This window comes from Streptomyces sp. NRRL S-87 (assembly GCF_000719335.1).
Classification (GTDB): domain Bacteria; phylum Actinomycetota; class Actinomycetes; order Streptomycetales; family Streptomycetaceae; genus Streptomyces.
Genome location: NZ_JOGB01000040.1, coordinates 1 through 56,226, shown reverse-complemented (window position 1 = coordinate 56,226; position 56,226 = coordinate 1). Strand labels below are relative to the sequence as shown.

Here is a 56,226-nt window from a genome sequence, read left to right as displayed (position 1 = left end):
GGTGGCCGAGTGCGAGGCCGAGGTTGTCGCGACTGTTCAGGGTGTCCGGGTGATCGGGGCCGAGGACCCGCGCGTACGCGGTGTGGACCTGCTGGTGAAGATCGGCCGCTTCCCGGTGCCGGCCGAGGTCGTCGAGCGCGAGCGCGAGGTTGTTGCGGCTGTTCAGGCTGTCGGGATGGTCGGCGCCGAGGACGCGTTCGTACCCCGACAGCGCCTCCCGGTGCAGCTCGGCCGCGGCCTGGTGCTCGCCGAGGTAGCCGAGTGCGAGGCCGAGGTTGTTGCGGCTGTGCAGGGTGTGCACGTGATCGGTGCCGAGGACGCGCTCGCGGGTGGCCAGGATGTGCCGGTGGTGGTCGGCCGCCTCCTGGTGTCGACCGAGGTGGTCCAGCGCGTTGGCGAGGTTGCTGCGGCTGAGCAGCGTGTCGGGGTGTTCGGGGCCGAGGATGCGTTCACGGGCGGTGAAGACCTGCTGGTGGAGGTCGGCCGCCTCCTGGTGCCGGCCGAAGAGGTCGAGCGCGTTGGCGAGGTCGTTGCGGCTGTTCAGGGTGTCGGAATGGTCAGGGCCCAGGGAGCGGGCAGTGATCTCGTGCGCGGCTTGGCGTAGTTGGAGTGCACTGCCGTAGTCGCCCGCAGCGCTGAGGGACCGGCCGACGTGGTCGACGGCGTCGGCGAGGTCGCGGTCGTCCTCGTTGGCGGTGTCCGCCGCGGCGACGAGGAGGTGGGGGGCGAGGAGGCGGGCCCCGTCCCAGTCGGCGGCCCGAGCACCTGTGGCCCGGGCCGCATCGACCAGGCACCCCACGAGGGCCTGCCGGTAGCGGTCGCGGGCCTCGGATTCGGTGGCGTGGATGTGGGCGGTGATCTCGCGTACGAGGGGGTGCAGGAGGACCTGTCCGAGGACGGGCTGCCCGTCGTGGCCCGTGGGCGTGTCCACGAGTCCGTAGGTGTGGAGGCCGTTGAGCGCGGCCTCGACCTCGGTCACGCCCGTCTGCTGCTCCGTGGCTTCGGTGACGAGTTCCGGGGTGAGGAGGCGGACGGGGACGGGGGCGGGCGCCAGGAGGGCCAGCAGTCGCAGCACCGACCGTGCAAGGGGGGTACCGTCGGCGGCGAGCTGGTCGAGGGACAGCTCCCACGTGTGGCGTACGAGGGTCCGCCCGACGGCCGGGTCGGTCGCCCGGAGCTGCGTGGCGCCGAGCAGAGTGCCCAGCTGTGTGTCGAGGGCGGCGGTGTAGGCGGTGAAGCTGCGGTGGCGGCTGCCGGGGGCGCCCAGGTAGCGGCCCACGGCGTGGAGCGCCAGGGGCAGGCCCCCCAGCCGCTCCGCCAGTGCCCGTGCCTCGTCGGCGGTCCCCGCGCCGGGTGCCGCGTCCCTGAGGACCTGGCTGCCGGCCGCGGGCTCCAGCGGGGCGACGCGGTGGAGGACGGCTCGCGCGCCCCACACCGCGGCATCGGCGTTCCGGCTGGTGACCAGCAGCAGGCCCCGGCCGCCGGGCCGGATCCACCCCCGGTAGGAGGCGACGTCCTCGCCGTCAGGACCGACGGCCTGCGGGGTGTCGACGTTGTCGAGGACCAGGAGCCAGGCGGGGGTGCGCTCCAACTGCTCCCACACCACGTCCGGCAGCGCGACGCGTCCCGCCCGGGCCTCCTCGAGCCGGGCATCGGGAAGGCCGCAGGCCAGCGCAACGCGGATCATCTGCTCGGCCAGCTCGTCCGGGGCACGCCAGCGGATCCAGAACACCCTCCGCGCTTCCCCGCGTGCGACGTCCGCCAGGGCGGCGGCCAACGTGGTCTTGCCGATGCCGCCGACCCCGCACACCACGGCGTACCGGCCCTGGGGTCGGGCCAGCAGCCGCCGCAGGGCGGCCAGTTCGCCGTCACGGCCTCGGACCGCGCCCGAGCCCTGGGGCGCGCGCAGGGAGGCCATGCCGGCGACCGGCGGTCGCCTCACCGGCCACGGACCCACCTGCGCGGCGCTCCGCGCGGACTCGACGGCGCCCAGACGGCGGCCGACCAGCTCCAGGACGACCGCACCCACGGCCAGCGCACCGAAGACCGACCACACGACCGGCGGACGGGAGGCCCAGTCCGGCACGGCGCTCGCGGCGTAGTTCGTCACCACACCCAGCGCGCAGGCCGCCGCCGCTGCGAACCCACTGACGACGGAACCCGCCCGCGCACGCCTGCCACCGTTCACACCGACCCCCAGCCCCACGACGCCGCCGCTCCCAGCATGCGTCACGCCGCCGCGCACCGTCTCCGAAACGGCAGCGCGCGGCTTCGGCCGCTCCCGCTCGCCTCGCCACGGGGGCCGCGTCCAGCGTTGCGCAGGCGCGCGCCGTGCCGGGCGGTAACCCTGCGGACGGGACAACCTTTTGACGCTCCGTCCCCTCTTGCCTTCCGTCCGTGGTGGATCCACCGAAAGCAGGAGCACGTGCCCGTCCTGACCCCTCCCCTCGTACGACGCGGTGCGGCCGTCGCGACCGCGCTCGGCCTGGTCGCGCTGGCCGGACCGCAGGCGGCCGGCGCGACCCCGGCCGCCGGCCCGCCGGCCACCGCCGCGTCGGCCCCTTCCCCGCCGGCCCCTGCGGCGCGGACCGCGACGGCGCCCCCTGCGACCCCCGGGCCCGGGGCCCTCCTGTGGACCGCGTGTCCGGCGGGGTCCGAAGCGCCGCGGGGCACGTACTGCTCCACGCTCAAGGTGCCCCTGGACTACGCCCGGCCGAACGGCCGCCAGATCACGCTGACCCTGTCGATCGCCGGCACCGGGAACGCCCCGCGCACCCTCGTGGTGAACCCCGGCGGGCCGGGCGAGCCCGGCATCGGCACCGAGAAGCTGGTGTGGGGCTCCATGCCGGCGAACCTGGGCTCCATGTACAACGTCGTCAGCTTCGACCCGCGCGGGGTGGGCGCCAGCACCCCCGTCTCGTGCGGGGACACCCGCACGCTGACCAAGCACCCGGCGCTGCCGTACGCGCCCGCGGACGCGGCCCAGGAACGGGCGCGGCGCACCGTGGCGCGGAAGGTCGCCGAGCAGTGCCGGGCCGCCTCCGGGGACCTGCTGCCGTACATGACCACCGAGAACGCGGCCCGCGACCTGGACCGGATCCGGGCCGCACTCCACCGCGACCGGCTGGACTACCTCGGGTACTCGTACGGGACGCGGCTCGGCGCCACGTACGCCACGCTCTTCCCCGCGCGCACCGGCCGCATGGTCCTGGACAGCGTGGTCGACCCGACCGTCACCACGTACGCCTCGCAGTTCGACCAGAACCCGGCGCTGCAGCACCGGGCCGGGCAGTTCTTCGCCTGGGTCGCGGCGAAGGACGGCACGTACCACCTGGGTGCCACTCCGGCGAAGGTGTCGGCCGCCTGGGACGCCGTCCGGGGCAGGCTGGCCGCCCGGCCGGCCGGGGGCCGGGCGGGCTCCGCCGAGCTCGACGACCTGCTCGCGTCCGCCATGTACACGGACCTCACGTGGGGCGACGTGGCGCAGGCCGTCTCCGACTACCGGCGCGGCGCGGCGGACCGTCTGCTCGGCGCCACTGACCAGTTGGCCCTCGGCGGGGTGGCCGCGGCGCAGCTCGCGTACAACTGCGTGGACGACGCGTGGCCGCGCGACTGGGCGACCTGGCACCGGGACACGGCGGCCTCGGCGCGCAAGGCGCCGCTGTTCGCCTGGCTGAACACCTGGTACAGCGCGCCCTGCGCCTACTGGAAGGCCCCGACGGCCCGGCCCGTGAAGATCGGCTCGGTGAAGGTGCCGCCGGTCCTGCTGCTCCAGGCGCAGGACGACCCGGCGACCCCGGTCGCGGGGGCGCGCCGCATGCACGGGGCGCTGGGCGGGTCCCGGCTGGTCGTCGCGGGCGGGGGCAACCACGGCCAGTTCCTGTTCGCCGGGAACGACTGCATGGACCGCCACGGCAGCCGCTACCTGCTGACCGGTCGGCTGCCGGCCGCGGACGCGACCTGCCCGGCGACGCCGGCACCGTAGCCGGCCCCCGTACGCGCCGACCCCGGTCCGCGCCCCGTCGACCGGTCCCCCGGGCCCGTCGACGGGGCGCCGCCCCTACCTGAGGTCGCCGCGCCAGTCGAACCGGCCCGGCACCCCTGCCCGGGGGCCGTACGCGGAGCGGCCGCCGGGGCCGAAGCGGCCTATCTCGGTGGGCAGGAGGGCACCCTCGGCCCGGTCGGCCTCCGTCCATCCCGTGACGTCGAGGAGGAGGCCGTCGAGCGGGCCGCCGACCAGCTCCACGTAGGCGTGTCCTGGGCGCAGGCCGGCTTCCGGGTCGTCGTGGTCCGCCCCGTACACCCGTCCGCGCATGATCCGCTCGTCCATGGGTCCAGCCTGCCATCCGGTACCGACAACGCCCCGTGGAGGAAGGGTCGGCCGCGGCCCGGGGCGGGGCTCCCGCGCAGGAGGCCGCGCCGGCGGTCCCCCCGTCCACAGGCAGGCGGTGGCCGGCGCCGTCACGACGGGCGGCCCCGTGCGGGTGTTGTCGGTGGCGTCTGGCACAGTGCGGCGCATGAACGAGAACATGCACGGCGCGGCACTGGTCGACCGGGTGATCGAGCGGGTCAGGGAACACGGCTGGCCCACGACGGACGCGCCCGACGTGACCGAACCGGTACCGCTCGCGCCCGAGGTGATAGACCGGCTCAGACTGCCCGGCGGGCGGCCGCTGCCGCCGAGCCTGCGGCGGTGGTTGGCGTTCGACAGCTCCTGGTTCTCGTCCGTCGGCTGGTACGAGGACCCGCACGCGCCGGTGTTCGGGGACCGGGGGCTGGGCGCGACGGCGGAGTGGATGTACGGCGGGGGCGGCCCCATGGTCGACTCGTTCACCGAGTTCGAGAGGCTGTTGCCCGCGGTGTGCCTGCCGCTCGTCGGCGGCAGCGACTCGCGCCGGCTCCTCTACCTGGGCTCGCCGGACTCCACGGGCGAGTACCCGGTGCTGGTCACCGACATCGACGACCTGCCGTACGTCGCCGTGATGTACCCCGGTCTGGACGTGTACCTCGCCGACCTGGCGGAAGTCGTCGATCTGGACTTCGACACGTACACCTCGCTCGCCGAGGACCCGGAGTACGGCCCGCGGATGCGCGAGCACGCGGAGAACACCGCACTGGGCGCCGACGGGCTGGAGCTCCAGGACCTGTACGAACTCGAACTCGAGGACGGGGACGGGGACGGAGACGGAGACGAATGAGGTGCGGGCCCCGGGTCAGGGCCGCCTTCCCCGCGCCGCCGCCACGCCGGTCGGCCCGTCGCCGACGGCCACCGTGTCCGTCGCGCGGGCCGTCGCAGTGTCGATGACGGACAGGGTGTCCGCGTCGAAGTTGCTGACGTGGACGCGGGAGCCGTCGGACCCACGGCCACGCTGTCCGGTCGTGGACGTCGTCAGTGGTCGTCGAAGTCGTCGTCGAAGTCGTCGTCCCAGAGGTCGTCGTCCGTCCGCTCGTACGGCACCGAGTCGGTGACCCAGCCGGCGGCGAGGACGAGGCGCGAGGTGCGGTGCACGGCGAGGAAGCCGAACGGGCGGTCGAAGGAGACCTCGATCCGGCGGGTCCGGTACGGGGGCGGGGACGCGGCCGCGCCGACGGCCATCCCCACCGCCGTGACGGCGGCCGCCTCGAAGCCCTCCGCGTGGAACCGGGCGACCGCGGTCTGGCCCGCCGAGCCGACGGCCAGCGGGCTGTCGCTGATGCCGGGGAAGTGCCCGAAGCCGGTGTCGGACGCCGTCTCCAGGCCGAACAGGCCGCGACGTTCCATCAGATCGTGGTCGGCGTCGACCGAGAAGGCCACCGTCTCGATGTCGAGCCGGGGTCCGGGCCGGTACGAGAACCGGGTGCCGACCGTGAGGCCGGGGCCGGGTGCCCCCACGGGCAGGGCGAAACCGTCGACCGACCCGACGGCCCGGGTGACGGCGGCGACCGCGCCCTCGAGCACCTCCCCCGGCCGGGTCCCGGGTGCGCCGAGGGCCAGGTGGACGTCGACGCCCCCGTCCCCGACGACCTCCAGCAGGGTCACCGGGCCGCACGCGGCCTCGGCGACCCGCACCCGGTGCAGGAGCGAGGTACTGCGCAGGAGCTTCACGACCTCGCGCCCCGCCCAGGGACCCTCGTAGAGCTCGTCCCCGACGGCCACGAACGGTCGGATCCAGCGCAGTCGCAGCGCCAGGGCCGAGGCCAGCACCATGGGCGGTGCCGCGTCGAGCGGCACGGGCACGCGGTCGACGAGCCCGCCGGTCCGGTCCGCGGCCCAGCCGTCCAGCGCCGTGCGGTCGGCCTCGGCGTCACCGGTGAGCGTGCCCCGGGTCCCGCCGGGAAGCCGGGCCGTCCAGCCCGGCTGCAACGGCAGGTCCGCGCTCGTCCAGACCCCGGTGGCCGCCGCCAGGCCGGGCACGCGGCCCAGCCCGGCCAGCAGTTCTCCGGCCGCGCCGGCCGCCCGGTCCGCCGGCAGGCCGAGCGCCTCCGCCAACTCCTTGCGGGCCGGGCCCGCCGCGCCGTCGGCGAGCAGGGCGAGCAGCGGCCAGAGGCCGGCGGCCGTCAGGACCGTGCCCTGCTCCCCGTCGACCGCGGCCTGCGCCCATCGGGTGGTGAGCCGGTTGACCGCGCGTACCGTCGTGATCCTCATGCCGGGAGGTTAAGTGCTCGGCGCCGAACGGCCATCCGATTTTGCCGGGGCGGCGCCCCGGTGACGTCACTGGTCCGGGCGGGACGAGCCGCTGTCAGTGGTGTGGGTCACAGTGGAGGGGACTGCTTCCGCCGTCCGCGAGGAACGGGGTGATCCCATGACGTACGCGATCCGGGCCGAGGGCCTGGCCAAGCGGTTCAAGGAGACCCGCGCGCTGGCCGGGGTGGACCTCGAGGTCCCGGCCGGGACCGTGCTGGGGCTGCTCGGGCCGAACGGCGCGGGGAAGACGACCGCGGTCCGCGTCTTCGCGACGCTGCTGACCCCGGACGCAGGGCGTGCCGAGGTGGGCGGGCACGACGTCGTGCGGGAGGCGCGGCTGGTCCGGTCGCTGATCGGCCTGACCGGGCAGTACGCGGCGGTGGACGAGAACATGACGGGTACCGAGAACCTGGTCATGATCGGCCGGCTGCTGGGCATGTCGCGGGCCGCGGCGCGGGCCCGCTCGGGCGAGCTGCTCGAGCGGTTCCACCTGTCCGACGCAGCGGGCCGGGCCGCCAAGACGTACTCCGGCGGCATGCGGCGCCGGCTGGACCTGGCGGCCAGCCTGGTCGGGCGGCCGCGGATCCTGTTCCTCGACGAGCCGACCACCGGACTCGACCCGCACAGTCGCGGCGAGGTGTGGGACATGCTGCGCGGCCTGGTCGCGGAGGGCATGACCACGCTGCTCACCACCCAGTACCTGGACGAGGCCGACCGGCTGGCGGACGGCATCGTCGTGATCGACAAGGGGCGGGTGATCGCCCACGGCACCCCCGACGCGTTGAAGTCCCAGGTGGGCGGCCAGGTGCTGCAGTTGCGGCCGGTCCGCCCTGCCGATCTCCCGGAGGCCCACGCGCTGGTCGCGCGGGAGGCCGGACCGCAGGCCGCGATCGAGGGCGACGGGGTCATCGCCCCGGTCAACGATCCGGCGATCATGCCCGGCGTGGTGCGGCGGCTGGACCAGGCCGGCATCGCGGTCGGCGAACTGACGCTGCGCCGCTCGTCGCTGGACGAGGTCTTCATGGCGCTGACCGGCCACCGCGCGCGGCCGACGGGCGGGGAGCCGGACGGCGGCGCACCGGATGCCGGTGACGACGACCGGTACGCGGCGGCGGGGAGGGCGTCATGACGGCCACGACGCTCCCGTACTCCGCGGGTCGCGGCGGCCGGGTGGGGGTGCTGGCGGCCCTGCGCCAGACCGCCACGCTGGCCTGGCGCAGCCTCGTCTCGGTGAAGCACAACCCGCTGGAGCTGGTGGACTACAGCATCACGCCCATCATGTTCGTGTTCCTGTTCACGTACGTCTTCGGCGGGCAGATGGCGGGCTCCCCGCAGGACTACCTGCAGTACGCGCTCGCGGGGATCATCGTCCAGAACACCCTGTTCATGAGCATGTACACCGCCATGGCGCTGAACACGGACCTGACGAAGGGCGTGTTCGACCGGCTGCGCAGCCTGCCGATCGCCCGCTCCGCCCCGCTGTTCGGGCGGATAGCCGCCGACCTCGCCAAGCAGCTGTGGGCGATGCTGCTGATGATCGGCCTGGGCACCCTGCTGGGCTTCCGGGTCACCGGCGGCGTGACCGGCCTCCTCGGCGCGGCCCTGCTGCTGATGGTGTTCGCCGCCGCCATGGCGTGGACGGCCGTCCTGACCGGGATGCTCGCCGGGGACGCCGAGAAGGTGCAGGTCTTCGCGTTCACCTTCATCTTCCCGATCACGTTCACGAGCAGCGCGTTCGTCCGGGTGGACACGATGCCCGGGTGGCTGCAGGCGTGGGTGAACATCAACCCGGTCACGCACCTGTCGGACGGCGTCCGGGCCCTGCTGCTCGGCACCCCGCCGGGTGGGGCGATCATGTGGTCCCTGGTCTGGGCGGCGGGCATCGCCGCGGTCTTCATGCCGCTCGCGATGCGGGCGTACCGGTCGCACACCGGGTGAGGCACGCCGCACGCGCGGCCCCTGCCGTCAGGTGGCCGTGTGCAGGGCCTTGGTTGCCAGGACGCCCGCGACGACGAGGCCGACGCCCAGCCACCACAGGCCGTCCTCGAAGATCAGGACGAGGGCCCCGACCGGTACGAGCAGGCCGGCCAGGGGTGCCAGCAGGGCGTTCAGGCCCGGCGGCTCCGGGCCCGGCCGGCCGGCGTCCCTCTGGGCGCGGGCGCGGAGGGCCTCGGGGTACCAGAGGGTGAACCGCACGGCCGCGATCAGCGCGAGGACCGGGATGATCCAGGCGGTCCAGAGGTTGTCGGGATCGTGCAGGACGAGGTCTCCGTAGCCGCCCGTGAGGGCTCCGACCAGGAAGGCCAGGCCCCAGACGCCGGTGATGACCTGGTTGGCCCGGAGGAACTGCGGGGTGTCCCACACGGAGGGGTCGGTCTGTTCCCGGGCGTAGGCGAGGGTGAAGGGGCGGCGTACGGCCATGGATCCGAAGGCGATGGCGACCAGCGCGAGGTTGGAGACCTCCCCGGAGTAGGTCTCCAACCACCGGAGGGTGCGGTCGTCCGCCACCGCGCCGATGATCGCCAGCCCGGTGAAGAAGACGAGGTCGGCGAGCTCCAGCAGCTTCCAGGAGCTGCCGGGGTGCGCCCACCGGCCCGCCGCGACCAGGACGACCGCCACGGCGAGGGCGATGCCCACCGAGACCTCGAAGCGGCCGGGGCCGGAGAGGATGCCGAAGATGATCCAGGGGGCCATGCCCACGACTGGGCTCTCCAGGAGACCCGCGATGCCCTCGCGCGCTGCCCGACGGCTCTGGGTACTCATGCCTCCAGCGTGGGCCCGGACGGCGCGTCGCGCTCGGCGGCGCGGAGGTCGGCGGCGGCCTCCTCGGCGGCCCGGTCGGCCCGGCGCAGCTCCTGTCGGGCCCGGCGGTGCCCGGCCTCCGCCGAGTCGGCGGCCGCCTCGGCCGCCGCGAGGCGCGTCCTGAGGGCGTCGAGTTCGCTGCGCAGGGCGGCCGCCTCCGCCCGGGTGGCCCGACGTGCGTCGGCGGCGTCCGCCAGGGCGGCACGGGCGCGCCGCAGCTCCTCCTCGGCCCCGTCCCGGACCCGGCGGGCGGCGGCGAGCCGCGCGGCGCGCTCACGGCCCGCGCGCTCACGGGCCGCGCGCTCCCGGACGGACCGGACAGGGGCGTCGGCCGTCTCGGCCGACCGGACAGGGGCGTCGGCCGTCTCGGCCGACCGGACAGGGGCGTCGGCCGTCTCGGCGGACCGCTTCGGGGCGGGGGCGGGCCGGGTACGCACCGGGGCGGGCGGTGGCAGGGCGCCCGGGGCGGGTTCCAGGCCCTCGAAGCCCGTCCGCGGGGCGGGCGCCGCGGTCAGCCGGCGGTCGGCCCAGTCCCGGCCGGCCGCCTCGTCGGCGAGCAGTCCGAGGAGGATCCGGCCGGTGTCCTCCCGCAGGCCCGGCGCGGCGCGCTCGCCGCGCGCCGCCACCAGTCGGGCGGCTTCCGCGGCCAGCTCGGCGACCAGCGCGTGCTGCTCGTGGGAAAGGGTCCGCAGCCGGGCACCGTCCAGCTCCCGGTGCGCGGCCCGCAGCTCGGCCCCGAGCCGCACCAGGTCCCGGGCCCGGTCGGGACGGGCCCGGACGAGCAGGTTCGCTGCCCACAGGGCGAGGGTCGGCCGACGCAGCCGGCCGAGGGCACGGGCGGCGTCGGTGTCCCGCTCCCGGCGGGCCCGGGCCACGTACGCGTCCCGCGCGGCCGTGAACTCGGCGGGGCGCAGCCCGAACAGCTCCTCGGTCACCGCGGCGACGTCCACAACCACCACCATCGCTCCGCCGGCCGCACCCCGCATCGCCCGTGCCCGCGGGCGGCCCCGCGCGCTCCTGCGCCGGGCCGTCGGCGGGCGGAGCGGGCCCGCAGGCGGCACAGTGGTGGTCCGGGGCCGCCGTACCGGGCGAAGGAGGCGCGGATGAAGGCCACGGACATCCTGCTGGACGGCTGGAGCCGGATCCGGGAGGTGGTGCACGGCGCCGCCGAGGGACTCGGGGCCGAGGAGCTCAACGCCCGGGTCGACCCCGGCGCCAACTCCATCACCTGGCTGCTCTGGCACCTCACCCGCATCCAGGACGACCACGTCGCCGACGTCGCCGGGCAGGAGCAGGTGTGGACGGCCGAGGGCTGGTACGACCGGTTCGGGCTGTCAGTGTCGCGCGGGGCCACCGGGTACGGACAGACCGCGCACCAGGTCGGCCAGGTGCGGGTGGAGTCGGCGGAGCTGCTGCTCGGGTACTACGACGCCGTGCACGACCGGTCGGTCGGGTACCTGCGATCGTTGACCGCGGCCGACCTGGAGCGGGTGGTGGACACCGCGTGGGACCCGCCCGTGACGCTGGGTGTGCGGCTGGTCAGCGTGCTCTCCGACGACCTGCAGCACGCCGGCCAGGCCGCGTACGTCCGGGGCGTGCTCGGGCGGCGCTGACCGGCGGGGCCACGGGCCCGAAAAGGCCGGCGGGGCGGACGGGGCCGGCGGGTCGCATGTGATCGGACGGGGTGGGTGGGGAAAGGGCGTAGGCATGTCCGAACAACCCGCTGTCCTCAGCAAGCTGCGGCGCGCCCGCCGCAATCCGGTGGTGGTCCAGAGCGTCCGTTCGACCGGGGCCGCCGTGGTGTCGTACGTCGTGGCGCTGCAGCTCAGCAACGAGCCGGCCCCGCTGACCGCGCCGCTGACGGCCCTGCTCGTCGTCCAGGTGACCCTGTACGCCACGGTCACCACCAGCGTGCGGCGGGTCAACTCGGTGGTGGCGGGCGTACTGATCGCCATCGGCTTCAGTGCGCTGGTCGGGCTGACCTGGTGGAGCCTCGGGCTGATCATCCTGGCGTCGTTGCTGGTCGGACACCTGGTGCGGGTCGACGAGTTCGTCCCGGAGGTCGCGATCAGCGCGATGCTGGTGCTGGGGGTGACCCAGGTGGGCGCCACGGCCTGGGACCGGGTACTGGAGACGGTCATCGGGGCGGTGGTCGGCCTGCTGTTCAACCTGCTGGTCGCGCCGCCCGTGTGGGTCGAGCCGGCCAGCCGGGCGATCGACGACCTGGCGACCCGGATGGCCGCGTTGATGACGGGCATGGTGGAGGAGCTGAGCGGGCGGACCACCGTCGCGGAGGCCGCCTCCCGCCTGCACGAGGCACGGCGCCTGGACAACGACATCGCCGGCGTGGACGCGGCACTGCGGCAGGCCGAGGACAGTCTGCGGATGAACCCGCGGGTCCGCGAGGGGCTGATGTTCCGGCTGGTGCTGCGCACCGGGCTGGACACCCTGGAGATCTGCGCCGTGGTGCTGCGCGTGTCGGCCCGGGCGCTGACGGACCTGGCGAAGGCCCGTACGGAGGAGGAGCCGCTGTTCTCTCCCCCGGTGACCCGGGCGGTGCAGGACCTGTTCGGCCACATGGCGCTGGCCGTGCACAGCTTCTCGCGGCTGGTCACCGCCCAGGTGAGCCCCAACGCGGAGGAGCAGGAGCGGCGGCTGACGGCCGAGCTGCGGATGGCCCGCCGGAGCCGGGACCTGCTGGCGGACCTGCTGCTGGACCAGGTGCGGGGCGCGCCCGCGCAGTGGCAGCTGCACGGGGCGCTGCTCGCGGACGCGGACCGGGTGCTGGACGAGCTCGACGTGGACAAGCGCTCGCAGCGGCTGCTGGAGGAGCTCGACCGGCACTCGCGGCTGCGGTACGAGCGGGGCCGCCGGGTCCGGGCGGCGGTGCGGCGGGTCCGGTCCGGCCGCCCGTCGTGACGCGCAAGTCGTGTGCAAGTGCCCTGCAACAGGGTTCCGAAGACTGGTGCCATGACTTCGAGCAACACAGACTCCCCCACCCACCCCTACACCCGCGAGATGGCGATGATCCACCAGGTGTTCCGCCGCGAGTCGCGCCTGCTGGCCGAACTCGTCCAGGACGTGCGGCCCGCCGACACGGCGCGCTCCGGGGTCCTCGCCGAGCACTGGCGGCAGTACTCCGTCGGGCTGCACGCCCACCACACCGGCGAGGACGAGGTGCTCTGGCCGGTGCTGCTGCGCCACCTGGACCTCGACGCCGAGCAGGTCCTCGCGATGGAGGCGCAGCACCGCGAGCTCTCCGACGGGATCGCCGCGGTCCAGGGGCTCATGGACCGCTGGGAGGCGCGGGCCCTGCCCGAGGACCGTGACGAACTCGCCGAGGCGCTGCGCAGGCACCACCGTCAGCTGTGCGCCCACCTCGACGAGGAGGAACGGGAGGTCATGCCGCTCGTCGCCCTGCACGTGAACGAGGAGCAGTGGCGTGCGGTGGGGGAACGCGGCCTCGCCGAGACGCCCCGCAACCGGCTGATGATCGCCCTGGGCGCGATCCTGGAGGACACGCCGCCGGAGGAACGCGAGGAGTTCCTCGCCCGTCTGCCCCTGCCCGCCCGCGTGCTGTGGAAGCTCCTCGGGCAGCGGCAGTACCGCCGCGAGACCGACCGGATCCGCGGTCGGCACGCCGCCTCTTGACGTGCCGTCGGCGACCGGCCGCCCTCCCCGGGCCCCGCTCCCGGATCCCCACCTCCTCCTCCGGACCGCCCCGCCCCGCCCGGTCCCGTGCCGTCCTGCCCCGTGCCGTCCCCGCCCCGTCCCGTCCCCGCCCCGATCGAGGTACCCGCACCGATGCGCATCGGATTCTCCGTCCCCCAGTTCGGCCCGTTCGCCGATCCCGACCGCACCGCCGCGATGTGCACGGCGCTGGAGGCACTGGGCTGCCACAGCCTCTGGGTGGCCGACCGGCTCCTGGCCCCGCTCGTCTCCCCCGACGGCTACCCCGGCGGCAAGCCGATGCCCGTCCGGTACGCCACCCACCTCGACCCGCTGCTCGCCCTGGGCCTGGCGGCCACGGCCACCGAGCGGGTACGCCTCGGCAGCAGCACGCTCAACGCGCTGTGGCAGCCGCCGCTGGTGCTCGCGCGGGCACTGACGACCCTCGACCTGATCAGCCGCGGACGCCTGGACGTGGGCCTCGGGCTGGGCTGGATGCGCGAGGAGTACCAGGCCGCCGGGATCCCCTGGCAGGGCCGCGGCGCGCGGCTGGAGGAGACCCTCGACGTCCTCGATGCCGTGTGGCGGTCCGACACGGTCGCCCACACCGGGCCGCTGTGGACGATCCCCGAGTCGACCGTCCTCCCCAAACCCCTCCAGGGTCCCAGGCCGCCGGTCCTGCTGGGCGGCTTCACCCCGCCCGCGCTGGAGCGGGTGGGCCGGCGCGCGGACGGCTGGCTCGGCGCCTCGATGCCGCTGCCCTGGTTCGACGGCCTCTGGGCGGTCGCCGCGGAGGCCGCCGAGCGGGCCGGGCGGGACCCGGCCGGACTGCGCCGGGTGTTCCGGGTGAACCCCGAGGTCACGACCGCCGAGGCCGACCCTGCGGAGACCCACCGCACGGGGACCGTGCGCCAGATCTGCGACCACCTCCGGGCGATGTGCCGGGCGGGGAGCGACGAGGTGCTCGTGGACCTCCAGCTGACCACGGAGTCGCCCGAGCAGTTCCTCGACCTCGCGGCGGAGTTCATGGCCGAACTGGCCGGGCCCTCCCCGGACCGGCCGCCCCTGCGGTGACGGCCCGCGCTACGCGGGCGCCGGCGGCAGTGCGGCCAGGGCGGACCGCGCCGCGCCCGCCCAGTGGGGGGAGTCCCAGGCGGCCGCCACCCGCTCGGCTTCGCGGAAATGGCGCCGGGCCGCTTCGGGGCGGCCCAGGAACCCGGCCAGCTCCCCGAGGGTCTGCGCGACGGGCCGGAACGCGAGGCTCAGGCTGCTCGTGCCGCCGGCCAGCCCCTCCAGGGGCACCAGGTCCTCGTACACCTCGGTGGCGGCCGCCGTGTCGCCGAGGGCGACGGCGGCCATGCCGCGCAGCCCGGCCAGGATGGAGAAGGCGAAGTCGCGCCGCAGCGGCACGCGTTGGCCGAAGATCTCCCGGGCCTCCTCGGGACGGCCGTCGGCCAGCAGCGCCAGCGCGGCGAGGCCTTCGTTGTGCGGCTTGTACCGCTCCCACACCACGAGCAGCACAGGCACCATCTCGGCCAGCCGGCCCTGCTGCAGCCGCATGCACCCCAGGCCCAGGGCGGCCAGCCCGCTCAGGTCCACCGCTCCCCGGGCGCGCAGCTCCGCCACCGCCGACGCCATGGCCTCCTCGGCCTCCTCGAACCGCCCCCGGGCCATGGCGAGCATGGGCCGGCGCAGCCTGGCCACCGCGAACGCGCCCTGGAGCCCGTACCGCCGGGCGATCCCGTCCGCCCGTACGAGGCACCGTTCCATTTCCGCCGGGTCGTTGTCGGCGGCGGCGATCCGGGCGGCGGTGTAGGCGCTCATCCAGGAGTACTCGGGGCTGTCCTGGGCGTCGGCCACCTCGCCGAGTTCCCGGTGGAGCTCCAGGTAGGGGGCGGGGTCGAGTTCGCAGTCGACCTTGCGCAGCAGGGAGGTGAGGGTCAGGCCCCGTAGTCGCGGTTCGCCCACGGTCCGGGCGAGGTCCACGGCCTGCCGTGCCACGGCCACCGCGCGGGGATCGGTGTCGTCCAGTGCGTCGGACAGTTGGTCCAGGAGCAGGCAGCGCTGCCGGTCGGTCAGCCCCGGGTCCTCCAGGAGCTCGCCGAGCTCCTCGACGGCCTCCGGGTCGGAGGCCGCGTACGGGCGCACCCGCCAGGGCGTCGGCTCGGTCCAGGTGGTCCAGGCCGCGACCAGCAGGTCTGCCCGGCCCTCGGCCCGGGCCACCCGGACGGCCTGCTCCTGCGCCTCCCGGGCGGGGACCACGGCTCCCATCCGGATCCGGCAGTCCACCAGCTGCCCGAGCAGCATCACCCGCAACAGCGCCACATCCTGGTCGGCGAAGGCGGCCGGATGGTCCGTGAGGAGCCCGAGGGCCGCGTCCAGGAGGGCCTCGGCGTTCTGCGGGGCGTAGCGGCGCACCGCCTGCTCGCACGCGAGCCGGGCGTGGCGGACCGCGGGCCCGGCGTCGGCGGTCACGACCGCGGCCGCCCGCAGGAGGTGGTGGGCGGTGGCGGCGACGTCGTCCGAGCCGAGGGCGATCAGGCCCCGGCCCAGTCGGGAATGCATCCGGGCCAGCCGCAGGCGCGTGAGGTCGCCCTCCAGGGCGTCCCGGACGAGGGCGTGGGTGAAGCGGACCGTGCCCGGACGCGGCTCGGTGAGCAGACCGGCGGTCACTCCCGTGTCCAGCGCGTCGAGGAGCTGCTCGGCATCGCTGTCGGCGGCGTGCACGAGCAGGGCCACGGGGGCCTCGCGGCCGGCGACGGCCGCCAGCCGCAACCCGGCCGTGACGGTCGGCGCGAGCAGGGCCAGCCGTCGCCGCAGCACGTCCTGGACCCCTTGCGGAACCCGGGCCAGCGCCTGCTGCTCGCCCTCGCCGGCCAGCAGGAGCGCGCTCTCGCGCAAGTAGAACGGGTTGCCCCCGGCCCGCTCCGCCAGGGCCACCGCGGCGTGGTCGCTCATGTCCGCCGCGCCGCGCTGCAGCAGCTCCACCGCATGGTCGTCCGACAGGCCGCCCAACGCCAGCCGCACCGGCGAGCAGGCGGCCAGCCGGGCGAGCGCCCCGGTCAGATCGCCCTCGCCGGTCCGGTACGAGCCCACCAGCAGCAGCGGTACGTCGCGCAGCTCCTCGGCGCAGAGCAGGAACAGCTCGATGCTCTCCGAGTCGCCCCGGTGCAGGTCGTCGAGCACGATCGCCAGCGGCTGCCGCACGGCCGTGTCCCGGAGCCAGCCGAGCAGCGCCCTGTGCAGGCGGAAGCGCCGGGCCGGGCTGCCCTCCGGCTGCGCGGAGTCGCCCGCGGTGCCGGGGGCCAGGAGGGGGCTGAGCTCATCGGCGTACGGGCCCGGCGACGCGGTCCGCGCCAGGTCCGGCAGCATGTCGAACCAGGCCCGGCCGGGCGGGGCCCCGTCGGTCTCCGGGCACTGCCCGTGGCCGACCAGCCAGCCCTGCTCGGGCAGTTGGCGGACGGCGGTGTGCAGGAGGCTGGACTTGCCGATGCCGGCCTCGCCGGAGACCAGGACCACCTGGGCCCGTCCGGCCCGGGCCCGGTCCGCGGCGGCGGCCAGCCCGGCCAGCTCCGCGTCCCGCCCCAGGAGCAGCTCCGGCGTCAGCAGCGCCGGTTGCCCGCGGCCGGGGGCCGGTGGTGCTGCCGGGGCCGCGGCAGCACCCGGCTCCGTGGCGGTTGCCGGGACGACCGCCGTGGCCGGATCCGCGGCCGTTGCCGTTCCGGCGGCCGGTGCAGCCACAGCGGCCGTCGCCGGATCCGCGGCCGTTTCCGGACCTGCGGCCGTCGCCGGGACGTCGGCCGTGACCGGATGCGCCGCCGTCGCCCGGCCCGGAGCGCGTGCCGGACCCGGCACCGGGGTGGTGGCCGCCCCGGCGTGCACGGTGGCCGCGGCCGGCGACCCGGTCGCCCGGTGGAGCACGTCCAGGCGCTGGTGCAGCAGGGCCTGTTCCAGTTCCAGGAGGGCGGGCCCGGGTTCGACGCCGAGCTCCTCCCCGAGGACGTGCCGGGCCCGCCGCAGCGCGGCCAGGGCGTCCCCCTGACGGTCGCGGGCCCACAGGGCGAGGGCCAACAGCCGCCAGCCCTCCTCGTGCAAGGGCTGCTCGCGGGTCAGCGCGCCCGCGTCGGCGAGGGCTTGGGCTGCCTGCCCGCAGCCCAGCCGTGCCGCGGCGAGCCGTTCCCGGGCGGTGCGGTGGAGCTCCTCCAGGCGGGCGCGTTCACCGGCGGTCCACGGCGCGTCGGCGAACTCGGCGTACGGCTGACCGCCCCACGAGGCCAGGGCCCCGGCCAGGCCCTCGGCGGCGGCACCGGCAGGCAGCTCCGCCAGGGAGCGGTCCGCCACCCGGCTCTCGAACACCCAGGCGTCCACGGCGTCCTGCGCCAGGGCCAGGGCGTATCCGTACGGCGCGCTGACCAGCAGCCGGGCGGGCGTACGCGGGGCCCGCTCCGGCTCGAGCACGCGCCGCAGGCGTGCGACGTAGGCGTGCAGCGACGCCTGCGCGCTCGACGGCACGCGGGCCGGCCACAGCCGCTCGATGATCCGCTCCGTGGGTACGACCGCCCCGCGGGCGAGCAGCAGTTGGACCAGGACCATCCGGGCGAGCCGACCGCCGGCGTCGACCGGTCGGCCGTCGACCTCGACCCGGAACGCGCCGAGCACCTTCATTGTGATCATGACAAGTACATCGTAAACGCCGCGTCCCAGCGCAACGAGCCGTTCACCAGGGCCTGGACACCCCAGCACGCCGGCTCCGCAGCGCAGTCCTGACACCGGGCCGAGTACCTGACGGACTCGAAGAACGGCCGGTCCGTCCCCACACCTCCGACGGACGTGGTGCGTTCGGAGAACTCGTTCAACGGCATCCCCCGCGGGCGCGTGGACGGCCGGTGCCCGGCGACCCGGTCAGGACGGGAACGCGGTGCGCATGGCCGCGGCGGTCGCGGTGGGGTCGTAGCCCTCGGGGACGCCCTCGACGAGGATGATGTCGCCCGTGATGTGGCGGGAGCGCAGCGGGGCGATCTCCTGGTACGCCGGGGAGTCCCACCAGGCGCGGGCCGCGGCGATGTCCGGGAAGCCGATGAGGACGACGTGTCCGGGCCAGTCGCCTTCCCGGACCTCGTGCGCGGTGTTGTGCACCAGGAAGCGTCCGCCGTACGGGGCCATGGTGGCGCCGATGCGCTCGATGTACTCGGGGATGTCGGGGTGCGGGGTCACGTCGCGCAGGTGGGCTATCGCGTAGGCGGGCATGGGGCAGTCCTCCCGGTCGGTGGTCGGTCGCGCCTCCCGGCCGGGGTGGCCGGCCGGGACGTACTGATCATCACAGGAAGACGGGCCGGGGGTCGATGACCTGTCGGGTCATCGACCCCCGGCCCGTCCGTCACGGTGCCGTCAGGGTGTCAGCGCCGGCTGTGCGAGGCGACGTAGTACGGCCCCGGGGAGCCGACGCCGGTCACCAGGTCGTAGCCGCGGACCGCGTGCAGGGAGCTGTCCTTGCCGAGGCTGCGGACCGAGGTCGCCAGGCCGCCGCTGGCGTCGACGCCGTTCACGAAGTCGACGCGGGCCACGGCCAGGCCCTGGGCGCCCAGCGGGTGGTCGGTGACGTCGTGGAGCATCGGCCAGCGCGAGTTCACACGGCTGTAGAAGCCCGGGTTGGCGAAGCCGATCGGCTTCTGGAGCGCCTGCTGGGCCAGCGCCTGGATGCCCGCGATGACCGGGGCCGCGAGCGAGGTGCCGCCGATGCGGTACTCGCCGTACGCGAGCTTGCCGCCCGCCCAGGACTGCGTCTGGCCCACCAGGAAGCCCGTGTTGGGGTCGGCGACGGCCGCGACGTCGGGCACGGTGCGCATGCGCTTGGTGCCGTTGGCCTTGGCCAGTGCGTCGGGGACGATGCCGCGCTGGTAGAAGGGCTGGGCCACGGTGGTGCTGGTGCCGCCGCCGGCGCCGCTGGTGAAGGCGCCCGGGAAGCCGGTCCAGGACGTGCCGTCGGCCGAGAGGGCGGCCTTCTTGGTGCCCCAGCCGGTCTCGAACTTGTACGTGTCGCCCTTGCCGACGGCCAGCGACGTGCCGCCGACCGCGGTCACCCAGGAGGAGTTGGCGGGGGTGTCGACCTGCTTCTTGCCGGTGTTGGCGACCTCGTCGCCGTCGTCGCCGGAGGAGAAGTAGAAGCCGATGCCCTCGGCCGTACCCATCTTGAAGGTGTGGTCGTAGGCGGCCGCGAGGGCCGGGGTCTGGTTGGCCTCGACGTCGCCCCAGGAGTTGGAGACGATGTCGGCGAGGTGCTTGTCGACGACCTTGTCGAGGGCGTCGAGCAGGTCGGGGTCGTTGCAGGAGGCGCCCGCGACGTAGACGATCTTCGCCTCGGGAGCGACCGCGTGCACGGCCTCGACGTCGAGGGTCTCCTCGCCGTACCACCCGGCCGCGTCGCAGTCCTTGACGTGGGTGTACTTCGCCGGGGTGACCTGGCGCAGGCCGCCGGTGCGGTACGGGGCGTCGCCGTTGCGGGCCGCGTACGTGCGGGCGTCCTTGGCGATGGTCGGCGAGGCGTACGCGTCGGTGATCGCGACCGTGACGCCCTTGCCGGTGTAGCGGCCGGCGCCGTAGGCGGCGCGCAGCTGGCGGCCGGTGTAGCCCTTGATCGCGTACGGGACCTTCCTGCCGTACGCGGACGGCAGGGAGGTCGCGGTGCGCGAGCCGTAGTAGCTGGAGAACGGGCCGGAGTTGCGGAAGCCCTGGCCCGGGCGGGGCAGGGTGTCCTTGTGCGAGGCCCGGTGCGGGGCGTCGTCGAGGCCGGAGACGGTCAGCACGGCGGCGGCGACCGAGGCCGGGGCGGTGGCGTTGCGGACCGGGGCGCGGTAGGTGCGGCCGTCCTTGCGGAAGCTGTGCAGGGGGGTGGCGAAGGCCTGCTCGGCGGCGGCGACGGTGCCCGTGACCTCGATGTAGTGGTCGTTGGTCGCGGTCACGGTGAGGCCCGCGGAGCGCAGCCAGGCGGCGACGGCGGCCTTCTGGCCTTCGGTGGCACCGAACCGGCTGCGGGCCTGGTCGGCCGTCAGGTACTGGCCGTAGAGGGGCGAGTGCGGGTCCGAGACGGCGGTCGCGAAGGCGGTCAGGCCCTGCGGGTCGCGGCCGGCGAGGTGCACGCGGGCCGTGACCGTGGCCTGGCGCGCGGCGCTGCCGAGGTCCGCCGGGCCGGTGGCCCAGGCGGGCTGGGTGCCCTGCAGTGCGACGCGTCCGCCGGGGGCCGGATCGGCGGCCTGGGCGGACGGGGCGCCGAAGGTGAGCGCGCCCGCGAGGGCCGGCAGCACCGCGGCGGCGGCGATCAGCGCGCGTGACTGCCCGCTGCGTCGTCTTCTCATGTATGTCCCTGCCATGACGTGTGTGGGGTTGGCCGCGCACTCCGGGGTGACCGGTGTGCGGGCGGTACCGCGCCATGGTTGTCAGGAACAGTTCACGTCAGGGGCAGGTGTTGATCAAGAGACGCCAAAGTTATGCCCAGGGGCGGGAATTGACGGAGGGGCATGTCGGACATGGACGCACGAAAACGGTCCGGCTCCGCACGGGGCGGAGCCGGACCGTCGGCCGTCGGGACCGGTCAGGCCCGGGAGCGGGTGGGCTCCCAGCGGTAGAAGCAGTGGGCCATGGCGTCCTTCGGGCTGCGCCAGGTCTCGGGGTCGTACGGGCTGACGTACGCCTCCAGACGCTCGCTGATGCCGCGGAACTCGGGGTGCGTGCTCGCCTTGGCGATGGCCGGGCCCAGCGGGTTCTCGGACTCGATGAGGTGCAGGTACACGTCACCGAACTGGAAGAGGCTGCGCCGGCTGACCCCGATGATGCGGGGCAGCTCGCCGCGGTCGGAGTCGGCGAAGACGCCGGCGATGTCGGGTGCCGAGCCGGGCGCCATGCGGGCGACGATCAGGGCGTGGTGCATGGGGGTCCTGTCTGGTGGGCGGTGGGCCGGTCAGTTCGGCAGGACGGAGGCGGTGTTCCGCTCGCGGGCCGCCTGCTCGATCTTGTCCCTGATGAGGGCCATCTGGACGCGCGAGTTGCGGTTGATGTTGCCGGTCATCCACGCGTCGTCCACGGGGGCGTCGGGCTTCATCGCGAAGTCCTGCGTCCACTTCATGAGGGTGCCGTCCGGGGTCTCGGCGTACTCCCACCGGATGTTCATGTGCGCGAACGGGCCGGTCTCGACGCGGTGGGCGCGGACGGTGCGGGCGGCCTCGTCCGTGGTCCGCGCGGAGACCCAGCTCCACACGGTGCCGTTCTCGTCCGGGTGCATGGTGAGTCGGAAGGTGGTGGTGGCGCCCTCCCGGGAGAGGACCTCGACGGAGGCGTACTCGCTGAACAGGTCCGGCCAGTTCTCGATGTCGTTGGTGGTGTCCCAGACGAGGTCGAGGGGGGCGGCGATGACGATCTCGTTCTCGGTGTGTCCGCTCATGTCACGCTCCGGCCGCGAGGGTGCTGTTGACGAGGTCGATGAACTCCCGCGGGGTGCGGCAGCGCTCGGCCTCCGGGGGCATGGCCGTGCCGTGGTTGTTCTCCAGGTCGCTGATGATGCCGAGCAGGCCCAGCGAGTCCAGGCCGAAGGTGTCGAAGCCGGAGTCGGCCGCGGTCTCCAGCGCCTCGGGGTCGACCGCGACGCCGGCGGCGTTCTTCATCAGGGCGGCCAGCTGCTGGACGGTGAGTTCCATCTGGATGGTCATGGGAGGAGCTCCTCCTTCGTGGTGCGGGATTCGGTGTTCGGGGATCGGTGGTCAGGGACCGGGATCGGGGACCGGGCGGGGACCGGCGTCGCCGGGGTACGGGGTCGGTCGGTCGGTCGGTCGGGTACGGGGTCGCCGGGGTACGGGGTCGGTTCCGTCGGGCCCGGCGTCGGTCGGGTGCGGGACCGGGCCCGCGGACGGCGCCCGTCAGTCCTGACCGCCGTCGCCGCGCCGCAGGACCAGCGCCGCGCACGACCCCATCAGGCCCCGGCTGAGCACCAGCGCGGTGCGCAGCCGGGCGGGCCGGGCCCGCGAGGTCACCAGGTCCATGTCGTGGCAGATGTCGTAGACGTTCGGCGTGGGCGGGATCAGGCCGTGCTCCATGGCGAGGACCGCGGCCGCGGTGTCCAGCACGGGTGCACCGCAGTACGCCCGCCCGATGCCGGTCTTCGGCGCCGTGACCGGCACCTGCGACCCGTGCCGGCCCAGGGCGTCGGCCAGGGCCAGCGCCTCGGCCCGGTCCGCGGCGGGGATGCCGAGGGCGTCCGCGAAGACGACGTCGACCTCCTCGGGGGCGCAGCCCGCCTCGGCGAGCGCGCCCTCGACGGCCCGGGCCAGGCCGTCCCGGGACTCCTGCCAGCGCGAGGCCCCGGTGAACGTGGCGGCGTGTCCGGCCACGACGGCCCGGACCCGGGCACCGCGGGCCAGGGCCGCCGCCTCGTCCTCGACGACGAGCATGGCCCCGCCCTCGGCCGGCACGAAGCCGCACGCCGAGGCCGAGAACGGCCGGTAGGCGCGGTCGGGATCGGCGAGGGTGCTCAGCTCGGGGTAGCCCAGCTGGCAGACCGCCGAGTACGGGGCCAGCGGCGCCTCGGTCGCGCCGACCACGAGGGCCTGCGTGCCGCGGCGGACCGCCCGGGCCGCGTGCGCGATGGCGTCCAGCCCGCCGGCCTCGTCGCTCGCGACCACCGAGCAGGGGCCCTTGTAGCCGCCGCGGATCGAGATCTGGCCGGTGCTGGCGGCGTAGAACCAGGCGATGGACTGGTACGGGCCCACGTACCGGCTCCCCTTGCCCCACAGCTGCTGGAGCTCGCGCTGGCCGAACTCGCCGCCGCCCGAACCGGCCGCGGTCACCACGCCCACCGAGAACGGGGAGTCCAGGTCGACCCCGGTCAGTCCGGCGTCCGCGAACGCGAGGTCCGCGGCCGCCATGGCGAAGTGGGTGAAGCGGTCGGTCTGGACCAGGTAGCGGTCCTCGGCGTGGGCGGCCGGATCAAAGCCCCGGACCTCGCCGGCGACGCGCAGCGGCAGGTCGCCGAAGCCCTCGCGGGTGACGCGGTCCAGGACGGCGATGCCCTCCTGGGTGGACTTCCAGAACGTGTCGACGCTCAGTCCGTTCGGCGCGACCACGCCGATGCCGGTGATGACGGCGCGTCGGGAATGAGGCTGGCTCATGGTGCGCTCCCGTCCGGCCTGCCGAGGACGACCGCGGACTGGAAGCCGCCGAAGCCGCTGCCCACCGACAGCACGTGCCGCAGCCTGCGCGGCCGTGCCTCGCGGGGCACGTAGTCCAGGTCGCACTCGGGGTCGGGGATCTCGTAGTTCGCGGTGGGCGGCACGGTCTGGTGGGCCAGGGCCAGGACGCAGGCGACCAGCTCTATGGAGCCGATCGCGCCGAGGGAGTGCCCGACCATGGATTTGATCGAGCTCATCGGCGTGTCGTACGCGTGGGCGCCGAGGGAGCGCTTGACCGCGGCGGTCTCGTGCCGGTCGTTCTGGCGGGTGCCGGAGCCGTGGGCGTTGACGTAGTCGACGGCCGTGGGGTCCAGCCTCGCCTGGTCGAGGGCGGTGTCGATGGCACGGGCCATCTCCGTGCCCTCGGTGGTCAGTCCGGTCATGTGGTAGGCGTTGCCGAAGGTGGCGTAGCCGCTGATCTCGCAGTACACGCGGGCGCCGCGGGCCCGGGCGTGGGCGAGGTCCTCCAGGACGAGTACGGCCCCGCCCTCGCCCATGACGAACCCGTCGCGGCGGGCGTCGAAGGGGCGGGAGGCGTGCGCGGGGTCGTCGTTGTTGGGGGAGGTCGCCTTGATGGCGTCGAAGCAGGCCATCGTGATCGGCGAGATGGGCGAGTCGGCGGCGCCGGCGATGCAGACGTCCAGCCGGCCCTCCTGGATGGCGTGGAAGGCGTAGCCGACCGCGTCCAGCCCGGAGGTGCAGCCCGTCGACACGCTCTGCACGGGCCCGTGGGCGCCGAACTCCTCGGCGACCGCCGAGGCGAGGGTGCTCGGCGAGAAGGCCCGGTGCAGGTGCGCGCCCGCCGCCCGGTGGTCCACGTCCCAGCGCGCGCCGCGCTCGCTGACCAGGACGTAGTCGTGCTCCAGCCGGGTGGTGCCGCCCACGGCGGTGCCGAGGCTGACACCCAGCCGCCAGGGGTCCACCTGGTCCGCGGCAAGGCCGGCGTCGACCGCCGCCTCGCGCGCGGCCACGAGGGCGAACTGGACGTAGCGGTCGCAGCGCTCGGCCTGCTCCACGGTCAGGCCGTGGTCGAGCGGGTCGAAGTCGCACTCCGCCGCGATGCGCGAGCGCAGCCCCTCCGGGTCGAAGAAGGTGATGCCGCGGGTCGCGGTGCGGCCGGAGGCCAGCAGATCCCAGAACGCGGGTACGCCGACCCCGCCCGGGGCGACCGCGCCTATGCCGGTGACCGCGACGCGCCGGCTCACGACACGGCCTCCGGTTCCGGCGGGCGCATCCCGGCCGCGGTTTCCAGCGCGGCGTCCGGGCCCTCGGTGTCGACGTGGCCCATGCTCGGGTGCGGGGCCAGCGGACCGAGGTGGAAGACCAGGCGCGCCTCGGTGTCGCCCACGTTGCGGAAGCGGTGGCGCACGTACGCGGGGATCATCAGGCCCTGGCCCGGCCGCAGCGGCTGCGGTACGCCGTCCAGGTCCACCTCCAGCTCGCCGGCGACGACGTACACGAACTCCTCGGAGTACGGGTGGTAGTGCTCGCCGATCCGGTCGCCGGGGTCGACGAGGGCCACCCCCATGAACCCGCTGGTGGACCCGACGGTGGCGGGGGTGAGCATGGCGCGCAGATCACCTCCGCGCCTTCGGTTGGGCTCGATCTCACCGAGATCCACGACTCGGGGCCGCTGCTTGCTCATGGTTCCTCCAGAGGGGTGGGGTCGGCCGCGGCGGCGGCCGTGGACGTCAGGACTGGGGCGCCCGACGGTCGGTGACCAGGCGCATGTCGGTAGCGCGCAGGAGGCGGGCGACGTCGGCGGGGCCGTCGACGCGGCCGTCGGAGCCGAGGGCCCCGTGGTCGAGGAGCCGGGTCAGGACGGCGGCCTTGCGCGGGCCGTGTACGCCGAGGGCGCGGGCCGGGTCGGCCTCCAGGCTGCCCCGTACGTCGACCAGGCGCACGACGACGTCGTCCCGCTGGAAGATCGTGGCCGCGTACACCGGATGGCCGGGGTCGTGCGCCGCGGCCGCGTCCTGGCGGGCGAGGAGCCGGGCCAGGGCCATGCCGCAGCCGGGCCGTGCCGGGTAGTACAGGGCGTGCCGCCGGACGCCGGGCTCGTCACCGTCGGCGGGCGGGAGCCCGCCCGGCTCCGCGGAGTGGGGGCGCACGTGGTGGACGGCCGGCAGCGCGGCGCGCATGAAGAACATGCGGGCCGACTCGGCGTCGGTGAGGTCGCGGTCCTGCTCCAGGTACGGGTTGATGGCCTCCTCGACGGCGCGCACCTCCGGCTGGCGGGCCACGTGGCGCAGGGCGGACATCAGGTCGCCGCGGACCTCGACGGCGCGCACCACGCGGTTGCCGTGCATGAAGAGGGAGGTGCGGCACAGGCTCGTGGTGTCGTCGACGCGCGCCTGCGGCGACTGGTAGCCGGCGAGGATCTCGGCGACCTTCGCCTCGCTGCCCGGCCGGACCGTGAAGGTGAGGGCGTGGCGGACGATGCCGTCGCCGATGCGGGGCGCCGCCTGGAGCCGGAGGCCGACCGGGGCGGGGGCCGCCTCGGGGCCGCTGCCGGTCTCGCGCAGGATGGTGTAGCGGAGCGAGTGGGTGTCGCGGACGCAGGCGCTCAGCGGCCGCACCATGTCCACGTGCTCGTCGCTGTTGACCCAGGCGAGGAAGGGCTCGGCGCTCTCCCACTCGCTGGTGATCAGCCACTGCGCCGGGTTCTCGATGGACTGGCACAGCTGGTCGCTGATGTGTCCGGGCACGGCGGCCATCTGCTCGCACACGTGCTCGTACGCCGTCAGGAACTGCTGCTGGATGCCGTCGTGCAGGTCCATCAGCAGGACCACCCGGAGCCGGGAGCCGTCGAACGCGGACTGGGAGACCCGTTCCGCCAGACGTGAAAGGGACTGTTCCGTGAGTGTCATCCTGCTCGCGTCTCCTTCGGGGGGCAGGAGCGACCGGCGCGGCCATGGGGAAGGGCCGGTCACCGTCGCCCTCGATCCTGTGCCGGTCCCGGCGGGTCCGCGAGTGGTGTGAACCACCTGGGTGACGTGCGGTGTTGTGCACCAGGTGGGTGATTGCCCGTCCGAAACGGCCCACGGCCGGGCATGGACATCCCGTCCCCGCACGTCCCGGTCCGTCACCGGAGGATCTGAGGAACGGATGAACTGATGAACGAAGAATTCGACCACCGCGTACCGGTTCTCATCGTCGGCGGCTCCCTGGTGGGCCTGTCCACGTCCCTGTTCCTGGGCCGGCTCGGCGTACGCCACACCCTCGTGGAGCGGCACGCGGGCACCTCCATCCACCCGCGCGGCCGGGGCAACAACGTCCGGACGATGGAACTCTTCCGGGTGGCCGGCGCCGAGGCCCGGATCCGCCAGGCGGCCTCCGTCCTCGCCGACAACCACGGCATCCTCCAGACGCCCAGCCTGGTCGGCGACGCCGGCGAGTGGCTGTTCCGCGAGATCGACCCCGGTGGCGGCCTGGCCCGGTTCAGCCCGAGCGGGTGGTGCCTGTGCAGCCAGAACGACCTGGAGCCGGTGCTGCTGGACTGCGCCCGCGACCTGGGCGGCGACCTGCGCTTCGGCTCCGAGATGCTGTCGTTCGACCAGGACGCCGACGGGATCACGGCGCTGGTGAAGAACCGCGACACGGGCGACCACACCACGATCCGCGCCGACTACCTGGTGGCCGCCGACGGACCGCGCAGCCCGATCCGCGAGCACCTGGCCATCGGCCAGAACGGCCCCGGCGACCTGTTCCACAACGTCAGCATCACGTTCCGCTCGCGCGGGCTGGCCGAGGCGGTCGGCGACCGCCGCTTCATCGTCTGCTACCTCACCCATCCGGAGGGCGACGGCGCCCTGCTGCCGGTCGACAACCGGGAGAACTGGGTGTTCCACGCGCCCTGGCGGCCCGAGCGAGGCGAGACACTGGAGGACTTCACCGACGAGCGGTGCGCGGTGCACATCCGGCGCGCGGTGGGCGTGCCCGACCTGGACGTCCAGGTCACGGGTCGGGCCCCGTGGCACGCGGCGGAGCGGGTGGCCGAGCGGTACGGCCGCGGGCGGGTGTTCCTGGCCGGCGACTCCGCGCACGAGATGTCGCCGACCGGCGCGTTCGGCTCCAACACCGGCATCCAGGACGCGCACAACCTGGCGTGGAAGCTCGCCGCCGTGCTCGGCGGCTGGGCCGGCCCCGGCCTGCTGGACTCGTACGACGCCGAGCGCCGCCCCGTCGCCGAGGCCACCAGCGCCCGGGCCACGGCCCGTTCGGCCGAGCACAGCCACCCCGGGTACGAGCCCGCGGCCGGCCCCGGCGGCAGGCAGGGCGGCATCCTCGACGTCGCGCTCGCCTACCGCTACCCGCGCGGCGCGGTGGTCGGCACCGACCCGGAGCAGCCGGTGGTGCCGGAGGGCGTACGGCTCACGGGCGAACCGGGCAGCCGGGCGCCGCACCTGTGGCTGCGGCGCGGCTCCGGGAACCGGCTCTCCACCCTCGACCTGTACGAGCGCTCCCTGGTGCTGCTCAGCGACGCGTCCGAGCAGGGCGGCTGGCACGCGGCGGCGGAGCGGGTCGCGCGCGAGCTGTCCGTCCGGCTGGAGGCGTACCGGATCGGCGCGGACGGGGACCTCGTGGCCGAGGGCGGCGCGGACTGGGCGCAGGCGCACGGTACGACCGCGGCGGGCGCGGTGCTGGTACGGCCGGACGGGTTCGTGGCCTGGCGGTCGTCGCGGGCGGACGCGGGTGCGGACCCGGTGGAGGTGCTGCGCGGGGTCGTCCGGTCGGTGCTGGCGCTGGCCTGACGCACCGCCACCCTCGGGGCCGTAGACCACGGGTGCCCCCGCTACCGGCCGTGCCGCCGCGGCCGGGGGCGCCGACGGCCGGGAATCAGCCGAACGGGTAACCGTCCGTGCGCGAACGGCGGCGCTCTCGCTAGCGTGAGCAGCCGCAACAGCGCGGAGGCACGTATGGACGGGACACCCGGTCTGTCACCGGACGGGGCCGAGGGAACCGGCCGTGCCCGGCAGGACGCGGGCCGGCCGGAGGAGTTCGGGCCGGCCCTGCGGCGGGTGCGGGCCGAGCGCGGTCTGTCCCTGGCGGCGCTGGCCCGGCTCGTCCACTACAGCAAGGGCTACCTCAGCAAGATCGAGAACGGCGGCAAGCCGCCCACCGCCGACCTGGCCCGCCGCTGCGACACGGCGCTGGGGGCGGCGGGTGCCCTGGCCCGCCTGGTGCCCGACGTGCCGTCGGCCCGCCGGCCGGAGACGAGGCCCGCGCCGGGGTCGGGGGCGGGTGAGTGCCCGTACCGGGGGCTGAGCGCGTTCGGGACCGAGGACGCGGACTGGTTCTTCGGGCGGGAGCGGACCACGGCCGCCCTGCTGGCCCGGCTCGGGACGCGCGCGGGCACCGGCCCGTTGGCGGTGGTGGCCCCGTCGGGTGCCGGCAAGTCCTCGCTGCTGCGGGCGGGACTCGTACCCGCCCTGCGGCGGGGCGCGGACGGCGGGGGCCCCGCCGGTACGGGGGCCTGGCGGGTGGCCGTGTGCACGCCGACCGCACACCCGGTGGCGGAACTCCTGCGGACGCTGGGGTCAGTGGGGGTACCGCTGCCGAGGGTGCCGGACTCGGGTCCGGACTCGGGTCCGGGCGCGGGTCCGGGCGCGGGTCCGGGCGCGGGTCCGGGCGCGGGTCCGGGCGCGGGTCCGGGGCCGGGCGCGGGTCCGGCTGGGGGCACAGGTCCGGATGGGGGCACCGGTCCGGGAGGGGGCACAGGTGCGGGAGGGGCGTCGGGGACCGGCCCGGGGCCGGCCGGGGTCGTGCTCGTGGTCGACCAGTTCGAGGAGGTCTTCACCCTGTGCCGGGACGAGGCGGAGCGGCGGGCCTATTTCGCCGCCCTGACGTCCCTGGCCGGACCGCGCTCCCCCGACGCGGCCCCCGACGCGGCCCCCGACCGGGCACGACCGGACGGCGACGGTGGCCCGGTGCTCGTCGTGCTGGGCCTACGGGCCGACTTCAGCGGGCGGTGCCTGGCCTATCCGGAGCTGGCCGAGGTGTTCACGCACGGGCTGTACGTCCTCGCCCCCATGACGCCGGAGGAGTTGCGCACGGCCGTGACCGGCCCGGCCGAGCGGGCCGGGCTGCTGCTCGAGCCCGGCCTGGTGGAGCTGCTGCTGCGCGACGCGGGCGCCGAGGACGGCACCGCCGCCGGCGCGGCGTGGGCGCTGCCGCTGCTCTCCCACGCACTGCTGGTCACCTGGTACGCCCGGGCGGGCCGCACCCTGACGGTCGAGGGGTACGAGGCGACCGGCGGGCTGCGCGGCGCGGTGGCCCGGACCGCGGAAGAGGTCTTCACCGGGCTCGACCGCACCGGGCGCGACGCGGCCCGCCGGATGCTGCTGCGCCTGGTCCACGTGGGCGACGGGGACGTCGAGACCCGGCGACGCACGGCCCCGGACCGGCTGGCCGCGGGCGTCACGGACCCGCGCGCCGCCGCGGCGGCCCTGGACGCCTTCGTCCGCGCCCGGCTGGTGACGGCCGGCGCGTCGGCGGTGCAGATCAGCCACGAGGCGCTGCTGCGGGCCTGGCCCCGGCTGCGCGACTGGATCCACGACGACCGGGCGGACCTGCTGGTGCACCAGCAGCTCACGGACGCGGCGGCCGCCTGGGTACGGGACGGCCGCGACCCGGAACTGCTCTACCGCGGCAACCGGCTCGCCGCCGCCGAGGAATGGGCGGACCGGCAGGACGGCAGGCACCCTCCCGGACCCGTGGAAGCGGAGTTCCTGGCGGCCAGCGGGGCCGAGGAACGCCGCCGGCGGCAACGGGCGCTGCGGCAGGCCCGCACGCAGCGCCGCCTGCTGGCCGCGCTCGCCGTCCTCCTCGCGGTGGCGCTCGCCGCCGGCGGGCTGGCGTTCCACCAGCGGTCGAGCGCCCTGCGGGAGCGGACCGTCGCGCAGTCGCAGGCCATGGCCGAGCGGTCGGCGGCGGTCGCGGCCGGGCAGCCGGAGGCGTCGATGCTGCTCGCGGCCCGCGCGTACCGGACCTCCCCCACGACCGAGGCCCGGGGGGCGCTCCTCAGCACCCAGGCGCAGGCGTTCGCCGGGCGGCTGACCGGGCACACCGGCGCGGTCAACGCGGTGGCCTTCGCGCCGGACGGACGCGTGCTCGCGACGAGCAGCAGCGACGGCACCGTACGGCTGTGGGGCGGACCGGGGTTCCGGTCGTCCGTCGCCGTGCTCACCGGGCACGGCGGCTCGGTGCTGGCGGTGGCGTTCGGGGCCGGCGGGCGGCTGCTGGCCGCCGCGGGCACGGACGGCACGGTGCGGCTGTGGCGACTGCCGGAGCGCCAGGCGGTGGGCACCCTGTACGGGCACAGCGGCGGGGTCCGCTCGGTGGCCTTCTCCCCCGACGGCACGCGGCTCGTGTCGGGCGGTCTGGACGGGACGGTACGGCTGTGGGACGTGGCCGGGCGGCGGCTGACGGACACCCTGCGCGGGCACACGGACGGGGTGTACGGGGTGGCCTTCGCCCCCGACGGGCGTCGGGTCGCCTCGGGGGCGGCCGACCGGACCGTACGGCTGTGGGACGTGTCCGGGTCCGGGTCCGGCGGCCGGCCCGCCGCGACGCTGGAAGGGCACTCCGACGTGGTGTTGGGCGTGGCGTTCGCGCCGGACGGGCGGACGCTGGCATCGGGGAGCGCGGACCGGACGGTGCGCGTCTGGGACGTCGACGGCCGGGACGACGACGGACCGGGCGAAGGCCCCGGCGACGGGACCGACGTCCGGGCGGACGCACCGGACGCACCGGACGCACCGGACGCACCGGACGCACCTGACGCGGCCGGCGACGGGGGCGGGGAGGCCGGCGCCACGGCGCGGCGGCCGGTGGTCCTGCGGGGCCACAGCGACGACGTCAACTCCGTGACCTACACGACCGACGGCACGGCGGTGGTGAGCGCGTCGGGCGACGGGACGGCGAAGGTCTGGGACGCGGCCACCCACCGCGTCACGCAGGTGCTGGCCGGGCACGGCGACTACGTGCTCTCCGTGGCCGCCGGGCCGGAGCACCTGCTGGCCACCGGCAGCTTCGACCAGTCCGCCGTGCTCTGGGACACCGGGCGCGGGGCCCTGGTCACCCGGCCGTTCGCGGAGTTGTGGCAGTCCGCCTTCGCCCCGGGCGGCCGCCTGCTCGCGTCGGCGGGCGCCGACGGCGGCGTACGGCTGTGGGACCCCGCGCGCCGCCGGCTCCTCGGCACGCTGACGGGGCACCAGGGCTCGGTGTTCGCGGTGGCGTTCTCCCCCGACGGACGGCTGCTGGCCTCCGCCGGCGCGGACCGGACCGTACGGCTCTGGGACGCCCGCCGGCGGACGCCGCTGGCCGCACTGACGGGGCACGGCGGCGCCGTGTACGCCCTCGCCTTCTCCCCCGACGGCCGGACGCTGGCGTCGGCGAGCGCCGACCGGACGGTCAAGCTGTGGGACACCGCACGGCACCGCCAGGTCACGACGCTGAGCGGGCACCAGGACTTCGTCAACGCGGTGGCGTTCAGCCCGGACGGGCGGCTGCTGGCGACCGGCAGCGACGACCTGACGGTACGGCTGTGGGAGCCGGCCGCCGCGGCACGGCGCGCGGAGCACCCGGCGGGCGGGCCCGACGGCCCGGAACGGACCGGTGGCTGGGTGGAGCGGGCGGCACTGCGCGGGCACCGCGGCGCGGTCCGGAGCCTGTCGTTCGCCCCGGACGGCCGGCGGTTGGCCAGCAGCGGCAACGACGGTGCCGTCCGGGTGTGGGACGTCGCCCCGCGCCGGGCGGCGGCGACGCTGACCGGGCACGTCGGGGCGGTCCGCGCCGTGGTGTTCGGTCCCGGCGGGCACACCCTGGCGAGCGGCGGCGTCGACGGCACCGTACGGCTGTGGGACGCCGACCGCTTCCGTTTGGAGGCGAGCCTGGCCGGGCACGGCGGGGCGGTCTGGGGCGTCGTGTTCGACCCGGCCGACGGGCGGTTGACGAGCACCGGGACGGACGGGACGGTCCGGTTGTGGTCGCTGGGGGCGGGGTCCCGGATCGGCGCCGTCTGCGCACTGGTCGGAGCGGCCGCACAGGCCCACCCGGGCGGGGAGGTGTGTGGCGGCTGACCCACCGCGCCCTCCAGGCCCCCACCCCCTGCCACCCACGCACCACCCCTCCGCTCCCAGCCGGTGACGAGCCCCCAGCAGGCCCTCGGCCGCCGGGGTTTCCCCGGGGTTTCCCGTTTCCCGTGCAGGTGGGAGACACGTGGCGCCTCGACACCGGGGGGCGGTGCGGCCCAGTCTCGGAAGGGCCGGCGGATCAGCCGGTGGCCGCCGGACGAGGCCTCGGGCCGGGCCGGCCGCGTTCACGGGGAAGGGACACGGAGATGGTCGAGCGGATGCGCGGGGCACGGCGGCGGGCGGTCGGCGCCGCCCTGAGCCGGGAGGCGTTGGCACGGGCCACGGGGGGCCGCGGCGACACCCCTCCGATGACGCGGGCCACGGACGGCCCGCCGCGCGGCGGAACGGCGGGCCGGTGGAGCGGCCTGCGGACGGGGGCCGCGCTGGCGGCGGCCGCGGTGCTCGTGACGGGGGGCACCGCGTTCGCCGCACCGGCCGGCGGGGCCGCGCGCGCCGGGGTCCCGCAGGCCGGGGCGGGGCCGGCGAAGGCCGCGGCGGAGGGCTGCGGGGTCCTCGCCCCCGGCGCTTCCGCCGTGGCGGAGGCCGCCGTTCGGGCCGCATGCGAGCAGATCGGCGTCTGGTACACGTGGGGCGGCGGCCACGGGCCGCAGCCGGGTCCGACGTACGGTCAGGTCGATCCGAGCGACCCCGCCAGCGAGCACGACCCCGAGCGGTCGGGCTTCGACTGCTCGGGGCTGGTGCGGTACGCGTACGCCCGTGCCACCGGCCGGGACGTCCTGCCCGGCAACGCCCGCCACCAGTTCGACACCCCGGAGGCGACGGCCCGGTTCGGCGCCGCGGAGGGGACGGGTCCGCTGCTGCCGGGCGACCTGCTGGCCTGGGGCTCGGGGGGCGCGATCCACCACATCGCGGTCTACCTCGGCGCCGGGAAGATGGTCGAGGCCCGGCAGTCCGGCACCCGGATCATGGTGAGCGACGTCCGGCTGGGCGGGGACTACGCCGGCGCGGTGCGGATCGGCGGCTCGGCCGCGCAGCCCGGTACGTTCCGCACCTGGGGCACGGACGTGTGGACGCACCGCGAGCCCTCCACCACCAGCGCACGGGTCCACCGGTTCGACGGCCCGACCACCGTGCGCGTGCAGTGCCAGAAGCACGCCGAGACCGTGACCGCGGACGGCTACACCAACGACGCGTGGTCCTACCTGCCCGAGTACGGGGCCTGGATCACCAACATCTACATCCAGGGACCCGCCTGGCTGGACGGCGTGCCCACCTGCCCCTGAGGGCCACGGCACAGCCGACATCCACCCACGGCCGGCATCCACCCGGAGTCGGACTCCGCCCACGGCCGCCCCGCACCCGAGGCGACCCTCACCCACGGCCGGCCCTCACCCACGGCCGGCCCCTCACCACCGTCGCGCACGCGCCGTGCCTGACGCACACCCACACCGGGCTCCCCGGAGCCCCGCCAAGGAGGAACCATGTCCGCACGCAGCCACTTCTCCCTCGCCCTCGCCGCGGTCGCGCTCACCGCGGGCCTGGCCGCCACCGGCGTCGGGCCGGCCGCCGCCGTGCCCGCCGTCCCGGTCGTCAAGGCCGCGAAGGCCCCCGCGGCCGCCGCCGAGTGCGGGGTCCGCTCCGACCGCCGCCTGTGGTGCGGCAACCGCGTCGGGGCCAAGGGGTACCAGCACCGCTCGTACAGCTCCGAGGTGCGGGGCCCCCTGAACACGGCCTTCAGCTGGTTCCAGTGCTGGGGCCACGGCGACCGCCACGGCGGCGGCAACGACATCTGGTACTGGACCAAGCTGGACAACGGCCAGTGGGGAAACGTGCCGGCCGTCGACGTCTACACGTCGGTCGACCCCGCTCCGGGCCTGGACGAGTGCTGACGCTCCGCCACACCACCTGCCGGCTCCCCTGACCCGGCGCCCGGCGACGGCGGACGGGCCGCCCCTCCCCCACGGTGGGGCGGCCCGTCCGCCGTGCCGCGGCAGCACCGGGCCGGTCCGCGCGTACGGGCGAAGTACGCTGCCGCCGATGGTGCGAGAGATCGCCGGCGAAAGGAACACCCGTGACCCGCAGCGCACTCCTGGTTGGAGCGACCGGACTGGTGGGCGGCCAGCTGCTCGCCCGGCTCCTCAGGGATCCCCACTACGACCGGCTCACGGTGCTGGCCCGCCGCCCGCCGACCGTCGAGCACCCCCGACTGGACGTGCGCGTCGTGGACTTCGACGCGCTCAAGCCGGCGGACGTGCCCGCGGTCGACGACGTCTACGGCGCGCTCGGCACCACCATCCGCAAGGCGGGCACGCAGCAGGCCTTCCGCACGGTGGACCAGCACTACACCGTCGAGGTCGCCCGGATGGCCCACGCGACGGGTGCGCGGCGGATCGCGGTGGTCTCGTCGGTCGGCGCGGCCTCCGCGTCGCGGAACTTCTACCTGCGGGTCAAGGGGGACATGGAGGAGGAGGTGGACGCGGTGGGCTACGAGCAGGTGGAGCTCTTCCGGCCGTCGTTCATCCTCGGACCGCGCGAGGAGCGGCGGACCGCCGAGCGGGTGGGCATGGCGCTGGCCACCCTGGTGGCTCCGGTGCTGGTCGGCCCGGCGCAGCCCTACCGGCCGGTGCCCGCCGGCCGCCTCGCGGCCGCGATGATCGCCGCGCTCGCCCGCGGCACGGGCGGCACGGCGGTCCGGACGTACGCCGACGTGGTCGCGCTGACCCCGCAGTAGGCCGGGGGCGCCGCCCGGGGCCGGTTCGGCCGGGCGGGTGCGATCGCCGGCACCTCGCTCAGCGAGGCTGCATATATCGGCTTGCAGTATATCCTGGCTGACATGGGTACCAAGGACATGACGCGCGCGGCGTTCTTCATCCTGACCGCGCTGGCCGACGAGGCCCGGCACGGCTACGGGATCCTCCAGGAGGTCGAGGAGCTGTCGGAGGGCGATGTCGTCCTGCGGGCCGGCACCCTCTACGGAGTCCTCGACCGGCTCGTGAACGACGGCCTCATCGCGCTCGACCGCGAGGAGGTCCAGCAGGGCCGGCTGCGCCGCTACTACCGGATCACCGACGACGGCGCGGGCGCCCTGGCCGCGGAGGCCGAGCGGATGGCCGCCGGGGCGCGGGCGGCGGTCCGCCGACTCGGGCGCGGGCGGGCGCCCGGGCGCCCGGGCGGGGCGGGGGCCGCCGGGATGCCGCGCTGGGGAGGTGCGGTATGACCACCCTCCTCGAGCAGCGCTACCGCGCCGTGCTCCGGATGCTGCCCGCCGACTACCGCGCCCGCTGGGAGGAGGACATGGTCGACACCTACCTGTGCGGGGTCGAGGAGGACGAGCAGGAGCTGCGGCGACCGAGCCTGGCGGAGACCGCGAGCATCGCCGCGCTCGCCGTGCGGATCCGGCTCGGGGCGACGGGCTCCAGCCCCCGGCGGGTCGAAGCGGGCGCGGCGATCAGGCAGTTCGCGCTGATCAGCGTCCTGCTGCAGGCCGCCGGCGCACTGACGTACACGGCCCTGGGCCTGCGCGCCGCCGGCGCCGCGCAGGGCTCCGGCGAGGGGGGCTGGTCGGCGACGTTCGGAGCGGACCCCCTGCAGGTCGCGCTGGGGCTGCTGCCCCTCCTGTGGGCCGCCGGGTACGCCGCGCTGGTGGGCGGGCGGCGGCGGGCCGCCAGGGGGCTCGTCGCCCTGGCCGCGGTGCCGACGCTGAAGCCGCTCGTGGTCCAGCTGACGGGCGGTCCGGCCGTACTGACGGCCGAGGCGTTGGTGGCCTGGGTCACGGTGGCGGCCGTCTGCTGCGGGTTCCACTGCGAGGCACCGCGGACCCGGCTGCCGTTCCTGCCGCCGGGGCTCGCCCTCGCCGGAGCGGGCGTGGCGGTCGGCGGGACGGTCGTCGCGTGGCCCGTGGTCGCGGATCCCGCCTGGGGGCCGGGCTGGGTCGTGGTGGCCGCCGCGGCCGCCCTCCTACTCGGCCGCCTGCGCGCACCCGATCGGGTGTCACCGGCGACGCTGTGGGCCCTGGGTGCGGTCGGCGTCTGCGTCCTGCTGTCCCGCGCCGACACGCTCCGGTTCGTGGTCGGGGCGGGGGCGGGCCCCGATGTCACCGTGCCGTGGGCCGCCCAGGCGGGGGTCCTGGCCCTCACGGTGGTGGCGCTCTGCGTCACCGCGGTACGGGCGCGCCGGGGCGCACGCAGCCCGGCGCCCTGACTCCGCCCGGGCGAGCTGGTCGCACCGCCCGCCGGTCGCCGCCCGCCGCCCGCCGCCCGCCGGTCACCGCTGAGCCGGTGACCGGCCGGCGGCCGGGGACCGTCACCGGGCCCGCTCCGGCCGGTCGGGCTCTCGTCCCGCCGCGCACCCGTCAGCTGAGGCGGCGCGGAAGCCGCACGCTCAGGGCGACCGTGACCGCGACCAGGACCAACTGGCAGGCCAGCACGGCGACCAGGGCGGTGCGCATGCCGTACGCCGGCACCAGGGCAAGGAAGAGGGAGCCCAGCGTGGCCACCCCGAGGGCCAGTGCGGACTGCTGGCCGGTCACCATGACGCCGCTGCCCACGCCGGCGCGGTCGGCCGGCACGTCGGCGAGCACGACGCGGAAGAGGACCGGCAGTTGCAGGCCCTGGCCGAGGCCCGCGAGCGCGACCCCCGGGGCCAGGTCCAGGACGCCCAGGTCGGGCCAGCCGCGCCAGGCCGTGGCCGCGAGCACGGCGAGCCCCGCGCCCTGCAGCAGGCCGCCGGCGGTCACCACCCGGGTGCCGTGGCGGCCGACCAGGCGCGGGCCGGCGAGCGAGGCGAGGAAGAACGCCACCGCCATCGGTGCCAGGGCCAGGCCCGCGTCGACGGGCCCCAGCCGCAGCCCCTGCTGGAGGGCGACCGCCACGACGAACATGAAGCCGCCGAACCCGACGGAGAACGGCAGGACCAGGGCCAGCCCGCGGCGCAGCGACACCAGCCGCAGCAGGCTCGGCGGCACCAGCGGCACCTTGCCGGCCCGGTCGGCGTGCCGTTCCACCAGGAAGAACCCGGCCGTGGCGAACGGCCACAGGGCGAGGGCCACCCAGGTCCACAGCGGCCAGCCGACGGTACGGCCCTCGGCGAGCGGGACGAGCAGGGTGGTCAGGGCGAGCGCGAGGAGCAGGGTGCCCGGTACGTCGACCGGGGCGGGGCTCGCGCTGCGGGTCTCGGGCACCGTGGGGGCCAGGAGCAGGCCGAGGACGGCGACGGGGACGTTGACGAGGAAGACCGCCCGCCAGCCGGTGCCGGCGAGGTCGGCGGAGACCAGGACACCGCCGAGGATCTGGCCGGCCACCATGGCGAGGCCGGCCGTGGCCCCGTACAGGCCGATGGCCCGGGCCTTGCGCGTTCCGTGGGTGGCGGCCTGGATGGTGGCCAGGACCTGCGGCAGCATCAGGGCGGCGGCCGCGCCCTGGGCCACCCGGGCGCCGACCAGGCTCCAGGCGTCGGGGGCGAGCCCGCAGGCCAGCGAGGTCAGGCCGAAGGCGGCCATGCCGGCCCGGAAGAGCCGCCGGCGCCCGAAGCGGTCGCCGAGGCGGCCGCCGAGGACGAGCAGGACGGCGTACGCCACGCCGTAGCCGGCCACCACGAGTTCGAGGAGGGCGGGGCCGGCGGCCAGGTCGTGGTCGATGGTGGGCAGGGCGACGTTGACGATGAAGAAGTCGATCAGCGGCAGGGCCGCCCCCACGAGGAGGGTGAACAGCCCGAGGGAGCCCAGGGAACCCAGGGAGCCGAGGGAGTCCAGGGAGCCCGGGGCCTCGGGTGCGCCCGGGGCGGCCGACGGAGCGGTGCGGCCCGCGGTGGCGGGGCCGGCCGGGGCGGTCGTCGTACGGGCCGCGGCAGCGTCCGCGGCGGAAGTCGTCGTATCGGTCACGGGACCATGGTCGACTTCCCGGGAACCTGGTACCAGAGGGTGGTTATCCTGGTATTGGAGCTACCCGTATCAGGAGCACCTGGTGCGGGTCCGCAGAGCGCGCACGCTGGGAGCATGGCCACGATGACGCAGCAGCAACCGCCCTCCGGGGCGGCCACGGCGGTACGGGACCGGGCACCGGAGGCGGCGCCGGACACGGTACGGGACGCCGCCCGCGCCGAGCGCGAGGTGCGACGCCACGAGCTCGCCGCCTTCCTGCGCAGCCGCCGCGAGCGGATCACCCCCGAGCAGGTCGGACTCCCGCGCGGCACCCGCCGGCGCACGCCCGGGCTGCGGCGCGAGGAGGTGGCGCACCTGTCCTCGGTGGGGGTGACCTGGTACACGTGGCTGGAGCAGGCCCGGGACATCCAGGTCTCGCCGCAGGTGCTCGACGCACTGGCGCGGGCGCTGCTGCTGGACTCGACCGAGCGGGCCCACCTGTTCGCCCTGGCAGGCTCCGCCGACCCGGCGCCGGGCGGCCCGTGCCCGACCGTGACCCCCGAACTGCGGGAGCTGCTGACGCAGTTGGAGCCGCTGCCGGCCTGCGTCCAGAACAGCCGGTACGACATCCTCGCGTACAACCGCACGTACGGGCGCCTGCTGCGCGACATGGACGCTCTCGACCGCGAGGACCGCAACTGCGTGCTGCTGACCTTCACGGACCCGGCGTGGCGCGCCTCGGTGGTCAACCTCGACGAGACGATGCACACGATGGCCGCCAAGCTGCGGGCCTCGATGGCGGAGCACCTGGCCGAGCCGGCGTGGAAGGCGCTGCTGGCGCGGCTGCAGGCGATCCCCGAGTTCGCGGAGATCTGGGAGCGGCACGAGGTGCTCGGCCAGGGGCTGCGGACCAAGCGCTTCCGCAACCCCGACGTGGGCGAACTGCGCCTGACCGTGACCAACCTGTGGCTCGGCCCGTCGGCGGGACCCCGGCTGATGACGTTCGCCCCGGCCGACGAGGAGTCGCGCGCAGGGCTGGACCGGTTGCTCGCGCTGGCCGTGGCGGGGCCGTCCGCCCCCTGAGCGGGCCGCCGAACCACCCGCCCCGGGCCGCGCCCTCGCGGCCCGGGGCGGCCGGCCTCAGCAGATGCGCGGGAGTTGCTCGCCGACCGGGAGGTCGATGACCCGGGTGCCGCCGAGGGCGGTACGGGCCACCAGCAGGCCGGGGTGCTCGGCCACCGCCTCGCCGACGACGGCCGCGTGCCGGCCCAGCGGGTGGGCGCGCATGGCGTCGAGGACCGCGTCGGCGTGCTCCCGGGGGACGAAGGCGACGAGCTTGCCCTCGTTCGCCACGTACAGCGGGTCGAGGCCCAGGACGGCGCAGGCGTTGGCGACCGCGGGCGGGACCGGGACGCTGCCCTCGCGGATCACGACCCCGGTGCCGGAGGCCGCCGCGATCTCGTTGAGCGCCGCGCCCAGTCCGCCGCGGGTGGGGTCGCGCAGCACGTGCAGGTCGGGGGTGACCGCGAGCATCGCCTGGACCAGGCCGCCCAGCGGGGCGCAGTCGCTGACCACGTCCACCCCGAACTCCAGGCCCTCGCGCGCGCTCATGATCGCGGTGCCGTGCAGGCCGATCTCACCGCTCACGATGACCACGTCGCCGGGGACCACCCGCTGGGGGCGCAGGTCGACCCCGGCCGGGATCAGGCCGATGCCGGCCGTGTTGACGTAGACGCCGTCTCCGTGTCCGGCCTCGACGACCTTGGTGTCGCCGGTGGCCACCTCGACCCCGGCGGCCCGGGCGGCGGCGCCCATCGCCTCGGCGACGCGGGCGACGGTGGCCGTCTCGACGCCCTCCTCCAGGATGAACCCGCAGGACAGGTAGGCCGGGACGGCACCGCTCATCGCCAGGTCGTTGACGGTGCCGTTGACGGCGAGGTCGCCGATGGAGCCACCGGGGAAGAACAGCGGGCGGACGACGTAGGAGTCGGTGGAGAAGGCCAGCCGGACGCCGCCCAGGGTGAGTTGGGCGCTGTCGCCGAGGCCGGCGAGGGCCGGCCCCCCGTAGGCCGGGGCGAAGACGTGCTGGACCAGCTCGGCGGAGAGCGCCCCTCCCCCGCCGTGGCCCATCACCACGCGCGGATGGTCGCGCAGCGGGGCGGGGCAGGTCCAGCCGGTGATGTCGAGCGGTGCGGTGTCAGACAACGGGGGTCGCCTCCAGGTCGTCCGTGGCGGCGGGCGTGGTCGTCGCGCCGGGAGCGGCGGTACCCGCCGGCGCCACCTCGACGGCCAGGGGCGCGGGCGCGGGTGCGGATGGGGGCACAGAGGCGGGCATGGGCGTGGAAGCGGGCGTGGGCGTGGAAGCGGGCGTGGGCGTGGAAGCGGGTTGCGGCGCGTCGGCCCGGCGCGGCGGGGCCAGGTCCAGCCGCCGGTAGAGGTAGTACGCCGCACAGGCGCCCTCGCTGGAGACCATCGTGGCGCCGAGCGGGTTCCGCGGGGTGCACGCGGTGCCGAAGGCCTCGCACTCGTGCGGTTTGATCAGCCCCTGGAGCACCTCGCCGCTGCGGCACTCGGCCGGCTCACGGGTGCTGATGTCCGTGACGGCGAAGCGGTGTTCGGCGTCGAACTCGCGGTACCGGTCGGACAGCCGCCAGCCGCTGTCCGGGATGGTGCCGATGCCGCGCCAGGCCCGGTCGGTGACCTCGAAGACGTCGGCCAGCATGGCCAGGGCGGCGGGGTTGCCCTCGGGGCGGACGGCGCGCGCGTACGCGTTCTCCAGCCGGTGCTGCCCTCGCTCCAGCTGGCGCACGGCCCGCCGTACGCCCTCCAGGATGTCCAGCGGTTCGAAGCCGGTGACCACGATGGGAACCCGGTGGCGGTCGGCGAGCTCGGGGTACTCCGCCGTGCCCATCACGCTGCACACGTGCCCGGCGGCCAGGAAACCCTGGACCCGGCAGCTGGGCGAGCGCATGATCGCCTCGATCGCCGGGGGGACGCGGACGTGGGAGACCAGCAGGCTGAAGTTGCGGATTCCCAGCTTCCGGGCCTGGTGCACCGTCATGGCGTTGGGCGGGGCGGTGGTCTCGAAGCCGATGCCGAAGAACACGACCTGCTTGTCCGGGTGCTGCCGGGCGATCCTGAGGGCGTCGAGCGGGGAGTACACCACCCGGACGTCGCCGCCCTCGCCGCGGACGCGGAAGAGGTCCTTGCCGCTGCCGGGGACCCTGAGCATGTCGCCGAAGGAGCAGAAGACGACGTCGGGGCGGGCGGCGATCGCCAGCGCCTTGTCGATCACCTCCAGCGGGGTGACGCACACCGGGCAGCCCGGCCCGTGGATCAACTCGACCTCTTCGGGCAGGAGCTGGTCGATGCCGTGGCGGATGATCGTGTGCGTCTGCCCGCCGCAGACCTCCATCAGCGCCCAGGGCCGGGTGACCGTGGCGCGGATGTCGTCCAGCAGCCGGCGGGCGAGGTCCGGGTCCTGGAACTCCTCGATGTACTTCACTGCCGCTCCGCCTCCTGCACCGCTCCCGCACCGGCGGGCGACGCCGCCGGACCGTCCTCGAAGGGCCACGCGGGGCCGCCGGCCTCGGCGGCCGCGAGCTCCCAGGGGTCTGCGAACTCCTCCTGGAGCATGCCGAGTTCGGCGAACAGCTCCAGGGTCTGCTTCGCGGAGGCCTCGTCCAGCCGCTGCAGCGCGAACCCGACGTGCACGATGGCGTACTCGCCGACCTGCAGGTCGGGCAGGTACTCCAGGCAGACCTCCTTGACCACCCCGCCGAAATCGACGGTGGCCATGCGGGTGCCGTCCCGCTCGCCGATGTCAACCACTCTGCCGGGTACCGCCAGGCACATGGCTTCCTCCTCGTTCCGTGGCCGCCGCTGGGGCGCGTCCGTCCGATCCGGCCGAGCCCTGTCGGGCGGCCGCCACCATGAGTTGGCCGAGCGCCAGGCCGCCGTCGTTCGGCGGGACCTGCCGGTGGCGCAGCACCGTGAACCCGGCCCCGCGCAGCAACCGCGCGCAGGCGGTCGACAGCACGGTGTTGCAGAACACCCCGCCGGTCAGGGCGACGGTCTCCAGCCCGTGCCGGTCGCGGGCGGCCTCGCCGAGCTCGAGGACCAGTCCGGCCACCGCGCGGTGGAAGCGGGCCGCGATCACCGGGGCCGCGGTGCCGCGGCGCAGGTCGGCGACGACCGCGGTCAGCAGGGGGGCCGGGTCGGCGGTGAGCGGGTCTTCCGCGGCGGGGGCGTCGCGGCGGCCCCGGGGGGCGGGGTGGCGCAGGGCGAACCGGTAGCCGGGGCCGTCGTCGGCGTCCGCGGCCGCCAGTGCCGCGGCCTCCAGCTCGACCGCGGCCTGCGCCTCGTACCCGGCGAGGTGGCAGATCCCGGCCAGTGAGGAGACGGCGTCGAAGAGGCGGCCCATGCTGGAGGTCGGGGCGCAGTTGAGGTCCCGCTCCAACTGGCGCTTCAACACGGCCAGTTCGTCGGGCGGGCAGGCGGCCGCGCAGGGCAGGTCGGGCGCCCAGTCGAGGCCGGCCGCCCACAGGTGGGCCAGGGCCATGCGGTAGGGCCGGCGCACGGCCGCGTCGCCGCCCGGCAGCGGGACGTACGCCAGGTGTGCGAAGCGCCGGTAGCCGCGGTAGTCGGCGAGCAGCACCTCGCCGCCCCAGACCGCCCCGTCGTCACCGTAGCCGGTGCCGTCGAAGGCGATGCCGATGACCGGGGCGGCACCGTCATGGCCGTGCTCGGCGAGGGCGGCGGCGACGTGCGCGTGGTGGTGCTGGACGTGGACGAGCGGCCGGCCGGCCGCGTGCCGCTCGGCGAGGCGGGTGGACCGGTAGCCGGGGTGCAGGTCGGCGGCGAGCAGCCGGGGGGTGACGCCGGTGATGGACTCCAGTTGCCGCTCGGCGCGTTCGTGGGCGGCCTGGGTGGCGAGCGAGTCCATGTCGCCGATGTGGGCGGACAGCCAGGCCTGCCGGTCGCGGCCGAGGCAGAAGGCGTTCTTGAGGTCCCCGCCGACCGCGAGGGCCGCCGGGACGGGCACGGGCAGCGTGAGCGGCAGCGGCGCGTGGCCGCGGGAGCGCCGTACGAGCAGCGGCGCGCCGTCGCAGATCCGGACCACCGAGTCGTCGCAGGGCACGTGGATGGGCCGGTCGTGGGTGAGCCAGGCGTCGGCGATGCCGGCGAGCCGCTCCAGGGCCTCGGCGTCGTCGGTGACGATGGGCTCGCCCGTCAGGTTGGCGCTGGTCATGACGAGCAGTCGGGGGCCGGGCGGATCGCCGGGCAGGCCGAGCAGCAGGTGGTGCACGGGCGTGTACGGGAGCATGAATCCGAGGTCGGGGCAGCGCGGGGCGACCTCGTCCGCGATCCGGGGCGCCGCCGCCCGGCCCGGGGCCGCCGGGCCGGCGGCGCGCCGCCGCAGCAGGACCACCGGGCGGACCGCGCCGGTGAGCAGGGCCCGCTCCTCGGGGCCGACCGCCGCCAGCCGCTCGACGGTCGCGAGGTCGGGCGCCATCAGCGCGAACGGCTTGTCGCCCCGGCCCTTGCGGCGGCGCAGCTCCGCGACCGCGGCGGCCTGTGACGCGTCGCAGGCGAGGTGGTAGCCGCCGAGGCCCTTGACGGCGAGGACGGCGCCCGCGGCGAGCAGCCGGCGGGCTCCGGCGACCGGGTCGGTGCCGGGGTCCTCCCGGGGCGGGTCGCCGGCGAGCAACCGCAGCCGCGGTCCGCAGGCCGGGCAGGCGACGGGCTGGGCGTGGAAGCGCCGGTCGGCCGGGTCGGCGTACTCGCGGGCGCAGTCGGGGCACAGGGGGAAGCCCGCCATGGTGGTGTGCGCGCGGTCGTAGGGCAGGGCGGTGACGATGGTGAACCGGGGCCCGCAGTGCGTGCAGGTGATGAACGGGTGCCGGTGGCGCCGGTCGGCCGGGTCGGCGAGTTCGGCCAGGCAGTCGGCGCAGGTGGCGGTGTCCGGGGAGACGAGCGTGCGGGCGGCGCCCTCGGTGCGGGAGGCGACGATGGTGAAGCCGGTCGTGCCGGCGGCCGGCAGCTCGCTGTGGTGGACGGCGTCGACCACCGCCAGCGGGGGCGCGTCCGCCGCGAGCCGCTCGCAGAACTCCCGCACGGCCGAGGCCGGGCCCTCCACCTCGGCGACGACGCCGTCGGGGGTGTTGGTGACGTGTCCGGCGAGGCCGAGGGCGGTCGCGCGGGTGTACACGTAGGGGCGGAAGCCGACCCCCTGGACGACGCCGCGCACGGTGACGCGGCGGCGCCGGGGGGCTTCCGACGGTGCGCCGGTCACTCAGTGTCCGTGCGCGTGGGCGTGGGCGTGCCGGTCGGCGCGGGGGCGGCCGGCCATGACGGGGACGTGGGCGGGGGTACCGGCGCCGAGAGCCAGCGCGCGGTCGAGGAGCGTGCCCAGGCCCGTGCCGCGGCGGGCGGAGGTCAGGACCACCTCGACGCCCGGGTTGACCTGTTCGACGTTGCGGCGGAAGGCCGTCTCGTCGAACTCCGCGGCGGCCGCCAGGTCGTGCTTGGTGACCAGCACCAGGTGGGCCAGTCCGAAGGCCGTCGGGTACTTGAGGGGCTTGTCCTCGCCTTCGGTGACGGAGGCGAGGACCACGCGCAGGTCCTCGCCGAGGTCGTAGGAGGCGGGGCAGACGAGGTTGCCGACGTTCTCCACGAACAGCAGCCGGGTGCCGGCGGGGAGCCAGCCGTCGAGGTGGCGGCCGAGCATGTGGGCCTCCAGGTGGCAGAGGCCGTCGGTGAGGACCTGCTTGACCGGGACGCCGGAGCGGGCGAGTCGGAGCGCGTCGTTCTCGGTGGCGAGGTCGGCGGTGAGGGCGGCGGCGGTCACGCCGCGCCGCCGGGCCAGGCCGAGTTCGCGTTCGAGGAGCTCCGTCTTGCCGCTGCCGGGGCTGGAGAGCAGGTTGACGGTGGTGGTGCCGGCGGCGGTGAGGCGGCTGCGCAGGGTGTGCGCGGCCTCGTCGTTCTTGGCGAGCACCGCCTGTTTCAGGTCGACCGTTCGGCACATGGTTCAGCGCTCCTCGGGGAGGGGTTCGCGGTGGCGCGCGCGGGCGGGTACGTCCGGCGCGGCGGGGCCGGGCACGGGGGCGGTGGCGGGCTCGCGGTCGGGGCCGGCTCCGGGGCCTGCTCCGGGCCGGGCGCGCGGGCGGGCCCGTCGTCCCAGGTCACGCCGGAGATCTGGAGTTCGCGGCCGGTCCGCAGCTCGGTGCCGGCCGCCGAACCGCAGGCGGGGCAGCACAGGTCGGGCGGCATGCCGACGTCCCAGTCGGCGGCACAGGGCCGGCAGCGGGCGCGGGCGGGAACCGGCTCGGCGACCAGGGCGGCACCGGCCAGCACCGTGTCGGCGCAGGCGAGTTCGAAGCAGAAGGCCAGTGCGTCGGGGACGACTCCGGCCAACTCCCCCACCTGGAGGCGGACCTCGCTGACGGCGCGCGCGCCGGCGGTGTGGGCCGCCTCCTCCACCTGGGCCACGACGGCCATGGCGATCGACATCTCGTGCATCGGACTCCGTCCTGCCGCCGCTCATTACACCGGCGGAGCGGGTCGGATGCCGCCGGGCTCGCCGTCGCGCCGTGCGGCCCGTACGCCGTTCGGCGGTGCGACCGCGCGCACCGGAGGCGGTGCGCGCGGTCCGGCGCGTCAGATGTGGCGCATGTGCAGGTACCGCCGGAGGTCGGGCAGCTGGGACGCGAACACGACGGCGAGCGCGGCGAACACGGCGCCGGCGAGGACCTTCTTCACGGTGTCTCCTTCAGTTCTCGGGGAGGCCGGCGGGGGTGCGCGGCTCCGGTGTGCCGACGGGGCCGGCGGCGGGTCGCCGGGCGGCCTCGTCCAGCAGGTCCAGGACCATCCGTACGGCCTCCGGCACGGCGGCGGCCACCGGCTCGGTCAGCCCGATGCCCTCCTCCAGGCAGGCCGGTTCGCAGCCGACGACGAGGATCCGTCCGGGAGGGCTGCCGCCGGTGCCCGCGCACAGGGTGCCCAGGAGGGCGAGCACGGTGTCCGGGGACATCTGGTGGCCGTCGAGGACGGCGGCCCGTTCCGTCTCCACCGGGATCCGCCCGGGTTCGTCGACCTCGACGAGGTAGAGGGTTCCGGGCGCGCCGCCGCGGGCGGTGGCGTCGACGAGGACGAGGGTGTCGTAGCCGTCGAGCAGCTGGTAGGCGAGGTGCACGCCGCGGACGCCGAAGTCGACCGCCTCGGCGGCACCGGGCAGCGGGTGTCCGGCCAGGGCCCGTACGGTCTCCACGCCGAAGCCGTCGTCCCCGAGGAAGACGTTCCCGATGCCGGCGACCAGGGTCCGGCCGCTCACGCCTCCTCCCCGGGGGACCCGGAACCGGGGGCGTCCGGCAGCGGGGTGACCTCGTCGGGCTGGAAGTACAGGAACCGTCCCTGCTCCCGGCGGATGTCGGCCCCCGGGTCGCCCTCGACGGTCACGGCCAGGTGCACGACGCCGTCGACGTCGTGCAGCACGGACTCCACCAGGGCGGCGCGGCCCGCCAGGAACAGGTCCTGGGCGTCGGTGCGGCGCAGTCCGGGGCGCAGCAGGACCCGGCTGCCCTCGCCGACGAGGACGCCGTCGACCAGGACCCGGTCGGGCGGCGGGCCGGCCGGGGCGGCGCCTGCCGGGTCCCACCAGGGGGTGTCGGGCCGGAACAGGTCGGGGTCGGCGGACTCCGGCGGGCGGCCGGCGTCCGGGCCCGGGGCCGGCAGCGGGCCGTCGTGTCCCGGCAGCGGGCCGTCGTGTCCCGGCAGCGGCCACGGGCTGCCGTGGCTCGGGAGCGGCCGGGGGCCGTCGTCGCCCGGGAGCGTCAGGCCGGTGTCGTCGCCCGTGACGTCGCGCAGCGAGCGGACCGCGCCGTGCAGGCGCTCCAGCACCTCCGGGGGGAGGGAGTCGGCAAGGTCGACGACGGCCGCGGCCCGGGCGTCGGTGCCGCGGGCCTCGCGCTTCTCCTGTTCGGTGAGGGCCGCGGTGCGCAGCGCGAGGATCTCGTCGATCTCGGTGGCGTCGTACATGGCCCCGGCGCTCTCCGGGGCGATGGCCGGATGGTCCTCGAGGATGATCGGCGAGGAGAGGACGACGTCCGCCCGGCCCGGTGCGCCGGCCAGCACCGGCCAGGTGTGCCGGTTCTCGCAGGCGGCCACCGCCGCGCGGGCCCACTCCGGCGGCGCGGTCATCGAGAGGAACGAGCCGGAGCTCAGGCCGAGCAGCAGGTGCGCGGCGACCAGCGACCGGGGCAGTGCGGCGTCGCGGTCGGCGGCTTCGGAGGCGCCGTCCGGGACCCAGCCGCTGGTGTTCTCCACCGTGGCGGTGAGCCGGAACGCCCGGTAGGGGACGTCGAGTTCGGTGGCCCGCAGCCGTACGGCGCCCTGGACGGGCGCGGCGCGGCGGACGAGCCGGCCGACGGTGCGGCCGGCGGAGTCGTGGACGGGTTCGGTCTCCTCGCGGGCCCGCCGGGCGAACGGCTGGAGGTGTCCGTCGCCGAGCAGGTCCCCGACGGGTACGGCGAACTCGACCCGCTCCTCGGCGCCCTCGTCCCAGGGGACCAGCACCCGGTCGGGCAGGTGGAGTTCGGCGGTGTCCTCGAAGCCTCCGTCGGGGAGCACCCGTTGGACGGTCCGGCGCAGGGCGTGCAGGAAGCGCAGCTCGACGGCGAGCACGGCGTCCGTGCCGCGCGGCTCCATGAGCAGTTCGGTCCGCGAGGTCGAGTGCTCGCCGTGCGCGGGGCCCCACGCGGGCGGCACCAGTACGCCGAACTGCCAGCGCAGCCGGTTCTTGGCGGCGGAGGCGCGGTACGGGTAGAGCACGTACCCCTCGAAGAGGACGGCGTCGGCGACCTGCCGGGCGTGCGCGAACCCGGCGGTTCCGGGGTGTGCGCTGCGCGTGGCGGGGGTCGTGGCGCGGGTGGTGGTCATGGCGCGGGCCTCTCGCCGCCGGTCCGGGACAGGATGGCACCGAGCCGGTGGGAGCGCGCCGGGGCGTCGGACGGCGGGGGCGGGGCGCCGGGCGGGGGTACGGCCTCGGCCGCGGCGGCGGCGTCGAGCAGGGCCCGTACGGTCGACTCCCAGGACGCCAGGGAGTGCCGGGAGCGGTAGGCGAGCAGCGCGGCCATGGTCTCGCGGGGCAGCTTCAGCCAGCCGCAGCCGGGGAAGTGCTGCTCGACCATCTCGCGCCAGACGGACACCGGGAGCCGGAAGGCCGCCTCCCGGTCCCAGGGCACGGGTGCGACCTGGAAGCCGCCGGGTCCGGTGAAGGCCGTGCCCGAGAAGAGCAGGAGCAGCGGGGCGGCGCCGTCGCGGAGGGCGTCGAAGTAGCGGGCGGCCGAGATGTCCATGTCGTACGTGCACGGCACCGGCATGTCGACCTCGGTCTCCCCGGTGAACCCCGGGACCATCAGGGCGACCTGGGCGAACTGGAGGGGGTTGAGGGTGGTGCCCCAGCGGGAGCGTTCGCCGAACAGGTCGGTCAGCCCCTCGGCCTCGGCGGGGCCGTAGGAGCGCCGGGCCGGTTCGATGCGCAGCTGGCAGCGCAGGGCGAGGGCGTGCACCCGGGTCTGCGGGGGCGCGGTGATGCGCAGCCGGAAGACCAGGGTGGGGCCGGCGGCGTACGGGTCGGCGGTCACGCCGGTGCAGGCGAAGGTGAGGTCGGTCATGGGCGGGCCGCCCCCGTCCGGGTCGGGGCCGTCGGGTCCGGGGTCGGCGGCTCGGAGGCCGCGGGAGTGGACGTCGCCGGGGCGGGCCGGTTCGCGGTCCCGCCCGTCGTCCCGTCCGTCCCGTCCGGGCCGACCGGGCCGACCCGGCCGACCGGGCGGGCCCGGTGCTCGACCCGGGCGAAGAACTCCGCCAGGGCGGTGCGGGCTTCGGCGCCGCCGTCGAAGCCCTGCCACAGCAGGCGCATGCGGCCCACCAGTTCGTAGCAGATGTCGATGGGTACGAGGTGGCAGCTGGTGCGACCGTCCGTGCGGCGCAGCAGCAGGGCCTCCACGTCGGGCCTGAGGAGTCCGGCGAGCGGGCCGGAGTCGAGGACCGACTGCCAGACGTCGGGGTCGAGTTCGTTCTCGGTGGCGCCCGCCGGGCTCGGGTAGAGCGCCACCGGCCGGTCGAGGGCCGCGTTGCGGAAGAGGAACGCCACACCCACCGGGATGCGCAGGAGCTCCCAGGCCCCCTCGTCCAGGCGGTGGTCCGGATCGGAGAGGTAGCGGTCGGGCACGGCCCGGTAGCGGCCGGTGGCCGCGCCGGGCCGGTCGAAGAGCGTCGCGCAGGCCCGGCAGGCGCACACCAGCGCCCGCCGCTCCGTCTCGACCACGTGCCGGTGGCCGTCGCCGGCCACCGGCGTCCCGCACAGCTCGCACACCTCCGGCCGCGGCGGACGCGGTCCGGTGAACCGGCGCAGCCCGCCCCTTCCGAGCGGGCTCGCCGTGTGCGGTGCGGCGGCGGTCACCGGGCCCGCGCCGGGGCCGGGGGCCGGGTGCCGATCTGGAGCAGGGGCTGCCGCGGCCCGGTGCTCCCGGCGGGTTCCAGTTCGACCGAGACGACCTCGGGCACCAGGGTGGCGACCGCGTCCTCCAGGGTCCGGCGGGCCGTGTCCGTACCGGCGGAGCCGCATCCGCAGCCGCCGCCCGCGGCAGCCTGCCGGAGCCTGAGCACCCCTTCGGTCTCGTCGAACCCGGCGAGTTCGACGGGCTCCGGCGCGGCGGCCAGCACCCGGCCGATGCGGGTGTGGACGTCCTCGGGGTGCAGGTCGTGCAACGCCAGCAGGCCGCCGACGAGTTCGTCGTCGAGGAGCCCGGGCAGCCGGGCCGGATCGAGGCCGTCGACGAGGCGGGCGAGACCTGCGCCGTAGAACTCCATGAGGACCCGCACGAGTTCCTCGGCGGCCGCGAGGGCGGGGCGGTCCCCGGCCCCGGCCAGGCCGTCGAGGATCTCCTCCACGCGGCGCCCGGCCTCCCGGGCGTCGGGCACGGTGCGCGCGCTCATCCGCCCAGCCCGCTCAGGCCGGTGGGGACGTGCAGCTGCTTGACGGTCCTGCCGCCGCCGACGTACATGTGCACGCCGCACGGCAGGCAGGGGTCGAAGCTGCGCACGGCGCGCATGATGTCGATGCCCTTGAAGTTCTCCGGCGGGTTCTCCTCGAAGATCGGGGTGTTCTGCACCGCGTCCTCGTAGGGGCCCGGCGTGCCGTAGGAGTCGCGGACGCTGGCGTTCCACGGGGTCGGCGGGTACGGGTGGTAGTTGGCGATCTTGCCGTCGCGGATGACCATGTGGTGCGAGAGCACGCCGCGGACGGCCTCGGTGAACCCGCAGCCGATGGACTCGTCCGGGACCTCGAACTTCTCCCAGGTCTGGGTGCGTCCGGCGCGGACCTCGGCCAGGCCCTTCTCGGCACAGTGCAGCGCGATGCCGGCCGCGTAGGCCTGGAAGTACGTGCGGGCGCGGTTGCGCTCCAGCGCGTTGCTCCACTTCGGGATGCGCCACTCGAAGGTGGTCTCCGGCTTGGTCATCGTGCGGGGCAGGTTGATGACGACGCTGTGCCCGGTGGCCTTCACGTACCCGACGTCGACCAGGCCGGACAGCGCGGTCGACCAGAGCCGGGCGATGGGTCCGCCGCCGGTGTCGAGCGCGAGGTGGTCCTTGCCGTCGAACCAGCGCGGCGACATCACCCAGCTGTACTTGTCGTCGAAGTCCCGCTTCTGCGGGGCCGGGATGGTGTGCTGGTTCCACGGGTGGCGCGGGTCGACCGGGTTGCCGAGCGGGTCGTGGGTGACGAACTGCTCCCGGCCCTCCCAGTCGTCGTAGTACGAGCTGCCGAGGAGGATGCGGATGCCGAGGTTGATCTGCGTGAGGTCGTTGGTGACCAGCTTGCCGTCCACGACCACGCCCGGGGTGACGAACATCTTCCGTCCCCAGTCGGTCATGTTGGCGTACGTGAAGTCGCAGTGGTCGGGGTCGTTGAGGGCGCCCCAGCAGCCGAGCAGCACGCGGCGCCGGCCGACCTCCTCGTACCCGGGCAGCGCCTCGTAGAAGAAGTCGAAGAGGTCGTCGTGGAGCGGGACGACGCGCTTCATGAACTCGACGTACCGCATGAGGCGGCTCATGTAGTCGGTGAACAGCTGCACCGAGGCGACGGTGCCGACACCACCGGGGTAGAGGGTGGAGGGGTGCACGTGGCGGCCCTCCATCAGGCAGAACATCTCCCGCGTGTAGCGGCTGACCTGGAGCGCCTCGCGGTAGAACTCGCCCTCGATGGGGTTGAGGGAGCGCATGATGTCGGCGATCGTGCGGTAGCCGTGCTCGGCGGCGTGCGGGGCCTCGGTGCGCTCGGCCAGTTCCAGGACCCCGGGGTTGGTCTCGCGGACCATCTTCTCGCAGTAGTCGACCCCGACCAGGTTCTCCTGGAAGATGTTGTGGTCGAACATGTACTCCGCGGACTCGCCGAGGTTGATGATCCACTCGCCGAGGTGGGGCGGCTTGACCCCGTACGCCATGTTCTGCGCGTACACCGAGCACGTCGCGTGGTTGTCGCCGCAGATCCCGCAGATGCGGCTGGTGATGAAGTGCGCGTCGCGGGGGTCCTTGCCGCGCATGAACACGCTGTAGCCGCGGAAGACCGACGACGTGCTGTAGCACTCGGCGACCCGCTTCTGCTTGAAGTCGATCTTCGTGTGGATGCCGAGGCTGCCCACGATCCGCGTGATCGGATCCCAGGCCATCTCCACGAGGCCGTTGCCGTCACCGGCCGTTCTGGTCTTCGGAGTTGTCATCGTCTGTGCCGTGAGCCTTCCGGGGTGCGGGAGTTGCGGGGCGGGCTGGTGCGGGGAGGTGCCGGGGTCACCACGGCGGGCGGTAGCCGGTGGCGAGCTTCGGGCCGGTGCGGCGCCACTTGGGCTCCTGGTCCACCGTGTGGAGGGTGATCGAGCGGAGCCTGCGGACGACGGCGCCGTACGCCCCGCTGGTCTTCGTCGACACCTTGGCGCCGGGCGGCTCGTCCATGAAGGGCATGAACTTGTCCGGGAAGCCGGGCATGGTGCAGGCGATGCAGATGCCGCCGACGTTGGGGCAGCCGCCGATGCCGTTCATCCAGCCGCGCTTGGGCACGTTGCACTTGACGACCGGGCCCCAGCAGCCGAGCTTGACCAGGCACTTGGGCGAGTCGTAGGTCTCGGCGAACTGGCCCTGCTCGTAGAAGCCGGCCCGGTCGCAGCCCTCGTGGACGGTGCTGCCGAACAGCCAGGTCGGGCGCAGCTTGTCGTCGAGCGGGATCATCGGGGCCGAGCCGGCCGCCTGGTAGAGCAGGTAGGTGAGCGTCTCGGAGAAGTTGTCCGGCTGGATCGGGCACCCCGGGACGCACACGATCGGGATGCCGGCCTGGGACTTCCAGTCCCAGCCCAGGTAGTCGGGCACGCCCATGGCTCCGGTGGGGTTGCCCTCCATGGCGTGGATGCCGCCGTACGTGGCGCAGGTGCCGATGGCGACGACGGCCAGGGCCTTGGGCGCGAGCCGGTCGATCCACTCGCTCGTCGTGATGGGCTGGCCGGTCTCCGGGTCGTCGCCGAAGCCGCACCAGTACCCCTCCTGCTTGATCTGCTCGTTGGGGATGGAGCCCTCGACGACGAGCACGAAGGGGTCGATCTCGCCGCGCTCGCCCTTGAAGAACCATTCGATGAACGTGTCGGCGCCTCCGACCGGTCCGCACTCGAAGTCGATCAGCGGCCAGTGGACGTGGATCTTCGGCAGACCGGGCAGCGCGCCCGTCACGATCTCCTCGATGGTCGGCTGCATGGCAGCGGTCAGCGCGACGGAGTCCCCGTCGCAGCTCAGACCTGCGTTGATCCAGAGGATGTGGATCGGAGGGGCGTCGGCCTCGACCGGCGTTGCTGCGTTCATGCGGGGTTCCTCCTCGGGGAGGGCGGTGGGGGACGGACCGCCGTGGGCGGCCTACCTTTCTTGCTAACAGGGCGGTGGCGCGAGCGCCCCGTCATGTACGGCCGGTCCGGTGACCCGGGCCCGTGAGGTGGGGCGGGGTCGCGGTGGGGCGCTCCTTGCGCACGAAGGCCCGCCGCAGGGCGTGGTAGGGCGCGTCGGGGTCGTCGAAGACGGCCCGCATCCGGGCCAGCTCGTCCGCACGGTACGCGGCGAGGGGCCGGGTGGCCTCGTCGCGCTCGCGCTGCGCCTTCTTGGCGGCGATCCGGGACTGGGTGCCGGGTGCGGCCGCCAGCCGGGCGGCGAGCGCCGCGGTCCGCTCGGCGAAGGCTCCCGGGGCGCAGGCGACCGTACGGTCGACCAGGCCGGCGTTCCGGGCGGCGGCGGCGCTGACGGGCAGGGCGTCGGCCATCAGCCGGGCGGCGGCCGCGTCCCCCACCCGGCGCGGCAGGGTGTACGTCCAGTACTCGGAGCCGTACAGGCCCATCAGGCGGTAGTGCGGGTTCAGGACGGCGCCGGCCCGGCACCAGACCTCGTCGGCGGCCAGCGCGAGCATGGCGCCGCCGGCGGCGGCGTTGCCGCCCAGGGCGGCGACCACGAGGCGGTCGGTGGTGGTCAGGACCGCCTCGACGAGGTCGTCGATGGCGTTGATGTTGGCCCAGGACTCGGCGGCCGGGTCGGCGGCGGCCTCGATGACGCCCAGGTGGATGCCGTTGGAGAAGAAGTCCCGGCCGCCGCCGAGGACGAGGACCGACGTGGGACGGGTGCAGGCGGCCCGGTAGGCGGCGAGGAGCCGGCGGCAGTGTGCGGTGCTCATGGCGCCGCCGGGGAACGAGAAGGTCAGGAACCCGGTCGCACCGTCCTCGTGGTAGCCGATGTCGGACCAGGTGCGCCGGCCGCGGGCGGAGGCCGGCGGGGCCGGGCGCTCGGGCAGCGTCGGCAGCAGGTCGCCGAGCGCCAGGGTGGCGGGGAGCTTGACCGGGGCGGGTCCGCCCGGGACGCGCGGGGCGCGCAGCTCCGGGATCCACACGGCGCCGTCGGTGGTGGCCCGGCAGATCGCGCCGGCCCGGGTGGCCAGGAGCTCCCCGGGCCGGCCGCGCAGGCGGTCCTCGGGGTGGCCGCCGTGCAGGTACCAGGGGGTGCCGAGCAGGTCGTCGAGGACGCCGGGCCGCGAGTCGGCGGCCCGCAGGACGCGCAGGACGCGCTCGGTGGGGTCGGCGTCCCAGTCGATGCGCCGCTGCTCCTGGCGGACCGCCGGGCGGACGGGGCCGGCGTCCTGGGGCCGGGGCGCGTACGTACCCGAGGCGAACCGCTCCACGGCCTCGAGGACCGCCTCCATGGCCGCGTCGGCGATCTCGCCGCGGTAGAGGTCGCTCTTGCCGACGGGGGGCAGCGGGCAGTCCGCCGAGGCCCAGACGTCGCCGCCGTCCATTTCGGCGTTGGCCTGGAGGACGGTGACGCCCCACCGGTCCGCCCGGTCGTGCAGGGCGTGGTCCAGCGAGGAGGGGCCGCGGTCGCCCGGGGGCCCCGGGTGGACGATCAGGCAGGTCCGGGCCGACCAGACCTCCTCCGGGAGGGCGGTGCGCAGCATCGGCGCGATCACCAGGTCCGGGTCGTGGCGGTCCACCGCCCCGGCGAGGCAGGTGCCGGGCAGCGCGAGCTCGACGGCGACGCGGTGGCCGTGGTCGCGCAGTTCGGCGTGGACCCGCTGGGTCAGGCTGTTGAAGGCGCTCGCGACGAGCAGGATGTGCACGTGTGTCTCCCGGCGGCGGCCGGAGCCGGGTCGCGCGGGGCGGGGCCGGCCTTGCGGTGGGGACGCGGAGGGAGCCGTCTCCGGCCGTTCCGCGTGACCGGGGCATGACCGGCCGCCAGCGATGATTCCGGGGCGGCGGGCGCGGCGCGGCGGAGCCGGGCAGCGGGGTCACTCGAAAGCGGTGGGCGGGCAGGGCCGGTCGGCGGGGGGCGGAGCCGGATGCGGCGGTGCGGCCGGGGGCGGGTGCGGGGCTCGATGCCGTGGCGGATGCGGGGCCGGATGGGGTGGCGGATGAGGTGGCGGTTGGGGTGGCGGATGCGGGGCCGGCTGCGGGGCCGTGCGTCCGGGGCAGGTGTGCCCGCGCGCGTCGGGGGCAGCAGCGGCACATGGCCTTCCAGCATCCTGCGGAACGCACGGGCGAGGCGCGCCGCAACCGCTTCGAGCGGTTGGCCGAGCTCGCGTCCAACTTCACGAGCTCCTCGGTCTTCTCCCTGGTCTGCGTCGCGCTGGTCGCCGCCTTCGTGGTGGTGCACGTCGCGGGCCTGGGGCTGGAGTGGCAGAACATCGCGGGGGACGCCATCGGGGCCGTGTCCCTGCTCCTGCTGGCCCTGCTGAAGAACTCCGAGCGCCGCGCCGAGCACGCGATCCAGCGCAAGCTCGATGCCATTGCCGCCGCGCTGCTGGAGCAGCAGCAGGGCCGTACGGGGCGGGCGCACGAGGACCTGGAGACGGCCATCCGCATGGAGGAGAGGCTCTAGCCAGGGGGACCTGGCCGTGTCGCCCGGTGCGTCCGGGGCGGGGGGCGTCGGCGGGGGGCCGGTACCGGACGCGGACGCGGACGCGGGACGGGGGATCCGGCGCGGTGCAGTACGCCGTGTCCCCCGTCCCGCGTCCGTTCCGGCGGGGCGGCCGCCGGGGTCGGGGAGGGTCGGTCAATGGTGCGAAGGGCGGCTCCTTTCGGGTCGGATCCGGGGCCGAGGGGGTCCCCGTTCCGAGGGGGTCGGGTCCGGGAGGGTGGAGGCTGAGGAGGCCGGTTCCCGGAGGTCGTCGTGGAAGGGGCGTCGGATCGGCGAGGGTCGTCGTGGACGGGTGGGGTTCGGGTGGTCGTCGGTGGGGTGGATGCCTGGTCGGGTCAGCAGTGGGAGTGGCTCGGGTCGGGTGGTCGGGTCGGGGTGGGTGTTCGGGTCGGAGTGGGTGCTGGGGGTCGGGCGTTCGGGTCGGGGTGGGGT

At 75.5% G+C, this 56,226-nt stretch carries 46 protein-coding genes and 2 pseudogenes (1 of these 48 only partly in view); 17 read left to right on the top strand and 31 right to left on the bottom strand.

The features are described from left to right. Positions 1-2,110, bottom strand: the 5' portion of a protein-coding gene (fxsT, locus tag IF43_RS0124365) for an FxSxx-COOH system tetratricopeptide repeat protein (RefSeq protein WP_158939480.1). The gene continues 320 nt to the left of window position 1, outside the view; only the first 2,110 of its 2,430 coding nucleotides appear in the window; the start codon lies at positions 2,108-2,110; its stop codon lies off the left edge, out of view. 315 nt (positions 2,111-2,425) lie between these two features. Between fxsT and IF43_RS0124360 the strand changes: the two genes are divergently transcribed. Continuing rightward, positions 2,426-3,985: an alpha/beta hydrolase gene (locus IF43_RS0124360; RefSeq protein WP_063753388.1), complete on the top strand. Its 1,560-nt coding sequence runs from the start codon at positions 2,426-2,428 to the stop codon at positions 3,983-3,985. Positions 3,986-4,060: 75 nt separating this feature from the next. Here IF43_RS0124360 and IF43_RS0124355 read toward each other — a convergent pair whose 3' ends face one another. Then, complete coding sequence (locus IF43_RS0124355) at positions 4,061-4,330, bottom strand: hypothetical protein (RefSeq protein ID WP_030204394.1); 270 nt, start codon at positions 4,328-4,330, stop codon at positions 4,061-4,063. Between the two features lie 187 nt (positions 4,331-4,517). On the opposite strand from IF43_RS0124355, the gene IF43_RS0124350 reads away from it, so the two are divergent. Then, positions 4,518-5,198 (top strand): hypothetical protein, encoded by a 681-nt coding sequence (locus tag IF43_RS0124350; RefSeq protein WP_199922777.1) that lies wholly within the window; start codon positions 4,518-4,520, stop codon positions 5,196-5,198. Positions 5,199-5,213: 15 nt separating this feature from the next. Here IF43_RS0124350 and IF43_RS43920 read toward each other — a convergent pair whose 3' ends face one another. Both IF43_RS43920 and IF43_RS0124345 read right to left on the bottom strand, forming a co-directional pair. Beyond that, on the bottom strand, positions 5,214-5,393 hold the full coding sequence (locus IF43_RS43920; protein WP_369405193.1) for a hypothetical protein: 180 nt from the start codon (positions 5,391-5,393) through the stop codon (positions 5,214-5,216). Further along, the gene (locus IF43_RS0124345; protein WP_030204389.1) at positions 5,390-6,625 is read right to left on the bottom strand and encodes a serpin family protein; all 1,236 of its coding nucleotides are present in this window, start codon (positions 6,623-6,625) and stop codon (positions 5,390-5,392) included. Before IF43_RS0124345 ends, IF43_RS43920 begins: the two co-directional genes overlap by 4 nt. 157 nt (positions 6,626-6,782) lie before the next feature. On the opposite strand from IF43_RS0124345, the gene IF43_RS0124340 reads away from it, so the two are divergent. After that, positions 6,783-7,793 (top strand): daunorubicin resistance protein DrrA family ABC transporter ATP-binding protein, encoded by a 1,011-nt coding sequence (locus IF43_RS0124340; protein ID WP_030204386.1) that lies wholly within the window; start codon positions 6,783-6,785, stop codon positions 7,791-7,793. Then, the gene (locus IF43_RS0124335; RefSeq protein WP_030204385.1) at positions 7,790-8,602 is read left to right on the top strand and encodes an ABC transporter permease; all 813 of its coding nucleotides are present in this window, start codon (positions 7,790-7,792) and stop codon (positions 8,600-8,602) included. The genes IF43_RS0124340 and IF43_RS0124335 overlap by 4 nt, the downstream gene beginning before the upstream one ends. A 27-nt stretch (positions 8,603-8,629) precedes the next feature. Here IF43_RS0124335 and IF43_RS0124330 read toward each other — a convergent pair whose 3' ends face one another. Continuing rightward, complete coding sequence (locus IF43_RS0124330) at positions 8,630-9,427, bottom strand: hypothetical protein (RefSeq protein WP_030204382.1); 798 nt, start codon at positions 9,425-9,427, stop codon at positions 8,630-8,632. Further along, positions 9,424-10,428: a hypothetical protein gene (locus IF43_RS38260; protein ID WP_158939478.1), complete on the bottom strand. Its 1,005-nt coding sequence runs from the start codon at positions 10,426-10,428 to the stop codon at positions 9,424-9,426. Before IF43_RS38260 ends, IF43_RS0124330 begins: the two co-directional genes overlap by 4 nt. Positions 10,429-10,569: 141 nt before the next feature. Between IF43_RS38260 and IF43_RS0124315 the strand changes: the two genes are divergently transcribed. The 4 genes from IF43_RS0124315 (at position 10,570) to IF43_RS0124300 (ending at position 14,209) form a co-directional block, all read left to right on the top strand. Then, positions 10,570-11,079: a DinB family protein gene (locus IF43_RS0124315; protein ID WP_030204377.1), complete on the top strand. Its 510-nt coding sequence runs from the start codon at positions 10,570-10,572 to the stop codon at positions 11,077-11,079. Positions 11,080-11,173: 94 nt separating this feature from the next. After that, entirely contained in the window at positions 11,174-12,385 is a 1,212-nt protein-coding gene (locus IF43_RS0124310) for an aromatic acid exporter family protein (protein WP_030204373.1), read from the top strand. Between the two features lie 51 nt (positions 12,386-12,436). Further along, positions 12,437-13,117, top strand: a complete 681-nt coding sequence (locus IF43_RS0124305; protein ID WP_030204371.1) for a hemerythrin domain-containing protein — start codon at positions 12,437-12,439, stop codon at positions 13,115-13,117. Positions 13,118-13,270: 153 nt separating this feature from the next. Beyond that, positions 13,271-14,209, top strand: a complete 939-nt coding sequence (locus IF43_RS0124300) for a TIGR03619 family F420-dependent LLM class oxidoreductase (protein WP_030204368.1) — start codon at positions 13,271-13,273, stop codon at positions 14,207-14,209. Between the two features lie 9 nt (positions 14,210-14,218). On the opposite strand, the gene IF43_RS0124295 is transcribed toward IF43_RS0124300, so the two are convergent. The 10 genes from IF43_RS0124295 to IF43_RS0124245 all read right to left on the bottom strand — a co-directional run bounded on the left by IF43_RS0124295 (position 14,219) and on the right by IF43_RS0124245 (position 26,219). Continuing rightward, a complete protein-coding gene (locus IF43_RS0124295; RefSeq protein ID WP_030204362.1) occupies positions 14,219-17,809 on the bottom strand; it encodes a BTAD domain-containing putative transcriptional regulator in 3,591 nt (1,196 codons plus the stop codon). A gap of 228 nt (positions 17,810-18,037) precedes the next feature. After that, positions 18,038-18,382 carry a DUF1330 domain-containing protein gene (locus tag IF43_RS0124285; protein ID WP_030204360.1) on the bottom strand — a complete coding sequence of 115 codons (345 nt, stop codon included), beginning with the start codon at positions 18,380-18,382 and terminating at the stop codon, positions 18,038-18,040. 149 nt (positions 18,383-18,531) lie between these two features. After that, positions 18,532-20,487: a protease pro-enzyme activation domain-containing protein gene (locus tag IF43_RS0124280; protein WP_030204359.1), complete on the bottom strand. Its 1,956-nt coding sequence runs from the start codon at positions 20,485-20,487 to the stop codon at positions 18,532-18,534. 236 nt (positions 20,488-20,723) lie between these two features. Continuing rightward, positions 20,724-21,059 carry a TcmI family type II polyketide cyclase gene (locus IF43_RS0124275; protein WP_030204358.1) on the bottom strand — a complete coding sequence of 112 codons (336 nt, stop codon included), beginning with the start codon at positions 21,057-21,059 and terminating at the stop codon, positions 20,724-20,726. Positions 21,060-21,089: 30 nt separating this feature from the next. Further along, positions 21,090-21,569, bottom strand: coding sequence for an SRPBCC family protein (locus tag IF43_RS0124270; protein WP_030204357.1), 480 nt, complete (start codon positions 21,567-21,569; stop codon positions 21,090-21,092). Position 21,570: 1 nt separating this feature from the next. After that, a complete protein-coding gene (locus IF43_RS0124265; RefSeq protein WP_078910406.1) occupies positions 21,571-21,834 on the bottom strand; it encodes an acyl carrier protein in 264 nt (87 codons plus the stop codon). Positions 21,835-22,041: 207 nt separating this feature from the next. Further along, a complete protein-coding gene (locus IF43_RS0124260) occupies positions 22,042-23,289 on the bottom strand; it encodes a beta-ketoacyl synthase N-terminal-like domain-containing protein (RefSeq protein WP_030204354.1) in 1,248 nt (415 codons plus the stop codon). Next, positions 23,286-24,554 (bottom strand): beta-ketoacyl synthase, encoded by a 1,269-nt coding sequence (locus IF43_RS0124255; RefSeq protein ID WP_030204351.1) that lies wholly within the window; start codon positions 24,552-24,554, stop codon positions 23,286-23,288. The genes IF43_RS0124260 and IF43_RS0124255 overlap by 4 nt, the downstream gene beginning before the upstream one ends. After that, positions 24,551-24,994, bottom strand: a complete 444-nt coding sequence (locus tag IF43_RS0124250) for a cupin domain-containing protein (RefSeq protein WP_030204350.1) — start codon at positions 24,992-24,994, stop codon at positions 24,551-24,553. The genes IF43_RS0124255 and IF43_RS0124250 overlap by 4 nt, the downstream gene beginning before the upstream one ends. Before the next feature lie 46 nt (positions 24,995-25,040). Continuing rightward, a complete protein-coding gene (locus tag IF43_RS0124245) occupies positions 25,041-26,219 on the bottom strand; it encodes a SchA/CurD-like domain-containing protein (protein ID WP_030204347.1) in 1,179 nt (392 codons plus the stop codon). A 246-nt stretch (positions 26,220-26,465) separates the two neighbouring features. Between IF43_RS0124245 and IF43_RS0124240 the strand changes: the two genes are divergently transcribed. From IF43_RS0124240 to IF43_RS0124210, 7 genes are all read left to right on the top strand, one after another. After that, a complete protein-coding gene (locus IF43_RS0124240; protein ID WP_030204345.1) occupies positions 26,466-28,103 on the top strand; it encodes an FAD-dependent monooxygenase in 1,638 nt (545 codons plus the stop codon). 165 nt (positions 28,104-28,268) lie between these two features. Beyond that, positions 28,269-32,432: a helix-turn-helix domain-containing protein gene (locus IF43_RS0124235; RefSeq protein ID WP_051795990.1), complete on the top strand. Its 4,164-nt coding sequence runs from the start codon at positions 28,269-28,271 to the stop codon at positions 32,430-32,432. A gap of 362 nt (positions 32,433-32,794) precedes the next feature. Then, positions 32,795-33,730 (top strand): C40 family peptidase, encoded by a 936-nt coding sequence (locus IF43_RS0124230; RefSeq protein ID WP_078910407.1) that lies wholly within the window; start codon positions 32,795-32,797, stop codon positions 33,728-33,730. Positions 33,731-33,928: 198 nt separating this feature from the next. Further along, positions 33,929-34,336, top strand: a complete 408-nt coding sequence (locus IF43_RS0124225; protein ID WP_030204338.1) for a hypothetical protein — start codon at positions 33,929-33,931, stop codon at positions 34,334-34,336. Between the two features lie 182 nt (positions 34,337-34,518). Beyond that, the gene (locus IF43_RS0124220; protein WP_030204335.1) at positions 34,519-35,178 is read left to right on the top strand and encodes an NAD(P)H-binding protein; all 660 of its coding nucleotides are present in this window, start codon (positions 34,519-34,521) and stop codon (positions 35,176-35,178) included. Between the two features lie 117 nt (positions 35,179-35,295). After that, on the top strand, positions 35,296-35,664 hold the full coding sequence (locus IF43_RS0124215) for a PadR family transcriptional regulator (RefSeq protein WP_030204332.1): 369 nt from the start codon (positions 35,296-35,298) through the stop codon (positions 35,662-35,664). Next, the gene (locus IF43_RS0124210) at positions 35,661-36,647 is read left to right on the top strand and encodes a hypothetical protein (RefSeq protein WP_030204329.1); all 987 of its coding nucleotides are present in this window, start codon (positions 35,661-35,663) and stop codon (positions 36,645-36,647) included. The genes IF43_RS0124215 and IF43_RS0124210 overlap by 4 nt, the downstream gene beginning before the upstream one ends. A 151-nt stretch (positions 36,648-36,798) precedes the next feature. On the opposite strand, the gene IF43_RS0124205 is transcribed toward IF43_RS0124210, so the two are convergent. Beyond that, entirely contained in the window at positions 36,799-38,196 is a 1,398-nt protein-coding gene (locus IF43_RS0124205; protein WP_030204324.1) for an MFS transporter, read from the bottom strand. Between the two features lie 243 nt (positions 38,197-38,439). Between IF43_RS0124205 and IF43_RS0124200 the strand changes: the two genes are divergently transcribed. Then, entirely contained in the window at positions 38,440-39,387 is a 948-nt protein-coding gene (locus IF43_RS0124200; RefSeq protein ID WP_078910403.1) for a helix-turn-helix transcriptional regulator, read from the top strand. A gap of 57 nt (positions 39,388-39,444) precedes the next feature. On the opposite strand, the gene hypE is transcribed toward IF43_RS0124200, so the two are convergent. The 14 genes and pseudogenes from hypE to IF43_RS0124125 form a co-directional block, all read right to left on the bottom strand. After that, positions 39,445-40,509 (bottom strand): hydrogenase expression/formation protein HypE, encoded by a 1,065-nt coding sequence (gene hypE, locus IF43_RS0124195; protein ID WP_030204321.1) that lies wholly within the window; start codon positions 40,507-40,509, stop codon positions 39,445-39,447. Then, positions 40,502-41,809, bottom strand: coding sequence for a hydrogenase formation protein HypD (hypD, locus tag IF43_RS0124190; RefSeq protein ID WP_078910402.1), 1,308 nt, complete (start codon positions 41,807-41,809; stop codon positions 40,502-40,504). The genes hypE and hypD overlap by 8 nt, the downstream gene beginning before the upstream one ends. Next, positions 41,806-42,159: a HypC/HybG/HupF family hydrogenase formation chaperone gene (locus IF43_RS36840; RefSeq protein ID WP_030204315.1), complete on the bottom strand. Its 354-nt coding sequence runs from the start codon at positions 42,157-42,159 to the stop codon at positions 41,806-41,808. The genes hypD and IF43_RS36840 overlap by 4 nt, the downstream gene beginning before the upstream one ends. Continuing rightward, on the bottom strand, positions 42,128-44,599 hold the full coding sequence (gene hypF, locus IF43_RS0124180) for a carbamoyltransferase HypF (protein WP_051795988.1): 2,472 nt from the start codon (positions 44,597-44,599) through the stop codon (positions 42,128-42,130). The genes IF43_RS36840 and hypF overlap by 32 nt, the downstream gene beginning before the upstream one ends. Then, the gene (gene hypB, locus IF43_RS0124175; protein ID WP_030204308.1) at positions 44,600-45,331 is read right to left on the bottom strand and encodes a hydrogenase nickel incorporation protein HypB; all 732 of its coding nucleotides are present in this window, start codon (positions 45,329-45,331) and stop codon (positions 44,600-44,602) included. A gap of 140 nt (positions 45,332-45,471) precedes the next feature. Further along, a pseudogene (locus IF43_RS0124170) lies at positions 45,472-45,825 on the bottom strand (hydrogenase maturation nickel metallochaperone HypA); the annotation flags it as partial. Between the two features lie 250 nt (positions 45,826-46,075). After that, positions 46,076-46,636: a hydrogenase maturation protease gene (locus tag IF43_RS0124160; RefSeq protein WP_078910400.1), complete on the bottom strand. Its 561-nt coding sequence runs from the start codon at positions 46,634-46,636 to the stop codon at positions 46,076-46,078. Next, positions 46,633-48,240: a hypothetical protein gene (locus tag IF43_RS36835; protein WP_051795985.1), complete on the bottom strand. Its 1,608-nt coding sequence runs from the start codon at positions 48,238-48,240 to the stop codon at positions 46,633-46,635. The genes IF43_RS0124160 and IF43_RS36835 overlap by 4 nt, the downstream gene beginning before the upstream one ends. Next, complete coding sequence (locus IF43_RS0124150) at positions 48,237-48,977, bottom strand: DUF6084 family protein (RefSeq protein ID WP_078910399.1); 741 nt, start codon at positions 48,975-48,977, stop codon at positions 48,237-48,239. Before IF43_RS0124150 ends, IF43_RS36835 begins: the two co-directional genes overlap by 4 nt. A gap of 149 nt (positions 48,978-49,126) precedes the next feature. Continuing rightward, positions 49,127-49,765, bottom strand: a pseudogene (locus IF43_RS0124145) (DUF5947 family protein); the annotation flags it as partial. Then, positions 49,762-50,301, bottom strand: coding sequence for a hypothetical protein (locus IF43_RS0124140; RefSeq protein WP_030204286.1), 540 nt, complete (start codon positions 50,299-50,301; stop codon positions 49,762-49,764). The gene IF43_RS0124140 and the pseudogene IF43_RS0124145, both read right to left, overlap by 4 nt. After that, positions 50,298-52,085 carry a nickel-dependent hydrogenase large subunit gene (locus tag IF43_RS0124135; RefSeq protein ID WP_030204284.1) on the bottom strand — a complete coding sequence of 596 codons (1,788 nt, stop codon included), beginning with the start codon at positions 52,083-52,085 and terminating at the stop codon, positions 50,298-50,300. The genes IF43_RS0124140 and IF43_RS0124135 overlap by 4 nt, the downstream gene beginning before the upstream one ends. Before the next feature lie 67 nt (positions 52,086-52,152). Further along, positions 52,153-53,208, bottom strand: a complete 1,056-nt coding sequence (locus tag IF43_RS0124130; protein ID WP_030204280.1) for a hydrogenase expression protein HypE — start codon at positions 53,206-53,208, stop codon at positions 52,153-52,155. 91 nt (positions 53,209-53,299) lie between these two features. Further along, a complete protein-coding gene (locus tag IF43_RS0124125; RefSeq protein WP_030204279.1) occupies positions 53,300-54,997 on the bottom strand; it encodes an enoyl-CoA hydratase-related protein in 1,698 nt (565 codons plus the stop codon). Between the two features lie 386 nt (positions 54,998-55,383). On the opposite strand from IF43_RS0124125, the gene IF43_RS0124120 reads away from it, so the two are divergent. Then, a complete protein-coding gene (locus IF43_RS0124120; RefSeq protein WP_030204278.1) occupies positions 55,384-55,755 on the top strand; it encodes a hypothetical protein in 372 nt (123 codons plus the stop codon). The last annotated feature ends 471 nt before the right edge of the window (positions 55,756-56,226 follow it).

Excerpts from the sequence above, each read along its gene's own strand:
- IF43_RS0124355 (WP_030204394.1), bottom strand. The coding sequence starts at position 4,330 with ATGGACGAGCGGATCATGCGCGGACGGGTGTACGGGGCGGACCACGAC.
- IF43_RS0124350 (WP_199922777.1), top strand. The coding sequence starts at position 4,518 with ATGAACGAGAACATGCACGGCGCGGCACTGGTCGACCGGGTGATCGAG.
- IF43_RS0124345 (WP_030204389.1), bottom strand. The coding sequence starts at position 6,625 with ATGAGGATCACGACGGTACGCGCGGTCAACCGGCTCACCACCCGATGG.
- IF43_RS0124340 (WP_030204386.1), top strand. The coding sequence starts at position 6,783 with ATGACGTACGCGATCCGGGCCGAGGGCCTGGCCAAGCGGTTCAAGGAG.
- IF43_RS0124335 (WP_030204385.1), top strand. The coding sequence starts at position 7,790 with ATGACGGCCACGACGCTCCCGTACTCCGCGGGTCGCGGCGGCCGGGTG.
- IF43_RS0124330 (WP_030204382.1), bottom strand. The coding sequence starts at position 9,427 with ATGAGTACCCAGAGCCGTCGGGCAGCGCGCGAGGGCATCGCGGGTCTC.
- IF43_RS38260 (WP_158939478.1), bottom strand. The coding sequence starts at position 10,428 with ATGGTGGTGGTTGTGGACGTCGCCGCGGTGACCGAGGAGCTGTTCGGG.
- IF43_RS0124315 (WP_030204377.1), top strand. The coding sequence starts at position 10,570 with ATGAAGGCCACGGACATCCTGCTGGACGGCTGGAGCCGGATCCGGGAG.
- IF43_RS0124310 (WP_030204373.1), top strand. The coding sequence starts at position 11,174 with ATGTCCGAACAACCCGCTGTCCTCAGCAAGCTGCGGCGCGCCCGCCGC.
- IF43_RS0124305 (WP_030204371.1), top strand. The coding sequence starts at position 12,437 with ATGACTTCGAGCAACACAGACTCCCCCACCCACCCCTACACCCGCGAG.
- IF43_RS0124300 (WP_030204368.1), top strand. The coding sequence starts at position 13,271 with ATGCGCATCGGATTCTCCGTCCCCCAGTTCGGCCCGTTCGCCGATCCC.
- IF43_RS0124295 (WP_030204362.1), bottom strand. The coding sequence starts at position 17,809 with ATGATCACAATGAAGGTGCTCGGCGCGTTCCGGGTCGAGGTCGACGGC.
- IF43_RS0124285 (WP_030204360.1), bottom strand. The coding sequence starts at position 18,382 with ATGCCCGCCTACGCGATAGCCCACCTGCGCGACGTGACCCCGCACCCC.
- IF43_RS0124280 (WP_030204359.1), bottom strand. The coding sequence starts at position 20,487 with ATGAGAAGACGACGCAGCGGGCAGTCACGCGCGCTGATCGCCGCCGCC.
- IF43_RS0124275 (WP_030204358.1), bottom strand. The coding sequence starts at position 21,059 with ATGCACCACGCCCTGATCGTCGCCCGCATGGCGCCCGGCTCGGCACCC.
- IF43_RS0124270 (WP_030204357.1), bottom strand. The coding sequence starts at position 21,569 with ATGAGCGGACACACCGAGAACGAGATCGTCATCGCCGCCCCCCTCGAC.
- IF43_RS0124265 (WP_078910406.1), bottom strand. The coding sequence starts at position 21,834 with ATGACCATCCAGATGGAACTCACCGTCCAGCAGCTGGCCGCCCTGATG.
- IF43_RS0124260 (WP_030204354.1), bottom strand. The coding sequence starts at position 23,289 with ATGAGCCAGCCTCATTCCCGACGCGCCGTCATCACCGGCATCGGCGTG.
- IF43_RS0124250 (WP_030204350.1), bottom strand. The coding sequence starts at position 24,994 with ATGAGCAAGCAGCGGCCCCGAGTCGTGGATCTCGGTGAGATCGAGCCC.
- IF43_RS0124245 (WP_030204347.1), bottom strand. The coding sequence starts at position 26,219 with ATGACACTCACGGAACAGTCCCTTTCACGTCTGGCGGAACGGGTCTCC.
- IF43_RS0124240 (WP_030204345.1), top strand. The coding sequence starts at position 26,466 with ATGAACGAAGAATTCGACCACCGCGTACCGGTTCTCATCGTCGGCGGC.
- IF43_RS0124235 (WP_051795990.1), top strand. The coding sequence starts at position 28,269 with ATGGACGGGACACCCGGTCTGTCACCGGACGGGGCCGAGGGAACCGGC.
- IF43_RS0124230 (WP_078910407.1), top strand. The coding sequence starts at position 32,795 with ATGACGCGGGCCACGGACGGCCCGCCGCGCGGCGGAACGGCGGGCCGG.
- IF43_RS0124225 (WP_030204338.1), top strand. The coding sequence starts at position 33,929 with ATGTCCGCACGCAGCCACTTCTCCCTCGCCCTCGCCGCGGTCGCGCTC.
- IF43_RS0124215 (WP_030204332.1), top strand. The coding sequence starts at position 35,296 with ATGACGCGCGCGGCGTTCTTCATCCTGACCGCGCTGGCCGACGAGGCC.
- IF43_RS0124210 (WP_030204329.1), top strand. The coding sequence starts at position 35,661 with ATGACCACCCTCCTCGAGCAGCGCTACCGCGCCGTGCTCCGGATGCTG.
- IF43_RS0124200 (WP_078910403.1), top strand. The coding sequence starts at position 38,440 with ATGGCCACGATGACGCAGCAGCAACCGCCCTCCGGGGCGGCCACGGCG.
- IF43_RS36840 (WP_030204315.1), bottom strand. The coding sequence starts at position 42,159 with ATGTGCCTGGCGGTACCCGGCAGAGTGGTTGACATCGGCGAGCGGGAC.
- hypB (WP_030204308.1), bottom strand. The coding sequence starts at position 45,331 with ATGTGCCGAACGGTCGACCTGAAACAGGCGGTGCTCGCCAAGAACGAC.
- IF43_RS36835 (WP_051795985.1), bottom strand. The coding sequence starts at position 48,240 with ATGACCACCACCCGCGCCACGACCCCCGCCACGCGCAGCGCACACCCC.
- IF43_RS0124150 (WP_078910399.1), bottom strand. The coding sequence starts at position 48,977 with ATGACCGACCTCACCTTCGCCTGCACCGGCGTGACCGCCGACCCGTAC.
- IF43_RS0124140 (WP_030204286.1), bottom strand. The coding sequence starts at position 50,301 with ATGAGCGCGCGCACCGTGCCCGACGCCCGGGAGGCCGGGCGCCGCGTG.
- IF43_RS0124135 (WP_030204284.1), bottom strand. The coding sequence starts at position 52,085 with ATGACAACTCCGAAGACCAGAACGGCCGGTGACGGCAACGGCCTCGTG.
- IF43_RS0124130 (WP_030204280.1), bottom strand. The coding sequence starts at position 53,208 with ATGAACGCAGCAACGCCGGTCGAGGCCGACGCCCCTCCGATCCACATC.
- IF43_RS0124120 (WP_030204278.1), top strand. The coding sequence starts at position 55,384 with ATGGCCTTCCAGCATCCTGCGGAACGCACGGGCGAGGCGCGCCGCAAC.